Here is a 55873-nt window from a genome sequence, read left to right on the forward strand (position 1 = left end):
TCCGGGCTCGGGCAAAAGACAGCGTCGAGAAGCACGGTGGTCTGGATGCAGATGCCTTCGCAAAGCTCTTAAGCCTGCTCCGCTATGTGGATGGCGACTACCAAGCCCCGGAGACCTTTCAGGCGATACGGAAAGAGCTTGGGGATGCGAAGCAGCCGGCACACTACCTGGCCATCCCGCCTGTTCTCTTTGAGACGGTGGTGAAGCAACTGGCTCAATCGAACTGCGGAACGGGCGCGCGTGTCATCGTCGAAAAACCCTTCGGTCACGATCTCGCATCGGCTCAAGCGCTGAACAAGGTCTTGCTCAGTGCGTTCGAGGAAAAAGATATTTTCCGCATCGATCATTACCTCGGAAAACGTCCCGTAAACAACCTGCTGGCATTCCGCTTCGCGAACTCCTTTGTTGAGTCCTTTTGGAATCGCAATTACATCGAAAGCGTGCAGATCACTATGGCCGAGGATTTTGGGATTCAGGGCCGCGGCAGCTTTTACGACCTGACAGGAACGATCCGCGACGTGGTTCAGAACCACCTATTTCAGGTGCTGTCGAACCTGGCGATGGAGCCTCCCGTTCGGTTGGACAGCGATAGCATCCGCAATGAGAAGGTCAAAGTATTGCAGGCTATTGCTCCCATCTCCTCGCAGGATTTGGTTCGTGGCCAGTTCCGTGGATACCTTGAAGAACAGGGTGTTGCGAAGGGCTCGCAAACCGAAACCTTCGCTGCGCTCCGGCTTGAAATCAACTCATGGCGCTGGAAGGGGGTTCCGTTTTATATCCGAGCGGGCAAGTGCCTGCCCGTAACCTCCACTGAAGTTGTCGTCAGATTTAATAAACCACCGTCGGTCATTGCCGATGGCTCTTCGATTGAAAACCACCTTCGCTTCCGGCTCAGTCCCGAAGTCACCATTGCGATGGGAATGATGTCGTTGGCACCAGGCGCCGAGGGTCTTGTCTTGCAACCGGCCGAGATGATCGCCAGCCGTTCGCCACATGCCGATGAAATGGACGCATACGAACGCGTGCTTGGAGCCGCCATGGCTGGAGACAGTTCGTTCTTCGCTCGTCAGGACTACGTGGAAGAGGCGTGGCGCATTGTGGAACCCGTCCTGAAGGAAGGCACCCCGGTGCACACCTATGAATGCGGAACCTGGGGTCCCAGTGAAGTGAACCAAGTCACTCCACCGGGAGGCTGGAGCGATCCGGCAGCCCGTGAAAAACTGGTTTAAAACCGAGTCCATCGCTTATGGGACAGCTGCTGTCTCCGTGTTGGCTGCGCGCTTTTGCGCCAAGGGGCGAATCGCGGTGAGGAACTCTTCGGCCGTGTAGGATCTGTTCGCCTCCAGCATAGGCGGGGCGGGGGCGAGCGGATAGATGATGTCCGTTCCCCCCGGGTCGGACTTGAGCCAGATCGCCATGAGGCCGATCGCGGAGAAGCGCAGAGCCCTTGCCTCGTACGATCCTTTACTCACGGAGGGGAGGGTCGCAACCTGCGTGAAGCCTTTGGAAGTGGCTTCTACGAAGGGCCCGTAGTTCAAGTTAGCAAGCAGCGATGCCTTTCCTGAGGCGTCGGTGTGTACTTCGGCTGCTGCCACCGAAGCGCCGGTGGCGGCTACGTAATAGCGGAACCCAGTGGCATGGGCGGTTTCCAATCCTCCTCCTTTTGCGATCTCGTCAGCGTGGAGGTCGTAGATAGCGTGCGGCGGCGTAACGGTCAGTGCGCTGAAATTTAAGGCGCGAAGGGCCGGAGGCTTGTTCTCCCGGACAGCGAGACGGTCCAGGCCAGCGCGGACCGTCTCGGAGCCGTTCTGAGGTTCGGTTGCGAATCGAATTGCCATGATGTCCTCCCTGAAAGTCTAGTGGGTTAGATAGCTGTTTCCCCAGTTGGCCCCGCCGTTGTAGGAGTGGGGGAAGGTTCCAAAGTCCTGCGTCGAGTGTCCGTAGATGGGGTCCTGGAGATCGATCGTAGGATAGTCTGGGCTGGTGACGTCATATCCGTCGATCGCCGGGTTATGACCACCACCGCCGTACCAGTAGACGGCGATGGAGATGGGATGGGACGCGTTGATCTCCCGCATCACTGCAGCAAGTGACAGGGACCCTCCAGTCGTCGTGTTGAGATGTCCTGTGATGGTGAGCGCCTTATCCGGATACCAGGGTTGGTTGCAGGACGTGCTGCTGCCGTTGGTGCAGCATGTGGTTTGGTTATAGGCCTTGTTGACGAGGGTGCACTGCGTCCACGTCGATGCCGCGTTGTAGTACTTGGTGATACTGCAAGTCGTCGCGGACCAGCACCACTCGGACTCCACCTGATGCTGCTCGACGAGAGCGAGCGTCCGGGAGTCACCGACAGCGGCCAGATTGAAGACGCCGCCGAGCGGCTCCCAACCTGTCGCCGATGGCCCCCACGCGCTGCCGTTCCAATACTTGTGATACATCTGGTTGTCGGTGCCAAGGCCAAAGATATCCAAGCGATTGGCAGCCCACGCAGTGACTGCGGGGGCGCTGTTGAAGACACCACCGAGTGCTTCCCAGCCGGTTATGGAAGGATGCCATGCGGTTCCGTCCCAGGCCTTGTGGAACATTTGGTTGTCGGTGCCGAGGCCGAAGAGGTCGAGACGGTTATGCGCCCAGGCGACTACGGCAGGAGGACTGTCGAAGACCCCACCGAATGCCGTCCACCCCGTTACGGAAGGCGACCAGGCATTGACGTTCCATGCCTTGTGGTACATCTGGTTGTCTGTGCCCAGACCGAAGAGGTCGATGCGATTGGGTCCCCAGCAGACGGCGGCAGGAGGACTATCGAAGACGCCGCCCAGCGCCTCCCAACCGGTGACCGACGGACCCCATGAGCTTCCGTTCCAGTACTTGTGATACATCTGATTGTCCGTACCGAGGCCGAAGAGGTCGAGACGGTTGGGACCCCAGGACACTACGGCAGGGGGAGTGTTGAAGATGCCGCCAAGCGCCTCCCAGCCTGTGACCGAAGGCCCCCAAGCAGTACCATTCCAATACTTGTGGTACATCTGGTTGTCCGTGCCGAGTCCAAAGAGATCGATGCGGTTGGCACCCCAGCAGACCGCTACAGGCCGGCTATTGAAGACGCCACCGAACGGCGTCCATCCTGTCGGCGAAGGCGACCAGGCGTTGACGTTCCAGGCCTTGTGGTACATCTGATTATCGGTACCGAGGCCGAAAAGATCGAGACGATTCGGCCCCCAACTAACGGCCTCTGGAGCACTGTTGAAGATGCCGCCGAGTGCCTCCCAGCCGGTAGGCGACGGACCCCAGGCGCTGCCGTTCCAATACTTGTGAAACATCTCGTTATTGGTGCCAAGGCCAAAAATATCGAGGCGATTGGCACTCCAGGATACCGCTGAGATTGCGATGGGCTTCATGTTTCTCTCCTCTGCGCGCCGCGCGTAACTCAGTTGCCGCTGGCGTCTTCTAGCTCTGAATCGGGGCCGTTGTTCGGGGAAGGACCGTCTATCTGGGCCGGTTTGCGCAACCGCGGGCGAGGCGGTTCACGAACGCAGCAACAATACACCCGCATCTTGCGATTTTGTTGCTGAAAGCTGAATTTCCAAGAGGACAATAGGCGACGGTGCTCCAGACGCAGTCCTTTCCCGGCATGCACCGTGTTCTTCCTGAGGACACTGGTATTCGACTATGGTTAGGACAACCGTCCGCCTCTGTCCGTTCGGGTGGCAGGGGATGAAAATTAGAAATGAGTCAATTCCTGACAGAAGGCACCCGAGACCTAACCAGGGGAGTGCTCCTGGCACTCGGGGGCGGATATCTGGATGGTTATACCTATCTCGATCACGGTCGGGTCTTCGCCAACTCGATGACGGGGAACGTCGTCCTGCTCGGCATCAACTGCCTCGAGCCATCCTGGAGGCAAGGGCTACGCCACCTTCCGCCGATTGTCATGTTCATGCTTGGCATATCCGCCGCACGCATCTTGATGGTGCCGCGAATTTCAGCCGTCGTTCGGAAGCCCGCCTTGCTCGTACTGACAATTGAGATGGCAACGCTCGCTGTTCTTAGCTTTCTCCGAAACACAACGCCAGATATCTGGTTCACCATGAGCATTGCTTTCGTGGCGTCCATGCAGGTTGAAATCTTCAACAAAATTCACGGCAACACCTACAACTCAACCTTCACGACCGGGAATTTGCGAACCCTGAGCGAGGGAGTTACCGATTGGCTCTTTCGTGGGGAAAGAAAAGACGCAGGACTTCGCATCATCGACTTTTCGCTGATCTGTGTCACTTTTGCTTTCGGAGCTATTCTTGCCGGTCTGCTGGCAAAACGGATGGGAAACCGTGCGCTCTGGGTAGAGATCTTGCTTTTAACTTGCGTCGTCATTCTGACTGAAATTTCCCCACACAGCGCAGGAAGCGTGCAGAGAAGTCGAAACAGGGTCGAGGAGAAGATGTGATTCATCGGTGAGCCGGACTTTGATTGCAAGCGGATAGCTGGAAAGTGCATGGGAATCTTCTGTAGACAAATGCCCGGAAACGACGACGCTTTACGCTTGTGTTCTTCAGTCGCGGTAAGGTAGCAATCCCTTGGTAAGACACTTTCCCGTAGTAAGACAAAAGCCGCTCAAGCATCGTTGTCATTCAAATCAAGAAGATTTAGGCAAACAAAATCCCGCTTTTTAAGCGGGATTTACCGTTTTCATTTGAAATTTTAAGATTCTGGCGGAGAGGGAGGGATTCGAACCCCCGGTACCCGCGAAGGTACGTCTGATTTCGAGTCAGGTGCATTCAACCGGGCTCTGCCACCTCTCCGTCTCACCAGTCTATCGTGAATGAGCCTTAGCGAAAAGCGTGCGTCACATGGTGCCGTTAGTCTTGAAGAGTGGCGGAACTCGTTCAACCCGTGATTGAACCCAGCGTCTCCTTACTGGATGAGTCGATGCGTGCAAGGATTGTGGCGCGGTCTCTTGAAGCAGGCTTTCATGCCGCTGCGATTGCTCCCGCCCCTGAATCTGGCTCAGAGGGAGAGCGACTGCTGCGCGAGCGGTTTCTCGCGTTCATCGCCCAGGGGCGCGGCGCGGAGATGCATTACCTCCAGCGTGCGGACGAGCAGGGGAACATGCTGCGAACATCGATTCATACGGCCTTTCCATGGGCTCGATCGGTGGTCTTATGCGCCTTCAACTACAACGCCGCGGCTTCACGCTCGATCGATCCGGCAGGGAAATCAGAAGGATGGATTGCCCGCTACGCGTGGAGCGGGGACGGAGAAAAGGCTACGGACTATCACAACGTTTTATTGGCCAAGCTGCGGGCTGTGGAGCAGACGATACAGGATGCCGCGCCCGGTGTGCAGACGAGAAGTTATGTCGACACAGGGCCCTTGGTAGAGCGACATTTTGCGCAACTCGCCGGGCTAGGATGGATCGGAAAAAATACCTGTGTGATGTCTCAGGAACTGGGGTCGTGGCTTCTGCTTGGAGTAATTGTGACTTCACTGGAGGTGCAGTCCGGGGCAGTGCTGGGGCCAGCGGCGGATCGTTGCGGAAGCTGTACGCGCTGTATCGATGCTTGTCCTACGGACGCCCTGATTGCCCCGCGACAGATGGATGCCGGGCGTTGCATCGCCTATCTCACGATTGAAAAGAAGGGAAGCATTCCAGAGGAGATGCGTGCGCCCATGGGACGGCAGATCTTCGGCTGCGATATCTGCCAGGACGTCTGTCCGTGGAATAGAAAATCTCCCGTGGGCGGCGATGAAGGAATGCATGCCCGGGATGAATTGATCAATCCTTCTCTTCATTGGATTGCGGAGATGGGAAATGCCGAGTTCCGGGCGCATTTCCGCGGTTCGCCCCTGGAGCGGACGGGACGGAAACGTCTTCACCGCAACACGGCCATCGCGATGGGAAATAGTGGAGACGTCACTTTTCTTCCAAAGTTGAAGGAATGGGCTGCGGGGGATGACGTTGTATTGGCAGAAACGGCAACCTGGGCAATCGCCGAGATTCAGCGAAAGTCCAGCGAGGGGTTGCTCTGCTAGCATCGACACACGTCTCGTACTCGTTTCGCAGCAAGTCTCAACCTTAAGATCAATACCAGCGTCAGCACGGGATGAACGCGTATCCGCGGTAACTACCTTATGCCCTCGATCTTGCCACCTCCCGACGATTCGAAAGATGTACCGCGTGTCGATCCTGTTCCGGATTCCACAGCGCCCACAGTTGCTGCTATTGTGGCCGCCAAGGCTTCTGTAGCAGAGGCACCGGGAGAGCGCGAGCCGTTTCCTGTTCCACTGGAAGGTGGTTCAGGTGGGCAGCTTCTAGCGTTGCTGCATTATCTGGGGCAGACGGACGTCCATACCTATGCGTTTTCGGTAGCAGCGAATGTGATCCTGTCCTTGTTTCCCTTTATTGTGCTGCTGCTGACGCTTTCGCGAAGGGTCTTTCACTCTGCGGCGATGGAAGGCGTAGCCGGGGAGATGATGCACTACTTCCTGCCGACCGGACAGGATTTCGTCATGCGAAATATGCAGCTGCTGGCCCATCCGCAGAAGGGTGTGCAGATCTTTTCGGTCTTTATGCTTCTCTTTAGCTCGACCGGCGTGTTTCTTCCGCTGGAGGTTGCGTTGAATAACGTGTGGCACGTAAAAAAGAACCGCAACTACCTGCAGAACCAGATCGTTTCGCTCGGTCTGGCGTTCGCCGTCGGAGCTTTGGCGATGGCTTCCATCGCGTTTACGGCGGGCCAGCAGACGCTTCTGGCGTATCTCTTTTTCGGCCATACGCAGAACGCGACTTACCGTGTGGTCTCGCAGAACTTCATGCATCTGCTTGCAGTTTTGGCTGGAATTTTGCTGTTCTTCCTGATCTATTGGATTCTGCCGAATCGCAAGGTCCCTGCGATGGCGGTCTTACCGACAGCCATCGTGATTGGGCTGCTCTGGGAGGCATGCAAGGAGCTTTATATCCACGTGCTCCCGTGGCTTGATTTTCAACGAGTCTATGGTCCCTTTTATATTTCCGTAGGCTTGATGATGTGGGCATTCTTGTCGGGGCTTCTTTTGTTGGCAGGAGCGCATTTTTCCGCGACACGACATGGTTTGAAGATGGCTAAAGAACAAGAGACAAAGGCCTGATGGGTTTGAGGAACCAAGGAAGCGGTCCGATAACCAGCGCGACGGCGTGGAGTCCGCGTGTCCAGGCTGTGGGCTGGATGACGGCCGGATTTCTTACCTGCCTGGCTTTGGGCCAGGTGCCCGGGGTGGGCGGCGGGTGGGTGAGCTGGCTGGAGTGGTTGCTGCTCATTGCCATCGTGGTTGTGGGAACACCGGTACTGTACCGCCACGCTCGGGGAGAGATGCTTTGGCGTCTCAGAAACAAGCTCACTCTGACGTATCTGCTGATCGGTCTTTCTCCAGTGGTGCTCTTTTGCGCCTTATTCGGTCTGGCAGCGTATGTCGCTGCCGGGCAGTTTGCGATTCACCTCGTTACGGCGCGGATGGAAGGGAAACTCGACCGCGTTGCGATGGAGAATACTTCCACTGCTGCCCACATCGCGAACCTGATCACCGGAAACAAGGCGCCACCCACCGAAGGCGAAATCCCCGCAACAACACCAGAGGAAGAGGCGTCTGCGCTCCCAGTTCAGACCGCAGTGTTTCTAGATGGGCATGCCGTGGGAATGCACGGCGCGATGGGGCACGACCGAACACCGCTCTGGTTGCCACAGTGGTTTTTGCAGGGCAAGAAAGACGAGGCGCACGCGCTGGTTCTAGATGGCGAACACCTTTCGCTGGCAGCCATCGACCGTCGACGGCTGCTCGGAGGCCGAACGCTTATCGTGATTGGGAGCGTGCCCGTAGATTGCGAGCTGATGGGTTCGGTTGCAGAGGAGCTTGGATCGGCCAGCGTCGTCCCTGGCCTCTCCAATCGTGAGGCCGACGATAGCGACAACGCACCCGGAGACAAGATCGTCAGACGAGCCGAAGTAAAAGGCTCCATCATTGCGGGCGGAGAAATGCCTCCGAAAGTGAATATAGGAGACCTGACCGTCCGCTTTTTCTCCACCGTACCTACAATGCAGTGGGACGATGGAACACCGACCGTCGTCCCGCTGAACGTGCAATCACGACCTTCGGTGCTCTACCGGCAGCTCTTTGGAGCCGCGCTGACTGGCCGCAGCACCAGCCTTCTTCGCTTTGTCTTTCTTGCCGTCTGCGTCTTCTTCGCGTTTTTGGAGATCTTCGCGCTTTGGATGGCTCGGCGACTCAGCCGAACGGTCACGGAGTCCGTCGAAGCTCTCTACGATGCTACAGTGCGGATCGACCAGGGGGATTTCCAGCACCGGATTGACGTGCAGCGCACGGACCAGGTCGCGGACCTGTGCAGCTCGTTCAATCGGATGTCCGCGTCGTTGGGTCGCCTGCTGGACGAGCAGAAAGAGAAAGAACGTCTGCAAAGCGAGCTTTCCATTGCGCAGGAAGTACAGGCCAATCTCTTTCCCGTGGCAGAACTATGGGTGCCGGGACTGGATCTCTATGGAGTCTGCCGGCCTGCGCGCTCCGTTTCGGGTGACTACTACGACTTCCTGGTTTTTCATAGAGATACGGAGCATACGAATGTTCCAACGGGCGTCGGAATTGCTCTGGGCGATATCAGTGGAAAGGGAATCTCCGCCGCCCTGCTGATGGCGAATCTGCACTCCGCCGTGCGCGCGTACCGCTTTGCGACGGAGGAGCTGGTCTACAGCAGCAGCACGCTATCCGGTCTCAACGCACCCCGAGGTGAAGAGGCCATCACCGATGGCGGTGAGGTCTTTGAATCTCCGGGGCGGATCCTGGCGTTGCTGAATCGACATCTCTATCGCAGTACGCAGCCGGAAAAATACGCGACCCTCTTTCTCGCGCACTACAATGTGGAGACCTCCAAATTGACCTGCTCCAATGCGGGCCACCTGCCGCCCATCGTGCTCTGCGCGGATGGCAGTGTTCGCCGCTTGACCAAGGGCGGAACAGTCGTGGGCCTGATGGACGGTATGCACTACGACGAGGAGACCGTCACGCTGAGCCCCGGTGATCTCCTCATTGCCTTCTCCGACGGCGTGACTGAGCCGGAGAACGATTTTGGCGAGTTTGGAGAAGAGCGCCTGATCGAAGTCGTGCAACAGATGCGCGACCAACCGCTCGCTGCCATCGCAGCGCAGGTGCTGGACGCACTGGACGCCTGGATCGGTGCCGATGAGCAGCCCGACGACATCACCCTTGTTCTGGCGCGGGCGTAACTATTTCTGTTTGAACGCCTTCACGGCAATCGCGTTCGGCTGATTTCCAGTAGGAAGCATCGTGAAGAGGCCCGGGTTGCCGTCACGATCCTGCGTGCGAAGGACTGCTGCGTCTCCCGTACCTGTATTGGCCGCCAGAAGAAGATGTTCGTCGGCAGAGAAGGCGAGGGCGTCCGGAGCTGGACCGGTATGGACGCTGCCGGTGCGCTTTCCATCGTCGATGGAGTAAAGACTGACTGAATCCGCGCCGAAGTTGGAGACCCACAGTGTGGTGTTGTCCGCGCTCACGACTCCAAAGACCGGCTTGGGACCGATCATGTAAGTTCCACCGACTTCGTTCGTAGTCGTAGAGATCTCCGTAATGGAGTCGGAGTCGAAGTTAGAGACGAAAATTTCGCCGCCATCGGGTTTAAGAGCGATGTTGATAGGCGTTTTGCCTACATCCAGCCGCGCAAGGAGCCGATCAGTGAGCGTACCTGCATCCTGCTTCGCAGCCCACGAGCCCGGGGCCGAAGCCAGACCGATGGACAGAACCTGATGGCCTCCAGAGCAGGCGGCAAAGAGCTTGGAGGAGTCAGGCAGAATCACGGCATCGGTCACGCCGGGGCAGCCGTTGAAGCTGGCGCGGAGATGCGGGGCTTTGATCGGCTCCTCATCCTTGTGGTCGGGACGCGCCGCTTCTGCGGACTTTGGATCGAGATCGTAAAGGGAAACACTTCCGCTACTGCGGTTCGTGACGGCGAGGGTACGCATATCAGGCGCAACGCGAGCCAGGCCAGGTTGTTCCCCTGTGCCGACGACGGCGATCTCGCGACGTTTGGCCAGGTCGATGACGCTGACGTTATTCGCTCCCGAGTTGGCAACATAGCCGAAGCGGCCATTGGTATCCACGGCAATAGAGAAAGGCTTGGAATGCACGCCAATCGTGGAGACGATTTCGTTCTTCTCAGCATTGAGGACGGAGACCGTGCCATCGCCCGTGTTGACGATGTAGACCTCGTTGGTTTGCGGGTTGACCGAAATGCCGGTTGGCTGGTGACCCACCCGAAGAATTCGATCCTGCCGAAGATACACAAGATCGAGCACGCTGACGGTATTGCTGGCTCCGTTGGAGACATAGGCGAACTCGCGATAGCCGGAAGGAACGTCAGGAAAGCTGCGGTGCTTGCAACCGGTAAGGACAACTGTGGCCGCGAGGAGGATGGGACCGCATTTCATTTTTAACGGCCTTTCGTCGTTCGCGACCAGCGATAGGCGAGCCAACCGACGTACGCAATCTGCGCGACGATGATGGCCGCGTAGGTGATGTGCAGGAACTGTGTTCCCATGGTGCCGTAGTTGCTGTCCATGCTAGGCCTCCATCGCTTCCAGAGCCGCGCTCTCGCGGATCTTCTGTTCCCGTCGAATGATGGCGTACCGGGCCCAAACAAGAGAGGTGCCCCACATAATCCAGGCGAGCGCGTTCCATGCAAAAGCGCGCTTCATATCCGGGTCGAGATAGCCATCCCCGGTGAGTACAGGAGCAGGGTGCTGTGTGCGCCACCAGCTAATCGATTTGTAGACAATCGGAACGTCAATGCCAGCAAAGACGCTGAGGACTGCGGCAAGCGTGTACGCCTGTACTCCGCTGGTATACCGGCGAACGAGGAGATAGCTCACATAAAGCAGCCAAAGAAGGAGATACGTCGTGGTTCTTGCATCCCACGCCCACCAGATCCCCCATGCCGGACGGCCCCAGAGGATGCCGCTCATGAGGCCGAGACTTACGAAGAGGACTGTGACTTCCGCGGATGCAAGTGCAAGCGCATCCGCGATCATCGCCTTGTGCATGTCCTTGCCGCGATAGAGCAGGTAAGCAATCGAGGCGAACATGTTCACATACGGGCTGATCTCGGCAAAGATATTGATGGGAACGTGCCAGTAGAAGATGCGTTGGATGGGGCCCATTGTGGCCTCGGTGGGAGCGACATACATCCCTTGCCAGAAGCCGTAAGCCAGGAGCGCGACGGCGACTGCGGACCATATCCAGAAAAACCTTTTCATCGTGCTTCCAGTTTACCTCTCTGAGGGCGAATCGAAGTTGGGGGCTACTCTGCATCCAGAACCGCGCCGAAGAGCAGGAGGCATGCGGTCGTAAAAGAGACGTCGAAGCCGGCAAGGAGCTTCAGCCAAAGATCGGGTTCGAACTCACCTGTGACAACGCCGGTGGTGGCCTGCACCATCGCCAGCAGGGCGGGGATGGTGATTGGAAAGAGAACAAGGGGAAGCAGCATCTGTCGATTACGTGTGCGAAGGCTTAGTGCAGCAAAGAAAGTCCCATTCACCACGAGCGCCCACGTCCCGAGCGGCAGAATCGCAGCGAGCCACCAGACCTGCCCCAAGACATGAAGGTTGAAGAAGAGGACGAAGACGGGCGCGAGGATGAGTTCCACCAGCGTGACGAAGACGAAGTTAGCGAGGGCCTTGCCGAGAAAGAGAGCGCTGGGTGGGGCTGGCGCCATCCGGTGAGCATCGAGGACGTGATTGCGTCGCTCGCGGTCCCAGCTTCCATTGAGCGCGGTAATCGACGCAAAAAGCAGCCCGACCCAGAGAAGGCCGCCCGCAATCTCGCGCGCGAGCGTGGGGTTGCCGGTGGGGTCGAAGGCCATGGAGAAGACCACAGCAACAAGCAAGGTAAAAAAGAGGATACCAACGACAGCGTCGCGGCTGCGCCACTCCAGGCGAAGATCTTTTAAAAGATGATGCAGCATGGTGCGGAGATATCTCATCCGTGCACGGCCTTGGTCAGGTCGGCGACCGTCGCAGAGGTGGCTCGCAGATAATCGGCGGGAGCAAGGACGATCTGCAAACCCCGCATTCCAGCGGAGAGACTAACCTCTTCGAAGAGCTCGATGGTCTCATCGGCGAAAGCGCGAAACGGCTTCTTTGCACCGATGACCGTAACTCCACCACGCACGTAACCTGTGAGTGGTTCCACCTCTGCCAGAGGCGCGAGATCGGCCTTCTTGGCTCCGGCTGCGCCCGCCAATTTTTTCAGGTCCACCTCATCGCCGCCAGGAACCACCGCGAAGACGTGTTCTCCATCCTGCAGACGGCAGACAAGGGTTTTGAATACCTGTTCCAGCGGCATACCGATCTTGGCGGCAACGTTGGGCGCGGAGAGATCGTTGAGGTCTACCTCATATTCAATGGTTCGATAAGAAATCTTCAGGCCGTCCAGTATGCGCGCGGCGTTGGTTTTCATGCGGCATCCACCACTACGGCCCCGCGGTGGATACGTGTGACGGTGTCCGCTACCGGCAGAACGAGGTCAGCCTGGTGGGTTGTGAGAAGGATGGTGCGGGTTCCAAGAGGGCTGGGCCAGGTCTTGAAGTCGAGCAGAAGATCGAGCATCTGACGCGCACCTTCAACGTCCATGTTGCTGAAAGGCTCGTCGAGGAGAAGTAGGACAGGGTCGGCCATGAGCGCACGAGCCACGGAGGCGCGCTGGCGCATGCCCTGCGAAAGGTTGCCGACGGGACGTGTGAGGTGTGGATCCAGACCAACGGAGCGCAGCGCCATCTCTGGAGAGATAGAACATCCGCAGGAGTTCGGTTCTGCATAGAGCGTCGCAAAGTAGCTGAGGTTTTCCATCGCCGTCATCTCGTCATAGAGCATCGGGGCGTGGCTCATATAAGCGACGCCTTTGGCTGCGCCTGGGCTCTGGTTCAATACTCGGACAGTGCCAGCGTTGGGAGTAGAAAGCCCCGCGATGATGCGCAGCAGGGTGCTTTTACCCGCTCCGTTTTCACCGAGGATGAGGTGCAGGCCGCCGGTAGCGAAGTTGCAGGTGGCGTGGCGCAGAGCAGCGAAGGTGTCGTAGAGCTTGGAGACCCGTACTGCTTCGACGGCGAACTGTGTTTCTGCGTCCAATAATAGCCTCCATGCGAGTATAAGTGCATCCCCTGTGCGGTCTTACATGAGGTCTGAAATCCTATGCGAGCTTTTTACGCGTTTGTCCCGTTGATTGTCGTTTCTACGTATCTCTCCGCGCAGATCTTGAGGCCTGCTCCCGAGGATCAGACGCTTGCGCGGGAGGTTTTTCGGCAGCTGGAGAATGCGCTGCCCCAGACGGCGGAGGCCAATGTAAACTGCCGAATCCTGCCTGGACATTCCGCGCGTGAGGTACGCGAGGAACTGGTAAAGATCGTCGGAGATCCCGGGGTCAATGTCGAGTTCGGATATATGAAGGGGAAGACGCCTTCGCATGACCCAGACGACAAGGCCCTGCCTCCACCTCCGCTTGATCCGGTCGTCTTCGGCGCATTGCACCGGACGACGGAGCAGTTCTGGAAGGGGATTGAGATTTTGCCCCGGATGGGAACCGGGTGCGACGGACTCTATCTACACCATGATCTACACCATGGCTGCGGGCATTCCCAGCTACGGCATCTCAGGCTTTCAGATTGACGAGGGACGCGCGCACGGGCGGGATGAGCGCCTGGCCGTAGACTCGTTCGATACGGGAGCGGAGTTCATGTATCGCTTCATGGTGGAACTGACGAAGAAGTAAGTTAGCGAGTCGGAGTAACGATTACAGCCGCAGTGGTTGCCGGCTTGTCTGCCTGCTTCTTTGGGTCGACCGGAGCGTACTTGCTCGCGCACTTCGCCTGTAGCTGGTTCGCATGAAAGACACCGTCGCGGCCGAGATGGCCCATGGCGAGGGCCTGGGCATCGTCCTTGAATGTGTCGGGTGGCGGTTCTGAGCCCATGTAATTTACGGGAAGCTCTTTGCCCTGCTCCAGAAGGATGAAGTCGGCGCGCGGACCGAAGCGGTGAATCGAGCCCGGTTTGACGTTGCCCGCGACGCGCAGGCTGCGAGAGTAGGCCTTGTCGCCCATCCCGTGCATCTCCGCAATGGTGCAGTAGTAGCTTTTGCCCGCATTCGCGCCGGTTATGGCGAGGTACGTGACCGTTCCTACTATGATGACGGCTGCAATCACGAACCGGATGATCTGGCGTTGATTCTTCATGTCTTTTCCAGTCTACAGCGAAGGTGGGTCAAAGGACGAGGGGCTTTAGCGGCGTATACTTGGCGATGAATCTTCACGAAGGACGAGGCCCAACGAATGAGTGAACACAGCAACGGCAACGGTCATTCCACGAACGGTAGCGGACAGTACGCCGTGCCCACGCCGCGCTCGGAGTGGATCGTCAAGCGCAAGGAAGAGGCTGCCCGCACTGGCGATACGAACATGAGCCAGATGCACTTTGCACGCAAGGGCTTGATTACCGAAGAGATGGCCTTCGTGGCCCATAAAGAAAAGCTGACTGGCGGGTTTATCCGCGACGAGATCGCGATTGGCCGAATGATTATTCCTGCGAACATCAATCACCCGGAGTTGGAGCCTATGGCGATCGGTGTGGGATCGCTCTGCAAGATCAATGCGAACATCGGTAACTCCGCCATCACGTCCAATGTGGACGAAGAGCTTCGCAAGTTGCATACGGCTGTACATTTCGGCGCGGATACGGTCATGGACCTTTCCACGGGTGGCGATATTCCTGCGATCCGTCAACAGATTCTGCGTCACTCGCCGGTTCCGATCGGCACCGTGCCTTTGTACGAGGCGTTGTCCCGCGTGAAGCGCGTCGAAGACCTCAATATCGATCTTTACCTCGAAGTCATTGAAGAGCAGGCGCAGCAGGGTGTGGATTACTTCACGATCCACGCTGGCGTGCTCATTCAGTACGTTCCGATGGTCTCGAAGCGCATCACGGGCATTGTCTCCCGCGGCGGAGCCATCCTGGCCCAGTGGATGACTTCGAATCACAAGCAGAACTTTCTCTACGAAAACTTCGACCGCATCACCAAGCTGATGGCGAAGTACGACGTCAGCTACTCGCTGGGCGATGGCCTGCGTCCCGGCTGCCTTGCAGACGCCTCTGACGAAGCGCAGTTTGCCGAGTTGAAGACGCTGGGCGAACTGACGCGTCAGGCCTGGAAGGACGATGTGCAGGTCATGATCGAAGGGCCTGGACACATTCCGATGGACCAGATCAAGCTGCAGGTGGATAAAGAAGTGGAACTCTGCGATGGCGCACCGTTCTATGTTCTTGGACCTCTGGTCACGGACATCGCTCCTGGTTATGACCACATCACCTCTGCGATCGGTGCTGCCATGATCGGTTGGCACGGCGCTGCCATGCTCTGCTACGTCACACCGAAGGAGCATCTCGGTCTGCCGAACGAGAAGGACGTGAAGGACGGCATCATCGCCTACAAGATTGCCGCCCACGCGGCTGATATCGCCCGTCATCGCCCCGGCGCACGCGATCGTGACGATGCGATCTCGCATGCCCGCTACACCTTCGATTGGGACAAGCAGTTTGCGTTGTCGCTCGATCCTGAAACGGCGCGCAGCATGCACGACGAGACGCTTCCGGACGACTACTACAAAGAGGCGGCGTTCTGCTCCATGTGCGGACCGAAGTTCTGCTCCATGAACTGGTCGAGCAAGGTGGATGAGTACAACGAGCAGGTCCATGGTTTGAAGAAGCAGGACCTGACGCAGATCGTGACCGAGCAGATGGCACTGAGAAACTAATCCCACGCGCTTCCGCGTTAAATGAAGAAGGGCCGCACTCTTTGTGAGTGCGGCCCTTTTCCGTCTCGGACCACTAAGCGAATTTCGTTGTCAGATCCGAGATCCGCAGGATCTGTCTTCCGGTTTCGCTAATGCGGAATCCTGGCGGAGGAGATAGATCTGGCTGTGGGAGGAAGTTCTGGGTCACCTGGGAGGCACTGAAGTTGAATGCCATGCCAGCCACCCGTCGAAGGGTGATATGGGGGCAAGGAGCGGAGCACATCTGGTGCGTCCGAAGTTGGTTCACATGAATCAAGTGACGTCCTGGGCTGGGCGGAGAGTTATAAGCGGCTCAGACATTCCCATGATGCGATGTCTACCAAACCATCAACATCCCACATCGGTTTAGAGAACCGGTCACCAAAGTTGTACTACCGGGTAATGGCCTCCAGTACCAAAGCGGACCGATTGAGTGCATCCGTCAGGATTTGCGCCTGATCCTGTGCGAGCGTGGCGTTCGGTTTGCCGAGCCCCCCATCCAAAGCCTCGGTAATTCCGGGAATTACGACGGCGGCGTAGCCGGTAAACTCGCCCGGCGCATAGATCGTGTGCTTGAACCAGGCACGCTCCGGAAGGCCGACGGGATTGAGGAGCATCTCCTCCGCCTTGCGCAGGCTAGCGTTAAAGGCGCCGGTAGAACCTGTGGGAAGATCGTTCTGCCGGGCATAGACCGCCTCGCCCGCATTGCGAAAGCGCTCCGCAGCCTTCAGAAGCGCCGTGGTGTCCAGGATAATACCTGCCGCCGTCGCGTCCTTTGCCACGCCATTAATGTAGGAGACGACCTCCTGCCCGTAGAGGCGGTAATCATAGGGCAGCACATCAGCATCGGCCATGTGCAGAATCTCCAGACCAAGAACACGCGCCTGCTGCTGTTCGTAAACGAAAGTGGGATCCGCGAACTTGATGAACCAGTTGTAGTTATCGAAGACTGAGTGGTAGACGCCGTAGTTTCCGCCTGAACCGAAGTCCGTCGCCGGTACGCCGACGTGCTGGAAGAAAGGAGTGTAGTCCGACCCGCTGCCGAGGTTGCCAATGCGTACTTCGCCGCCTGCGACACCCTGAGCCGTAGCGCGCGTGCGTGCGCGGTTGTCCTCATTGGTTTGCTGGTCGTGCTTCCAGGCGTCGTATACGGTGCCGCCCGAGGGACTGGGAACCTGCTGCGTCACTTCCCGAACGAACTGTTTAAGGCTGGGCACCGCCTCTGCGTTGAAGTGCGGCCCGCTGACGCCGACATCCGTATTGAAGTAGGCGACGGCGTGGGATAGCTCTTCGGCGTGTTCTTCGGTCCATTCGGTGGATCCGACCAAGCCCTCTTCCTCAGCGTCCCAGCTGCCAATGACGATCGTGCGCTTGGGCTTCCAACCCTGTTTGATCAACTCGCCCAGGCCGTGGACGGTCTCCAGCATGGCAGCGGTGCCGCTGTTGGGATCGACCGCCCCATAAACCCATGCATCACGATGATTCCCGGCGACGACCCATGCGTCTGGATCCTCCGTACCGCGAATCTTCCCAATGACGTCCCAGATCGTGCGGATGGCATAGTCCTGCTCCAGATGCATGTGGACCTTCACCGCAGGAGACGTCCCAGCGGTAGCCGTCGATCCAAGGTGGTACGTGAAGGGAAGCCCGCCCTGCCAGTTGCGGGGTGACGCTGGGCCTCCGAGGCGCTGAAGAATGGGGAGGGCGTCGTGATAACTGATTGGATTCGACGGGATCGAGGGATTGTCCTCCGTGAGTTTGTCGGGAGCGAGGCGCTTGCTCTCCGGCAGAGACATCGTGGATGCTACACCGGGAGTCATCGGGTCGCCCGTGTACTTCGCGATGAACTGCACGCTCCCGCGCTGCACGCCACTCTCGGGCCGGTAGGGTCCTTTTGGGTACATATCGCCCCGAACGTACCCGTCGTCCGCCGGATCGGAGTAGATCAAAACGCCCGCCATGCCGAGCTTCTGCGCGATGTACACCTTGACGCCCCGGAAGTTCTGGCCGTAGCGAACGAGGGCGATCTTCCCTTTGAGGTCGACGCCCATATCGCGCAGCGTCTTGAAGTCAGCCAGAGTGCCGTAGTTGGCATAGACGACCTCTCCGGTGATGTCTCCGGATGGAGAGCTGCCGTTGAAGGCGGGGAGGACGCGCAGGTCGTCCTGAAATAGGTCACCACCGTCCTTCGATGGGTCAACATGCTCCTTCGTCGGCCCGGTCATCACGACCTTGCCGTCTGCGTCACGCGCCTCAAGGACGATCTTCTTTGGCTTGTTCAAATAGACCCGGTAGGGAACGATCTCTGTCTCCAGGCCCGCAGCTTTGAACTTTGCCGCGACGTACTCGGCTGTGGCGTAATCCTCTGGCGAACTGGCCCAGTGGGGAGCCTTGGTCAACTCCTTAAGGTGCGTCCCAGCCAGCTTCGCGTCCGGTACGGCCATGAAGGCGGTGTCCAGCTTTGCCTGCTCCGTAAAGTCCCGATAGCCGAAGACCTTTTGCGGGGCGCTTTGCGCGGTTGCGGTGGAGTAGAGAATCGAGACGACACACAATGCGGAGATTACGCGAGCTGGCACACGAAAAAGTCGAGACACGTTGAAGTGATCTCCTGAAGGGCTGAATGGGATGAGTAGAGAGTACAAGGAAAAAGGCCGAGCTATAGGCCCGACCTTCAAAGAAAAAAAAGAAAACCTTTTAGACAGCGACCGGCTGCGCGCAGAACTTGCAACGTTTCGCATCGAGTGGGATGTCGCTCTTGCACTCAGGGCAGGTCTTGGTGGAGGGTGGCGCAGGCGGATTGAACTTCTTCAAGAGATATTGGGTAGGGAGAACAAGGAGGAAGTAGACGACGCTCGCCATCAGGATGAAATTGATGATGGCCGTAAGGAAATCGCCATAACGGACTTCGCCTCCGTGTACATGGGCGATGAGGAAGCCAAAGTTGGGCTTGCCGATAAACGCGCCGAGAAGCGGGTTAATAATCTTTTCCACAAGCGAGTTCACAATGGCGGTAAACGCCGCACCGATGATGACTGCAACTGCGAGGTCCATCACATTGCCGCGCAGGATGAAATCTCTAAAACCTTTCAGCATGGTGAAGCTCCTTGGATCTAGTGTTCGGCAAGCTTATCGCGAACCGAGATATGGGTAGACCAGAAAAAAGAGAATCAGTGTCACTACCATCAAATCCATATACACACACAGCAGAACGCCGCCGTGATACCAACTCCATCGCGGCTGCATGCAGCGGAGTGTATCGACCGTTCCAAGCGCGGCAACGCATGTGGGAAGGATGAGCCAGAGCGAGGGCTGGTTGTACGGGAAGTGCGAGAGGGCGAAGGCTGCAATGAGAGACACAATGACGAGTGCGTTGCCGCGGACCAGCGATTTTTCCCGCCAGTCCGCCCAGCGAATGGAGCGGCGCACCTCTTAGGCCTTTGCCGTTTCTGCTTCTTCCATCATCGCGCGCATGCTGTCAGCGTAAGGGGAGCGGAGCACGCCCTTTTCGGTGATGATGGCCGTGACGTATTTTGCGGGAGTTACGTCGAAGGCGGGGTTTTCGATACCGCAGCCGTCCGGGGTCATCTGCTTGCCGTTGGAGTGGGTGACCTCGCGAGCATCGCGCTGTTCGATGGGAATGCCATCGCCGGTCGCTGTGGCTAGATCGATGGTGGACCAGGGAGCAGCAACGAAGAACGGAATGCCGTGTTCTTTTGCGAGTACCGCGACCGAGTAGGTGCCAATTTTATTGGCGACGTCGCCGTTGGCAGCGATGCGATCTGCGCCAACAATCACAGCCTGGATACGGCCAGCGCGCATGAGAGAACCGCTCATGTTGTCGCACAGAACGGTGGTGGGAATGCCGTCATGCAGGAGCTCCCATGCCGTAAGGCGCGCACCCTGAAGATAGGGACGTGTCTCATCGGCGAAGACGTCGATCTTGGCTCCGCGTTCTACCGCGGCGCGAATCACGCCGAGGGCCGTGCCGTAGCCGCAGGTCGCCAGTGCTCCAGCGTTGCAGTGGGTCAGGACCGTGCCGGACTTCGGAAGAAGCTCCGCGCCGAAGGCCCCCATTCTCTTACAGGCAGCGATGTCTTCGTTGTACATGGTCTTCGCTTCGTCAATGAGGGAGGCCTGAATCTTCGCGATGGTCGCGTCCGGCTGCGAGGCCAGGGCGTAGTACTTCGCACGCATGCGCTCGATCGCCCAGAAGAGATTGACCGCGGTGGGACGCGTCTTCGCGAGCACGTCACACATCACTTCGACTTCCTTGGTGAGGCTGTCGATGTCGGTTGCTTTGGAGCGCTCCACACCGAGAGCGACGCCCATGGCGGCGCTGACACCGATGGCGGGAGCACCACGAACGATCATGTCGCGAATGATCGTAGCGATATCGTCATAGCTGGTCGCGGTTACGTAGATTTCTTCGAGCGGGAGCTTCGTCTGATCGAGGAAGCGCACGCCATCTTTGGTCCACTCAAGTGTAGGAATCATCGCTCTCTATTTTATCGCCTTCGCCGATCCCATACTTGGTCGCGAGGAAGCTTTGCAGTGGATGTGGCAGGCACAGCGCTATTTCCTGCCACGTGACCAGTTGAAGGCGGCAACGGACACTGCTGGAGCGCACGGCGGAGAGTACGTTGAACCATCTGGAGATGAGGTCAGGCCTGCGCCCGTCGCACATCAGGCAGAAGCGAGCGTCATGCTCCACCGCCGCCATCACCCCGCGGAGAAGTTGGTAGGAGAGGAAGTTCTTCTGCTTTCGCGGTAGAACTTCGGTGTCGAAGGTTTCTTCGAAGAGCGGATAACGGGCCATGAGGTCGGCACGACCGGTCTGAAAGTCGCCTTCGCAGAGCTTGGCTTCGATCAGCAGATCACCCAACCGCATGTCGATCTCGGTGCGGTCGTCGTAGTCGTCCTGTAGAGGAGTTCGGCTGCGCCAGCCGAAGTCTGGTTGGTCGTTGGTGCTCAGGTTCAGAAGAGCGCGGAGTTTTATTGATCCCAGAGTGGCAGGCGTGCAGAAGATGTTCATCAGGAGCGCGTCGCTGCTGGTCGCACATTCCAGCTCGCCACGCCAGCGCTCGCTGCCACGCGCGATGCGGTTTGAGCCGGTATAGGTCTTTTCAAGACGGCTGCGCCACGCCGGATTCTTCTGGATTGCGCGCCACGCCGCAGGGAAGAAGTTGCCGTGGGAGCCTTCGCTTTCGCGATAGAGGATCGATGGAACGGAGCCATAGGTCTGGTCGTGATCATGCGACGCCGCGCGTGCGTGATTGCGTGCGTTGATCTCGTTTGCCAGAGTGCGGGCGGAGGCCATGCATCGATTTTAGGCGATGAAAGGGCGAACATGCCAGAACCCATCTACTATCGGGAGATGCGCCTGTTAGACAAGAACAACCTCGGACAAGACGAGGACTGGTACGGAAATACGGCAGCGATACGCTGCTTCGCGTGTGGCAAGGTGTTTGTGACTTCGCAGGTGTTGCACCGGAAGGGACGCGTCTGTCCGGTTTGCGGGAAATGTAAGGTCGCATTTACTAAAGAAGGCGTCAGTGTGAGCGAAGCGACGGATCTTTAGGCTGATTTCGCCTGGCTCAGCTTGATCGCGCGAACATCCTCTGCGGTGAAGACGTTCACAAACTTTGCGCCCGGCGCTGCGGCTTCGATGGTCTCGCGGCCACCCTGCTGGCGGTCGACAAGGCACATCACCGCGACCACGTTCATGCCCGCAGCCTTTGCCGCTTCGATGGCCGTAACTGTGGAACCCCCGGTGGTACAGACGTCATCCACAATGACCACAGGTGCATTCTCTTTGACGAAGCCTTCGACGCGGCGTCCGGTGCCGTGGGTCTTCTCCTGTTTACGTACAAGGAAGCCATGGACGAGTGGCGACTGGGGATGCGAGAGGTGCCACCACGCGGTAGCGCTGGCGGTGTTGGAGACGAGCGGATCGGCACCCATAGTCAGGCCGCCGACGCCTTCTGCTTCCGGCGCGTAGGTGCGGATTAGGTCCGCGAGGATCAGTCCTGAGAGGCGTCCACCCTCGGCATCGAGCGTGGTGATGCGGCAGTCGATGTAATAGTCGCTCTTCTTGCCCGAGGCAAGCGTGAAGTCGCCAAGACGAAAGCTTTTGGCTGCGATGAGTTCGAGGAGAGCTTTGCGTTCATCATGCATGAGCATGATTTTACTTTGTCAGATTATCCAGATGGCGATATCCACCCGTGGCGATAAACATGCCCAGGAAGAGGCTGCCGTTATACGCGGCGTGGACGAGGATGGAAGCGGCAAGCGAGTCGTACTTCAAGCGAACCCAGGCCAGCCCAAGACCGACACAGACCAGAACTGCGACGGCGTTCCACGCGTTGCCGAGCTGGTTCGCATGAAGGCTGGCGAATCCGATACTAGTCAGCACCGCACTGAGCGCGACAGCGCGGCGGGAGAGGCCGTGCTTCCACAGGTCCTCCGGTTCGATCGGTGTACGACGAAACCAGTCGAAGGCCATGGCGAGCGCCGGAAGAAGCATCCCGCGAAAGAGCGTCTCTTCAAAGAGTGGAGCGATGATGACGCCATAGAAGGTCAACATCCAGAGAACGCCACGGGCGTGAAAGAAGGTTTCTATGGGCATCTCTTTTGGAAGCGTGAGGAGATGCTCGATGGCGGATGCGGAAAGACTCATCGCCAGGCCGGTGAGCATGAGTTTGCCTGCACGTCCTTCCAGCGCAGCGGGATTCAGCTGAACGACAGACCAGAAGGGCCGCTTCCACATCGCTTGAAAGATCGCCCATCCGGCCAGAAGTGTGACGGCTGTTCCGGCAAGGTTCGCGAAGACGGTGATGCGAGGAAAATCGAGGAGGTGACGCATTGCGTCTTTGGGAAGAGCGCCCGTAGCGATGCCGCAGCCGAGGATTATGCCCAGGACCAGGGGCGTGAAGACGACGGCCATGAGCGCAAGCGAGAGTGCATAGCCAAGATGCGGCTGACGGCGATCTTCGGGCAAAGGCTCCGGCTCAGCAGCCAGTGCCTCGTGGACGAGATCGCCTCCGATCACCTCGCCGGTTCTGGCGATCTCGGTACGGTCGTGGAAGCTGTCCTTCCAGTCGTCGCTCACTTCTTAGCCGCCTTCTTCTTGGCCGCTTTTTGGGGAGCGACCTTTTTAGGTGTAGGAGCTACCGGAGTCTCCGCTTCGCGCGCGGCCTTTTTCTCGGCGCTCTTTTTCGCCGCAGTCTTGGCAGCCGCCTTGCGCTTGGCCGCTTTCTCTTCGGCGGAAGGCGCGAACTTGGTGGCGTTCGCGACCTCCGTCTTCACGATAACGGGGGCTTCATATTTCGGTGCAGGAGGCCGCATGCTTCCCGGGCGAGCAACATAATGCCGAGCGAGAAACTCTCCCGTGTACGAGGTCTCGACGCGGGCGACTTGCTCCGGCGTTCCTTCGGCGACGATTGTGCCGCCACCTTCACCGCCTTCGGGACCCATGTCGAGAATCCAGTCCGCGTTGCGGATCACGTCCAGATTGTGCTCGATGATGATGATTGAGTTGCCGAGATCGGTGAGTCGGTCAAGCACTTCGAGGAGCTTGCGGACGTCGTCGAAGTGAAGGCCCGTGGTGGGTTCGTCGAGAAGGTACAGTGTCTTTCCGGTCTGACGCTTACTGAGCTCCTTTGCCAGCTTCATGCGCTGCGCTTCGCCGCCAGAGAGCGTGGTCGCGGACTGTCCGAGATGGATGTATCCCAGGCCGACGTCGACGAGCGTTTGCAGCTTGATCTTGACGTTCGGGATGTCGGCCAGAATCGTGAGCGCGTCGGCGATGGAGAGATCGAGGACATCCGCGATGGAGTGGCCGTTGAACTTTACGCTGAGCGTCTCCTGGTTGTAGCGACGTCCATTGCAGACTTCGCAGAGAACGTAGACATCCGGAAGGAAGTTCATCTCGATGCGGCGCTGACCGTCGCCCTGGCAGGCTTCGCAGCGGCCACCTTGAACGTTGAAGCTGAAGCGGCCGGGCTTGTAGCCACGTTCGCGACTGTCTGGAAGCATGGCAAAAAGATCGCGGATTGCAGTGAAGACGCCCGTATACGTTGCCGGATTTGAACGGGGGGTGCGACCGATCGGGGATTGGTCGATCTGGATGACTTTATCGAGCTGTTCCGCTCCAAGTACCGCGCCGTGGAGGCCGGGCTCCTCTTTGCTGCGGTAGAGAAGCTTTGCCAGCGAGCGATAAAGGATGTCGTTGACGAGGGTGCTCTTACCGCTTCCGCTGACGCCGGTGACGACCGTCATGACGCCGAGGGGGAACTTTGCGGTAACGTTCTGCAGGTTGTGGCTGCGGGCGTTTTCTACGGTGATCCACTTTCCACTGAGGGCGCGCGGAACGGGTCGCGAAAGGATCTCAATTTCGCCGGACATATATCTTCCGGTGAGCGAGTTCGGCTCGGCCATGATCTCCGCCGGTGTGCCTGCGGCGATCAATTCACCGCCGTTTTTGCCCGCACCCGGCCCCAGATCGAGAACATAATCGGCCTTCTGGATGGTGTCTTCGTCGTGCTCCACAACCAGCACAGTGTTGCCAAGGTCGCGGAGGTTTTCCATGGCCTGGATGAGACGCATGTTGTCCCTCTGGTGCAGACCAATGGAAGGCTCATCGAGAACATAGAGGACACCACGCAGACGCGAACCGATCTGCGTTGCAAGCCTGATACGCTGGCCTTCGCCACCGCTGAGCGTAGCGGCGCTACGGTTGAGCGAAAGGTAGTTCAGGCCGACGGCGTTGAGGAATTCGAGGCGTTCTATAACCTCGCGCTGGAGGCGGTCGGCGATTAGCTTCTCGCGGCCTACAAACTTCATGGCTCGGGCGGCGGTCATGGCACGGGCGAGTGAGAGCGAAGTGAAGTCGGCGATGGAGCGGCCTTCGACGGTGACGGCGAGTGACTCCGGACGCAGGCGCTGGCCCTTGCACTGCGGGCACTCAGTCGCGGACATGAATTGCATGTAGTACTCGCGGAAGGAGTCGCTCTTGGACTCTTCCATCGAATCGCGTAGGTAGGAGAATATGCCGTGGAAGCCGGTGCGGGCGGATTCGCCGCGCGGTGGGCCGTAGAGCAGAATCTTCTGGTGCGGCTCAGAGAGCTCTTCAAAGGGAAGCTTGAGGTTGATCTTGTATTTTTCCGCGCCGAGTTTGATCAGGCGCAGAAGGTAGCTTGAACTCGAACCTGGCCCCATCGCGCCGTCGAGAAGCGGCTTACTCCAATCGGTAATGGTCTTTGCGGGATCGAAGTCGTAGATGGAGCCGAGGCCGTTGCACTCCGGGCAGGCACCATAGGTGGAGTTGAAGGAGAAGGAGCGCGGTTCGAGTTTGGGCACGTTGATGCCGCACTCGGGACAGGCCATCGAGGACGAGTACAGCGTCTCGTCATAGCCGTGAATGCCGATAAGCACAAGACCGTTCGCCATCTGCAGGGCCTTCTGTACGCTGGCTTCAAGGCGGCGTGTGTCCGGCTTGCCGTTCTCGTCCTTTTTCAGAAGAATGCGGTCGACGATGGCTTCGATGGTGTGGTTCTTGCGCTTTTCCAGGCGCATGCCTTCCTCGATCTCGATCATCTGTCCATCGACGCGGGCGCGGAAGCCTTGCTGGTCCAACGCCTCCAACTCTTCACGAAACTCGCCCTTGCGGCCGCGGACAAGCGGAGCCATAACCGTGATGCGTTCGCCGGGTTCGAGCGAGACGACGCGTTCTACGATCTGGTCGGCGGACTGGCGCGTGATTTCGAGACCGCAGTTGGGGCAATGCGGTCGGCCTACGCTGGCCCAGAGAAGGCGAAGGTAATCATAGATTTCGGTAATCGTTCCCACAGTCGAGCGTGGTGAGCGGGATGTTGTCTTTTGTTCGATGGAGATCGCGGGGCTGAGGCCTTCGATGGAGTCCACATCCGGACGCTCCATCTGGTCCAGAAACTGGCGCGCGTAGGCGGACAGGGTCTCGACGTAGCGACGCTGGCCCTCGGCGTAGATGGTGTCGAAGGCAAGGGAACTCTTGCCGGAGCCCGAGAGGCCGGTGACTACCGTCAACGTGTTGCGCGGAATCGAGACGTTGATGTTCTTAAGATTGTGGTGACGCGCACCGCGAACAGTAATGTGTGTGACACTCATTCGATTGGAAGACCCTACACGCCGCCGGCTTTGGTTCCCAGCACCATCCCTATAGAATAACCGTACGGACGGAGAGGAATCTTTGTGGGTACTTCCTTTGTGAGCAAAGGAACGGCAAACTTGATTTCGACAGGCAGCGCAATTTGCAGTCGGACCATCCATGTATTTGCGGACTGCAATCGATTCAAGGAGTTTTAAACCGTGTCTTCCACACTTCTCGTAAGTGCCGTCTTCGCCTCACTCGTCGCTGGAGTTCTGATCGCGTACGGCATTTGTCTGGGTATGTTTCGTGTTTTCCGCGTGCATTCGATGCAGGCAGCGCAGCAGCGAATCGCTTCCCGCGAGGCGCAGAGCCTCTCTGCCGCCCAAATGGCCGGAAACTAATAAAATTATTGAGTTTGTTGCTGCGACCGTAGTTTTTGCAGCTGTTCCATAATCTGCTGGGGAGTCCGCGCGCCGTTTGTGGTCTGGTCGTCGGTGGCTGCTGCGCCCGTGGGGGACTGGTCTGGTGGTGCTGCTCCTGCTGGCGGGGCTCCCAAAGGTACAAAATCACGAGCCCGTGTGTCAGGAGCATCGTTCGGAGAGAAGACCCTGTTGTCCTCGTCCTGATGATCATCCCTGGCCGTCATGGGGCTCGGAGGCGAGGCGTGACCAGTTTGCGGTGTGAGCGTCAGCACAATCGGAAGCATGGCCGCATCGCTTTGCAGAAGCATATTGGTCTTGGTGCCATCCAGGAGCTGTTGCAGCACCGTCGCGGCGGGCGCTGGGCCATAGGTGCCAAAGACACGGTCTTCCTGAACGCCGCCTACAATTTTTAAACCAGTCCGCAAAGAAATATCGCGAAGGATCGCGTTCAGGCTGCTGTTCCGTGCGTCCACACGGAGTAGACCCTTCTCCCATATGATCGTGGCATTGCCGACGCGGGGCGGGGCAGGCGCTGCGGGGGGAGCAGAGATCTGCGTGGCGTTCGTCGGCGGGATGCTGGGCAAGGTGCGGGGGGCGGGCTGCGCATAAAGGGGCAACACCCCTCCAAAGAGGGCTACCAACAGGACGTTCCGTCTATGTTCTGCTCGGCGCATATTCTTTGGACGCTCTCTCTGCGAATCCGGGGCCGATGCGGCATCGTATGGCTGTACTAGACTAGCAATGTTCTGGCTCGAGGTCTCTTTCATGCGCCGCACCCCGTTTTTTCTTCTTTTGATTTTAATTGCTTCGACCACGCGCAACCTGCGCGCTGACGGATGTACGACACAGTCCACCATGCCCGTAACGGTGCGAGACGGGATCGCTTCTGCCGCCCTGGGCCTGACGCAGAAGGTCGAAAGCGGAGCCATCGCGCAGATCCGCGCCCAGACCATTCCTCAGTACGCTACCGACTTCGGTGGGATCGAAGCTGCCGTCCATACGGCGTCTCCCCATCTGGCCGGAGCGAAGTTCTCGGTGGAGAGTGTCTGGCTGCTGGATGCGACGAATCTCAAACCTTCTGCGGACGGCGCTTTGCCGGACGGCCAGTTCTTCTGCACCCTCAACCGTTCGGCCGCGCAGGTCAGCTTTCTCATTCCGGCACTGCCGGCCGGACGATACGCCTTCGCCCTGGTGAACTCCGCTGCCGCGTCGCCCTGGCAGATGGCATTCATTCTGCAGGAGATCGCCGGGGCATGGAGACTGGCAGGCTTCTTTCCACGTGCGACCACGGCCGGTGGTCACGACGGTCTCTGGTATTGGACCGCCGCCCGGCAGTTTGCCGCCAAAAAACAGTCGATGAATGCCTGGATCTATTTTCAGCAGGCGTCCGCTCTGCTACGGCCCGTAAGCTTCTTCTCTTCGAACCATTTAGACCAGCTCAATGAGGAGATGGCCAAGGCGGCACCCAGCGCCTTGTCACAGGGAATCTCCAATGATGTTCCCCTTGCGCTCAAGGGAGCCAGTGGAACGGATCTTCGCATCACCTCCATCGGAACGGACGATTCGCTGGGAACGCAGCCCGTCGATCTGGCGCTGCATTTCAAAGTGGATGCGGCATTGGACGCCACCGCAGGTCGTGCGCGAAACCGCGAGGCGGCCATGGCCTTTGTCCACGCCTATCCCGAGGTGCGCGATACCTTTCATGGGGTGTGGGTTCTGGACGATACCATGAACCAGGCAGGAAACACTCCTTTTGCGAGCGAAGAGCCGATGTCGAATCTTCCTTAGCCCTACTTGGGCCACTCATTTAGGGATTTTCAGGGTGTCTTCTGTAAAAAAGGGTGGCTTTCAGGCTATTTACCCTGTAAATTCGGCTTGAAAAGGCTGTCGCATTAGACGGCGTGCCAAGCTTATAGTTATTTCTGCCCGATGGAAAAAATGATCAAGTCCCTCCCAGATGTTCTGCGCGACCGACGCGCCACACCCAGTTTTACAGGGGAACCGATTCCGCAAGCAGATCTCGAAGAGATTCTGCGCGCGGGATTGAGCGCGCCCTCTGGCTATAACGTACAGCCGTGGCGATTCGTCGTCGTCAAGACGCCGGAACAGAAGCGCCGCCTGCGAGGCGCGAGCTTCAACCAGGCTAAGGTGGAGGAAGCTTCGGTCGTGATCGTCTGCTGCGGCGACGCCGATTCCTGGCGTAGAGATGCGGATGAGATCATCCGCATGGGGCTGGAAGGGGGCATGTCCGAGAGCTACGCCGCCCAGCTGAAAGGCTCTGTCGCCAGTTTCTTGTCTTCGCTCTCGGCGGACCAGATGCATGGATGGCTGAATAAGCAGGTCGCCATTGCCGAGACGCACATGATGTTGATGGCTGAGGTGCTGGGATATGACACTGCCCCGATGGAAGGCTTTGAGCCGGACAAGGTCTGCGAAATTCTACGGCTTCCTATGAGCTACTGGGTGGTCTCGATCCTCGCGATCGGACGTTTGAAGGGGCAGGACAAATACCACGGAGGACGCTTCGACATTAGCCATACGGTGTACGGCGAAGAGTTCGGCCGTCCGCTGAAGTAGAGATGAAAGCTCCCAGGCGGGCCACCATCGCCTACATCCTTGTCGGACTGGTTCTGCTGGGCCTCCTCCTCGTTGGTGTGGTCGTCTATAACCCCTTCTACTTCATACAAAAGGGAAGTGCGCTGTACCTTCGCCGCAACGGCGTCCAGAGCCATTACGTCACTGTGGATGGTTACCGCATTCACTACTACGAAGCCCTTCCTCCCGTAGGCTCCCCGGAACGACCGCCGCTGCTGCTTGTCCACGGTCTTGGAGCAAGTGCTGGAGACTGGACCACGATGTTGCCGGGGTTGGCGCGCGCCGGATACCACGTCTATGCCCCGGATCTGCTGGGTTACGGATCGTCTGAGAGGCCGCGGGACGCGAGTTACAGCATCGAACAGGAGACCCAGATCACCACGGATTTTGCCCAGGCTGAAGGTCTGCGGTTCTACGATCTGGGTGGCTGGAGCATGGGAGGATGGATTGCGCTCAAGATGACGCTGAATCATCCGAATGCCGTGCATCGTCTGGTATTGTTCGATGCCGCAGGGATTTACTTTCCCGTCGATTTTCCCTTCGATCTCTTCACCCCGAAGGATGCAGCCGGAGTCGACCGGCTGGTAAATTACATTGAGCCGAATGTGCACTTTATTCACATTCCCGCTTGGGCAACCAAGGGGCTGCTTCGCCGCTACCGGGAATTGGGTTGGATCAGCTCGCGTTCGTTTGCATCGATGCTCTCCGGAAGAGAGCTGCTGGACTTCCGTATCAGCGCCATCCAACAGCCGACCCTGATTGTCTGGGGAACGGAAGACAAACTGATTCCTTACAACATCGGGCAGCGAATGTTCTCGCTGGTGCCTAATTCCACGTTGGTGGGTGTGGAGGGATGCGGACATCTCGCGCCTGCAGAGTGTTCTTCCGAAGTGGTACCGGAGACGATCCGTTTCCTCGATGAGCGCGTTCCTCCGAGTCACTCGGAACGCATCCTTACAAAGCCTCGCTAGAACCGTCGCCCTTCCAAACGAAGGCTCCGGTCTGTCTTAGACCGAGATGAGACAGAACGCGTTGGCAAAACTCCGTGGCCATCTCTTCGGTGCTTTGTGGCTTGGTATAAAGCACCGGCATGGCAGGATAGATGACCGCTCCGGCCTCCGTGGCGAGGGTCATGTTCCGCAAATGGATCAGATTGAACGGCGTCTCGCGAACGCAGAGGATGAGCGGTCTTCGCTCTTTCAGGCAGACGTCCGCCGCACGCTCGATCAGTTTCTGCGCGAGCCCATGTGCAATGCCTGCAAGCGTGCCCATAGAGCAGGGAAGAACGATCATGCCATCGCTGGGATAGCTGCCGCTTGCAATGCCCGCGCCGATGTCTTCGTTGGGAACCAGGTGCACCTTATCCGATGGCGTTCCCATGAGGGAAATCAAAACGCTGGAGCGGCCCGCGCAACTGAGCTCCTCAGCAAGGACACGCAGGGCGCTGTCTGAAAAGACCAAGTTTACGCGGGACACTCGTTCGTCCGCGGCCAGCAAGCGCAGCATGGCGCGGGCATAGACCGCACCGCTCGCCCCTGTGATTGCCAATGTCAAATTCCGACTCGCTGTCATAAAGGTATTATCCTCTTCCTATTGCGAGACTCTTGCCGCGAAATCGTGTCTAGTCTTAGAGAGTGAGAAACGGGATCAGCAAGCATCGGGCTCTGAAGAAGGTGACGGCATTTTTGCTGATGCTTGGTTGCAGTTTTTTCGCGCACGCTTCCACGGCCCTTCTGCTTGAAGAACCCTTCGGACTCTTTGGACACCTGAATCCGACGGGGCATGCCGCGATCTACCTGGATCACATCTGCGCCCAGACGCCCACCAGTCTGCGGCCCTGCCGCGACGGCGAGTTTGGCGCTGTGATCAGCCGTTACCACAAGGTGGATGGCTACGACTGGGTTGCGATTCCGTTGATTCCTTATCTCTACGCCGTGGAGACGCTGGATCAGGTGCCGACGACGGCAACCGCAGCACTACAACGGGAACTCCGCGACCAATATCGGCGAACGCATCTGCTTCGTATCGCTCCGGATAAAAAAGACGGTTCCACGCCCGGCGGAGAGTGGATCCAACTCGTCGGGTCTGCCTACGACCGCAAGCTCTATGGCTTTCAACTCGAATCCACGCCAGAGCAGGATGCCGATATCATTGCCGAATTTAATGACAGCAGGAATGTAGCGCACTTCAACATCATCTTCAGAAACTGCGCGGATTTTTCGCGCAAATTCATCAACCGCGAGTATCCCGGCGCGATTCATCGGAACTTCATCGCGGACATCGGCATCACGACTCCAAAGCAGGTAGCGCGATCCCTCGTACGTTTTTCGAATGAACATCCCGAGGTGCCCTTCAGCACGTTTGTGATTCCGCAGGTGCCTGGCACGATCCAGAGATCGCGCCGCGTGGATGGGGTGACGGAGTCCATCGTTCGATCCAAGAAGTATGTTGTACCCCTTGCGGTGATTGCTCCCATCCCAACAGCGGTCATCGCTGCGGCTTGGCTGGCTGGCGGAAGACTGCAACTTCCGGATGATGAAGAGACGCTGGCTGTTCTCAGGCAGCCTGCGAGTCGGTCAGTACATCTGATGCGCCGCCAGGTCGCGCCCGATTCCACCCCCGCTGATCCATCTTCTGCTGCTGCGTCGGCCACACCTCCGCCCACGGTCATCGCCATGCCGACGCCGGATGCGTCTTCTATTCCTATAACGCTTGGGCCTGCGGAGTGATTCAGTAGTTGCGCAGCGCGAGAGCAATGCAGGTGGCTTCCTTGCCCAAGGTGTCGCTCAGCTTCTGCTCCTGTTCCAGGAACGCGACATCCATCTCTGCCGCTGCGATCGCTTCAGTCGGAGCAGAGATGAAGCAGAGCTCACAGACTCCCAGGCCATCTTCCGCCGTCCTGACCGGAGGACCAAAAGTGCGGCAGGTCATCGGGCGTGAGGCATACAGGTCGCAGGTTCCGGAGAGAGGATCCAGCACGGGGCAGACGGCTGCGTTGCCGAAGTCGTCAAAGCCTTCCGCCTCTTCGTCGAGCGTGCCGGAGACGAAGTCCCCTGGCCAATCCTGCTGTAGTTCCGCCACAGAGGCCTTCACGCGTTCCCGGATCTCAGCGGCGGTCTGCGGATCTGCGTTTTGCAGACCATTCTGCAAGCGGGTGGCATCGAGCGGAGAGATAGGAAAGATGCCGACGCAACAGTGAAAGCACCCGGGGCGGCACGCCAACCAATCTCCGCTACGCTGGACGGAGTCCGCCAGCGCAGCATCGACGATTTGGATTAGCTGTGTATCGCCCTCCGGAAGCTGTCGCGGAAGGCCCATGTTACTCGCCCAGAACGCGTGCGAAGATCTTGCTCACGTTGCTCAACTGCCGGTCAGTGGAGAAGGCCTGCTCGATCTTCTCGGGCGAAAGTATTGTGCTGATCTGAGGATCTGCTGCAACGAGTTCCTTGAAGACCAGATCTGCCTTCCATGCCTTCATCGCGAGTCCCTGAACCAGCTTGTAGGCGTCTTCACGCAACATCCCTGCGCCGCTCAGGTCAAGCAGGAGCTGGCCTGAGAAGACGAGGCCACCGGTGCTGTCCAGGTTCTTTTTCATGCGCGCGGGGTAGACCAGGAGCTTATCGATCAGGGTCGTTGCCTTGGAGAGCATGTAGTCCGCGAGCGTTGTGGTATCCGGAAGGATGATGCGTTCGGCGGAGGAATGTGAGATATCGCGCTCGTGCCAGAGGGCTACGTTCTCAAGGGCTACCTGGACATTGCCGCGCATCACGCGGGCAAGGCCGCAGATGTTTTCGCAGGTAATGGGATTGCGTTTGTGCGGCATGGCGCTGGAGCCCTTCTGTTTTTCAGAGAAGAACTCCTCTGCCTCGCGGACCTCTGTACGCTGCAGGTGGCGGATTTCAGTGCCTATCTTATCCAGGGTGCTGGCCATGACACCGAGCGTTCCGATGTAGGCGGCGTGACGGTCTCGCTGCAGCACCTGCGTACTGACGGCAGCGGCTTTCAGGCCCAGGCGCAGGCAGATCTCTTCCTCGTGTTCGGGCTTCAGATGTCCAAAGCTGCCGACGGCTCCTGAGAGCTTGCCGACGCGCATGTCCTCCGCAGCCGCGTCGAAACGGGCGATGTTGCGCTCCATCTCGGAGTACCAGAGCAGAAGCTTGAGACCAAAGGTGGTTGGTTCGGCGTGGACGCCGTGGGTGCGACCGATGCAGGGCGTGGTTTCGAATTCGCGGGCGCGACGCTTCAGGACGTCGCGGAGCGCGACCATTCCGGCGCGGATGCGCTCCGAAGCTTCCTTGATCTGGAGCGCCTGCGCGGTGTCCACCACATCGGTCGAGGTGAGGCCATAGTGGAGCCAGCGGCTCTCGGGGCCGACGTTTTCGGCGACGGCGGTGGTGAAGGCGATCACGTCGTGGCGCGTATCGAGTTCAATCTCACGGATGCGGGCGATGTCAAAACGGCCCTTGGAACGGATGGCTTCAGCCGCAGAAGTAGGCACAATACCGGCTTCCGCCAAAACTTCGCTGGCCGTGGTTTCGACTTCGAGCCAGCATTGAAATTTCCGTTCATCACTCCAAAGCGTGCGCATCTCTGGCCGCGTATACCTGTCAATCACCGACACTCACCTCGTTCGTCTCTTCGTTCCACTAGACTTAAGTCTAATGGAACAGAACGCGAACGAAGCCGGATCGAAATCGCCACCGCTTGCAGCAGCTTCTACGCTTCTGCGTGACTACTCCGCAGACAGTCGCATGCTGTTGATTTCACTGGTGGCATTTTTTGTAGGAGCGTTGGCTTCCGTCATCTCCTGGCTGCTCCAACGGATGATCGGTCTGTCGACGAATCTGTTTTATTTTCACCGCTGGAACTTTCAGGAAGTCGAGCCTGCAGGGCATCACTTGGGCTATTGGGCAGTTCTGGTGCCCGTGGTCGGCGGTTTTCTGGTTGGGCTGGTTGCTCGGTTTGGATCACCCGGAGTTCGCGGACATGGGATGCCGGAGGCCGTGGAGGCCATTGTCTTCCGTGGGGCGCGGGTGAAGCCTCGCGTCGCGTTTCTAAAGCCGATTGCGACGGCACTCTCGATCGGTTCCGGCGGGCCGTTTGGCGCCGAGGGCCCAGTCATCATGACGGGCGGGTCGATGGGATCGCTTCTGGGGCAGATGCTTCCTGTCACGGACGCGGAACGCTCAACATTGATGGTGGCGGGCGCGGCGGCGGGTATGGCGGCTACCTTTGCATGCCCCCTTTCTGCGGTGCTGCTTGCGGTGGAGTTGCTGCTCTTCGAGTGGAGACCGAGATCGCTGGTGCCCGTTGCCGTGGCCTGCGCAACCGCAGGAGCGATGCGTCGGCTCCTGCTGGCTCCCGGGCCAATCTTTCCCATGCCTGCTTCGCCCTACGGAATGCATCATCAGGCCATGCTGGCTGCGGTTTTGGTCGGCGTGGTCGTAGCGTTATTGGCGATTGTGCTGGGGAAAGCGATCCATTCGACGGAAGAGCTCTTTGAGAAACTGCCGATCCACTGGATGTGGTTTCCGGCGATTGGCGGCCTCTTCGTCGGTCTGGGTGGGCTGATCTTTCCGCCCGCGCTGGGCATCGGGTACGACGTGATCCGGCAGCTGCTGGCGAGTGACTTTACCTGGAAGCTGCTGGTCGGCGTGCTGGTGGTGAAGACGGCGATCTGGATCATCTCGCTGTCATCGAACACAGCGGGCGGCATTTTGGCGCCATTGCTAATGATCGGTGCCGCCGTCGGAGCGGGGATGTCGCACTGGCTGCCGGTGATTGCACCCGGTGGATGGGCCGTAGTGGGCATGACGGCGCTGCTGGCGGCGTCGATCGGGGCTCCGCTGACCTGTGCGATGTTATCCGTGGAACTGACGCACAACGGGGCGCTGGTTTTGCCGGTACTGCTGGCTTGTACGACGTCGTACGCGCTCTCCGTTCTGCTGCAGCGGCGGAGTCTGCTCACCGCCGGATTGTCCCGGCAAGGAAGACATCTGAGCCGGGAGTACGGCGTGGACCCGCTGGAACTGGTGGTCGTGCGCGACGCGCAGCATCCGGACGTGGAGAGTTTTGCGGCGACAGCTACTGTCGGAGAGGCGCGCGTTTGGTTGGAGAAGATGCAGGCCAATGCGCCTGCTTCCTGGTCTCACTGGCAGAGGATTTTTCCGATTCTTGGAGAGGACGGGAAACTTTTAGGGCTTCTGACCCGGACCCAATTGATGGCGGCGGCAGAATCTCAGCAGCCTTCGGAGATTCCTTTGGCGACCTTTGGGATTGAGCAGCCTTCCACGTTGAGTGAGGAGGAAACCCTTCGTTCCGCAGCGGAGCAGATGGGAGCGACCCAACTCACGTCCTTGCCTGTCGTGGACGCCAACGGGACTCTGACGGGCATTTTGAATGTGGCCGACTTACTCTCCGCTCGCGTGACAGCGAACTCACGCGATACCGAGCGGAATACACTCTTGCGGCCCCGCTGGCCCTTGCGCCGGGCGGAAACCGGAAAGTAAGGTTTCAGCCGGCTTCGCTGACACCGAAGAGGACTGCCATTTCATCGTGAAGAAAGCCTTGGCCGGGACGGTAGGGCTGGACCCATTTGCCGTCGATGACGAACTGGGGAATCGCTTTTTTCCCAACGTGGGCCAGAAGTTCATCCGCCGCTCCGGGAACGCGCTCGATGTCGATCTCGGTGTAGGCGATCGAGTGTTTCTGGAGGAAGCGCTTTGCCTCGCGGCAGTCACGGCACCAGACTGCGGAATAAACCTTGAGATCCATAGCGATCATTTTACCTTTTACTGCTCTTTATAGTTCCGCATCAGACCGCCATCGACCACGTACGTTGATCCTGTCACATAACTTGCCTCGTCGCTGGCGAGAAAAGCCGCTACCGCAGAGACATCATCCACGGTGCCCATCCGTCCGAGAGGGATGTTGCGCAGAAGGGGATCGAGCTTGCTTCGGTCGTTGAGAAGCGATTTGTTGATCGGTGTGGCGATCGCCCCTGGAGCGATATTATTGACCGTGATGCCGAAGGGGCCGAGTTCGACAGCGAGATCGCGCATCAGCATCATCAAGCCACCTTTGCTGGCGCAATAGCTGGCGAAGTGCGGAAAGACCATCTCTTCGTGCACTGAGGAGATGTTGATTACCCGGCCTGGCATCTTCGTCTCAATCAGCTTCTTCACAAAGGCCTGCGTAGTGAAGTAGGGGCCTTTGAGGTTGACCTGGAGCACGAGATCGTAGTCAGCTTCGTTCGCTTCCCAGAAGTTTGCACCCTTTTCAACCCCGGCATTGTTTACAAGAATGTCGGCTCGACCGAAGTTGGACCAGGCAGCGTCGATGAGCGGCTGGATCTCTGGCAGCTTGGAGACATCTGCACCGATGACGACTGCCTTGCGGCCGAGGGCCTCGATCTGCGCTTTGGTGGCCTCGCCACCGGCTTGATCGGAGTGGTAGTTCACGACGATATCCGCTCCGTCTTTTGCCAGACGAACTGCAATTCCCTGGCCGATTCCGGAGGAACAACCGGTAACGATGGCTACTTTTCCTGCAAGACGCTGATCGGACATGATGGCCTCAGGTAGATGAGATGCAGAAATTGTTTCAGCTCATGAGACAGAAGCGGGAAAGGGATCGAATTTGACTATTTGGCTTCGTTTGTTTCAGATGCCGATGATTCTTCAAGCAGAGTGGAGGGCCCGGCGCGGCGAGACCGAAAGAATGTCTGAAGGAGTGTGGAACACTCGTCGGCCAAAACGCCAGCAACAACCTCACAACGATGGTTGAGTCTGGGATGGTTCATGACTTCAAGCGCGCTGCCGCACGCCCCGGCCTTGGGATCGGGAGCTGCATAGACAAGCCGGGCGATGCGGGCGTGCAGAATGGCCCCGGCACACATGGCACACGGCTCGAGAGTGACGTAGAGGCTGCAACCGGTCAGGCGATAGTTTTCAAGGGCAACGCCTGCCGCACGGAGTGCGACCATTTCGGCGTGACCAGAGGGATCGTGATCGCGGATGACGCGGTTTTGTCCGCGGGAGAGAATTTCGCCAGTCGGTGAGACGACAATCGCCCCAACCGGAACCTCCCCCGCAGCTTGGGCGGCCTGGGCTTCTGCAATGGCGGCTTGCATGAAGGCGATCTCTTGCTCAGGGGTCATTGGGTGGGCTCGTTGTCTGGACGGGACCAGAGGCGGTCGAAGTCCTGCTTGAAGTGGGTCGCAGCTGCTGCATTGTGGAAGAGGATGAGATCGTTGTCCTGGCGCTTTTCTCCGGTGGGGGAGAAGTTGGCTGAGCCCGTGCGGAGGAAGGCTCCATCGACGGCGTAGGCCTTGAGGTGCATCAGGGTGTGAGAGTGCTTGATGCGGATGTTGATGTTGGGCGTGGTGGAGAGGCGTTGGAGGATGTCTGCGCTGTCGGCAGCGTTCGGAACGTCATCTTCGGGATCGCGGCTTGGTTTCTTTTTAGGATTGGTAACGGTTCGTTCAGCGTGGGCGCTTTCGCCAGCCGCCTGAGTTGCGTCACGGTAAATGCGGATGCGCACGCCACGTTGGGCGGCGGCGATGAGAGCTTGCGCTACGGCGTAGTCGGTCAGCGAATAAGCGGCGAGATCGATGGTGGCATGGGCCTGGGCGAGGAGATCGGTGTCGACGCGTTCGAGATTTTCGAAGGGGGCGTAATGGACCTGGACCGAATTCGCCGGAACCGGCTCGCTGGGCGTGACGTCGCGGTCCTGATTGCGCTCTTCGCGAGCTTGTTCGTTGCGGGAACGCCCTTCTTGTGGACGGGGAGTACGGGTGCGCTGCGCGGAACGCTCTTGATCAGGCTGGGGCTGGTTGGGCTGTTTACAGCCTGAGACGGAGAGCGTGAGGAGCAGCGCAATGGCGGCTACGCGGGCCGTTTTTCTTTTATCTTCGGAAGTCACTTACCAAGTTTAGTTGGTCTTCGTTACTTAGTTTTGTAGAGAGGCGTCTTTCCGCTGTCCGTAGGTGGAGGCGTTGCGCTTTCCTGCAGATACTTTGCGCTGAGCGTCTTCTTCTCACGCGCTATGGGGAGAAGCATGGGGTAGAACTGCACGAAGGTGGTGTCTACCGCAGCGTGGGCCTCGTGACAGGTGGTACAGCTTGCGGTTTTGGGAAAAGGCTTGGCGGTGCCGTCGGCTTGAGCGACGTAAAAAGCCCATTGTCCTTTGTCTTTGACGTGCATCTCCAGGCCCATGACGCTCTCGCCCTGCGTTTGTCCGCCCTTGTTGATCGAGACGTTCGTCACTGCACCACGGTTTTCCAGGGCGAAGACAGTTCCATCGGGCCAAGCGCCGGTGGCAACAAAGGTGCGGTAGGACTCTGGATTGACGAAGACGTTGTCGAACATGGAGTGGTCTGGCGGGGGAGCATTCGCGGCACGCGCGGCATAGTTCATATCCATGCCAGAGGTGAGATAGACCCACTCACGATATCGCGTAGGGGTTTTGAGCGCACCCGATTCGGTGTACGTGGGTTTATACGGAGCTTCGGGCGCAGGAGTAACTGCGCCAAGGAGAGGGAGAGCAAGAAGTGTTGACGCGAGAAGCTGAAGCCTGGGCATGCGTTCGCCTCGGAGAGATTTGAAGGAAGGTGAGCCAACAGCTTATACGCCTGGCTCTCTCATTTGTTCCCTTCCTTCCAAAAACGTGCGTTATGCTCCCCGGACCTGTGGCTGCGCCTCGGGGCCGAAGAACCGGGCGATCTGATCGGCGAGGCCCTGGAGCGCAGGGCTGCGCGTCGCAATTTCGTCTTCTTTGAGTTCAAAGCTTTTTGCCCAAATGGATTCAAGAACGGGCAGGATGTGCCGTGGGATGAGGTCGTCTATCGGAAAGTTCTCCACAGCGTTAAAGATGAGCTCGGCTTCTGTTTCGTACTCGTCTGTGGGAGAGCCATCTGCGATAAAGCCTTCTATGTCGGCGGTCGCGACGAGTTCCTGGATGGAGTTAATGTCGGGTGGCGGAGGCCAAGGCGTGGCGGAGGTGGACATCAGGCGGGCTCCTGTTGGGTCATGCAGTGAAGTGCGCCGAGGCCCCAGATGAAGTCGCCGCAGTGGATGCCGACGGTCTTCCGTGTAGGGAACTGATCGGCGATGAGATTGAGAGCGGCACGATCATTTGCGTCGTTAAATGTGGGGACGAGGACGAGATCGTTCGCGATATAGAAGTTCGCATAGGAAGCGGGCAGGCGTTCGCCGTCAAAGATTACAGGCGACGGCATAGGCAGTTCGACGATGTTGAACTGTTTGAGGGCCCGGAGCCGATCCAGGTTTTCCGCAAGTGGAAGATGATTCTCATCAGCTGTGTTGTGTTCGACGGCGGCCATGATCGTGCTCTCGTTGACGAAGCGGGCGATATCGTCGACGTGGCCGTGCGTGTCGTCACCGGCACAACCGCGGTTGAGCCAGATGGTCTGTGTAATGCCAAGGTATTCCGCGAAGCACGTCTCGAGTTGCTGACGGCTAATGCCGGGATTACGCTGCTGCACATCGGAGAGGAGACATTCTTCGGTAGTGAGCAGAGTTCCCGCGCCATTCACATCGATGGAACCGCCTTCGAGGACAACACGATGGTTACCGATCATCGGTTGAAGCGCCTGTACGGCCTGCGTCTTGGAGACGTGTTGCGGGATGCGGTCGTCATTGAGGTGATTGGGGTACTTCGCCCAGGCGTTGAACTTCCAGTCGGTGATGATGTTCTCGTTCGCGGCGTTCTTCACGAAGATGGGGCCAGAGTCGCGCAGCCAGATGCGGTCTGTCCGCCAGAGGTGGAAGTGCAGGCGCGCCATGTTGGCTCCCGCACGGAGAAGGATGCGCGTGACGCGTTTTTCCGCGGCTTCATCGTTGACGAGGATGTTTACGTCTTCAACGAGGGCCAGGTTACGGACGATTTCTGCGTAGACCCAGGGGATGGGCTGGAAGCGGCCGGGCCAATCTTCTGCGTTGTGTGGCCAGGCGATCCAGGTGGCTGCGTGGGGGGCCCATTCAGCGGGCATGCGATAGGGCGTGGGGTCTGTCGTCTTCATCTCTTGATTCATTTTAGTGGACTTGAGTCGAGGGGAACGAGGCTAGCGAAGTGAAGAGGTCGCAGCGGTCTTTTTGTTGTTAAACAAAAACTCCCAGCCCTTTTCAAGGCGTGGGAGTAATCAGAGGGCAGAGCTAATTCTTGACCGAGATTTACTGCTTGACGATGCGCACCTGGAGCGTGAGCTCTGATTCAACGGAGACGCGATTCACGGTGGCGGGCTTGAAGCGATACTGGCTGAGTGTGGCGAGGGCCTTGCCATCCAGCTCTGAACCTGCGGATTTTGCCACAACGAGTGCGCGAGGAACGCCGGCGCGATCGACAGTCATGCGGACTGCAACGGAGCTCTCCTTGGCCGTGATCTGTTGGGAAGAAACGGGAACCGCGATGGAGTGAATGATCTGCGGATTCGTCTGGAAGACGTCTGCGTTGTAGAAGGAGTAGGAGAGGCCGCTTGCGGGGCGTGGAGTAAGTTCCACATCATGGATGGCGACATACTCACGAATGGCTGGCGTGGTCTGCGTGCGCGAAACCGAAGCGACCGACGGAGCATCGAGACGGGCCTGGAGATTGGAGGATGGAGTGGAGACGCTGGACTGAGCGTATCCCATAAGCGGAAGGAGGATGAGTGTCGGAAGAATGGCTCGGCGCATACAGTGTCTCCTTTATGATAAGTGTATCCTTCATCAAGCTATTCCCAACGCGATACGACTGTCAACGAAAATATTTATAATTAAGATTTCCTAAGAAAATTGCGGAATCGAGATCCGTGTAAGGAGCAATTTTTATGGAGCTGCTTTCATTTTTAAGCGGAGAAAAGCCCGCTTCTTAGAGCGGGCTTTTCGTTCGAAGTGTCTGGGGCTAATCGAGGAACCGCTTGGTGATCCCTTCGTAAGCATCGATGCGACGATCGCGGAGGAAGGGCCAGTGCTGCCGTGTGATCTCGACGAGCTTGCTGTCGAGGTCGGCGAGGAGAATCTCTTCCTTGTCATGTGAGGCCCGGGCGATGATGCGACCGAAGGGGTCTGCGATGAAGCTGCCCCCCCAAAACTCGATCCCTGCGCCTTCGGGGCCTTTCATCATGACGCCGTTGTGGAGGACGTCGCCATGCTCGTGGCCCACTCGGTTAACGGCGCAGACCCAAACTCCGTTGCTGATGGCGTGAGCACGCTGCGTGGTCTGCCAAGCGTCGTACTGCGCGGTTCCGAACTCCTCTTTCTCGCTGGGGTGCCAACCGATTGCGGTGGGAAAAAAGAGGGTCTCCGCACCTTTGAGGGCGGTGACGCGCGCGCCTTCGGGGTACCACTGGTCCCAGCAGACAAGCGTGCCGATTTTTCCGGCTGAGGTCTGTGTGGCTTTGAAGCCGAGATCCCCGGGGGTGAAGTAGAACTTCTCGTAATAGAGCGGGTCGTCGGGGATGTGCATCTTGCGATACATGTCCGTGATGGAGCCGTCTTTTTCGATGGTCACTGCAGTGTTGTGATAAAGGCCTGGGGCGCGGCGTTCGAAGAGGGAAGCGACGATGACGGTGCCGGTCTCCTGTGCGACTTTGGTCAGGACGTCGGTGGAGGGGCCGGGAATGGACTCCGTGATGTCGAAGAGGGAGTGGTCTTCGCGCTGGCAGAAGTATTGAGCGCGGAAGAGCTCCGGCAGACAGACGATCTGTGCGCCCTGGGCGGCGGCTCCATAGATGCGTTCTGCGGCCTTCTCAAGGTTCAGCTTGGTGTCGGCGTCGCAGGACATCTGGATGAGCGCGACACGGGTCTTGTTTTCATTCATTTGGATCTACCTCCATGCAAGGAAAAGAGGCGCTGACTAAGCCAGCGCCTCCCGATGATTGCTGGTGTTCGGTCTACTTTTCGTCGTCGTCGAAGATGAGGATGGCAGCGGCGATGGTGGTGGTCCACTTGCCATTCTTATCGCCGATGGCGGACTGAGTGACGTTGGCTGTGCGGACAATCTTGTTGGAGATGCGGTAGATCTCCTTCTTTTCGTCCCAGCTTTTGTCAGGGTCGAAGTCCACGTCAAGAGTGGTCGCGAGCATCTCCGCAGCGAGCTCTTCGGCGTAATCACCGGCCTGTTCTTCGGTTTCACCAAAGCTGTGATGCTCCGATAGGTAGCCATAGGTGTTGCGATCCGTGGGGATGGCAACGCCAATCGAGGAGACGACGAGGCGATGCGCTTCGCGGGTGGAGTTCTCTGCGACAACTGCGAAAACGACTTCGCCGGGGTTCAGGAACTTGAGACCCTCTTTGCGCGTGATCATCTTGCATTGCGGCGGAAAGATGGAGGAGACGCGTACAAGATTCTGTGCGGCGATACCGGCGTCGCGAAGTGCCATCTCAAACGACGTCAAACGTTCTTTGTGCTTGCCCACGCCCTTGGTGAAAAAAAGGCGTTTGGGAACCATGTTCATACCCAACTCGAAGACCCTCCAGAGTCTATAAAGCGCGACGCAGCGCGCGATCAGTAGCCTGCAAACCGCACAAAGCCCCGATAGAAGTATCACACGTTTTAGGGGTGAGGTGAGCGGGCGGTGCGTCGTCTTAGAAAACGAGCTGGACAGCGTGAATTTTCTGCTATTTTTGAGAAGTGGAAAAGTCCGTGCTCTTGAGTTCTCCACACCTCTCAGGTTTTTCCGATTCACCTCTAAACCCACTTTGATTCATCCGCATTCCCCGGAATTCTGCTCTGGGGATGCGCCTCAACAAAGGAGAAGTATGTCAGGCCAATATCGTGATTTCCTCGAACTGCCCTATGAAGAGCTGGAAGAGCTCAACCTTGCGGCGAAAGAACAGCGCAAGAACCGTGTTGCACCCGACAAGATTCAGGAAGAACGCCTGAAATACCTGACGGACACGAAGGGCATCAAGGCTGTAACGGTCGTCTTCAGCGATCTTGAAGGCCGTCTGCACATGCTCGACTATGACAAAAAGTTCCTCATTGGCAGTTATGACAACCTGACCTTCGATGGATCGTCGATCCGCGGCTTTACGGCGCAGCGCGAGAGCGATCTTCGCCTGGCGATCGACTGGTCGGCCTTCTACTGGACTCCCGCAGACGTCTTTGGCGCGGGCAAGGTTCTTGTCTTCGGCGAAGTGATCGACAAGAACGGCGGACACTACGCTGCCGATCTCCGTGGCGTTCTGAAGGCATATGCCAAGGAGCAGTTTGAGACCAACGGTTACACGCTCAACGCTGCGAACGAAGTAGAAGGTTTTCTCTTTGAGGGAGTGGAGGCGGAGCGCAACTACCATCTCACAGGCACCTTTGAGTACGCAAACTCCGGTGGTTATTATCACTCGCTGCCGGGCGATCCGCTCCGCGAGTTCATCGACACGACTGCCGAAGTGCAGCGCGCGATGGGTTTTGAGAATGAGAAAGATCACCCCGAAGTGGCACCGTCGCAGTTTGAGATCAACTACACCTACGGTGAAGTGGTTGCGGCAGGCGATCAGATCCAGCTGTACAAGCTGATCTGTCGCCAGGTCGCAACGCAAATGGGCATGACGGCAAGCTTCCTGCCGAAGCCTGTGGTAGGTGTGAACGGCAGCGGTATGCACACCAACGTTTCGATCACCAAGGACAAGAAGAACCTCTTCTGGGATCCGAAGGGCCAGGAGAAGATCTCTCCGATGGCTTGGGAGTTTGTGGATCGCATTCTCACGCATGGAAAAGATATTTGCCTGCTGATGAATGCCAGCGTGAATGCCTTCCGTCGTTTGGATCCGCACTTTGAAGCGCCGAACCAGATCAAGGCTTCGGCGACGGATCGTGGATCGATGATTCGCATTCCGATCGGTAATGAGAAGAGCGCGCGCGTTGAGGTCCGTTCGGTTGGACCGGATGCGAATCCCTATGCGGTTCTGTACGCGGTCTTCAAGAGCGGTTTGGATGGCGAGACGGCACAGATCGAAAATCTGCGCCAGGCTGAGCGGTATCTGCCGGACAACATCTACACGGCGATTGAAGACTTCCGCTCGTCTGAGTGGACAACGAAGATCTTCGGTGACGATGTGAAAGGCCGCTATGCGGACCTGAAGCAGGCTTCCGCCGATCGTTGCGCACGGCTGCTCGGAACGATTGTGAAGCCGAGCGAAGTGCAGTTCCACCACGACGTGTATAACCAGCTGCTCTGGGGACAGTTCTAGGCTCCAGCAAGTGTAAGGATGGGCACCCGGTTGGGTGCCCATTGTTATTGAAAGGTTCACTGTGGATCTGGGGTTGAAGGACAAGGTGATCGTGGTGACGGGCGGCGCTTCGGGCATCGGCGAGGCGATTACGCGTGCTTCTCTGGCGGAAGGCGCTTTTGTTGTTGTGTTGACGCGGATGACTCCGAGGGCGGAGGCGGTGGCTACCGAGATGAAATCTTCCGGGGCCAAGTTTCGGCTGATTGAGGTAGAACTGGCTGACCCGGCCCATTGTCGCGCGGCGGTAGAGAGCATCGTGTCAGTGGAAGGCGGCATTTACGCTCTTGTGAACAATGCCGGGACGAATGACGGAATTGGATTGGCGAACGGTGATCCAGAAAAATTTATGGAGAGCCTGCGCTACAACCTTCTGCATAGCTATGCGCTGGCACAAGCTGCTTTACCCGCGCTGCGGATCTCGAAAGGCAACATCCTGAATATCGCGTCGAAGGTTGCGATGACGGGACAGGGTGGTACATCAGCTTACGCAGCGGCGAAGGGTGCGCTTCTGGCGCTCACGCGGGAGTGGGCTGCGGAGTTATTGAGTGATGGCATTCGTGTGAACTCGGTTGTGCCTGCGGAGGTGATGACGCCGCAGTATGAGAACTGGGTGAAGACGCTGGGTGATGGACAGGCCAAGGTGCGCGAGATCGAATCGCGCATTCCCTTGGGTCACCGTATGACGACTCCCGCTGAGATCGCGGCGATGGCGGTCTTCCTGATGTCGAATAAGCAGTCGGGGCACACGACGGGGCAGAACATACTGGTGGACGGCGGATACGTGCATCTTGACAGGGCACTTGCATAGTTTGGGAGCAGCAATGAAGAAGTGGTATCTGGCTGGTATGTTGTCGTTGGTTTTTTCCCTTGCAGTCTCCGCCCAGAGTGCAGATCAGAATAAACCCGAACGATTGGAATGGTTTCGCGACCAGGGGCTGGGGATGTTCGTTCACTGGAGCATCGACAGCCAGTTAGGCGTGATCATTAGCCACTCGTTGGCGGGCGCTTCGGATGATTATGTAGATCGCTTTTACCATGAACTACCGAAGACCTTCGATCCGACGCACTTCGATCCCGACGCGATGGCACGTCTGGCGAAGGTAGCTGGCGTCCGCTACATGGTCTTCACGACCAAGCACCACAACGGCTTTTGCATGTGGGATACGAAGTCCACGGACTTTAACATCATGAAGACGCCCTACGGAAAAGACATCACCAAGGAGCTGTTTACTTCGTTCCGGAAACAGGGAATCGCAACCGGCGTTTATTTTTCTCCCGATGATTTTCTGTGGCTGCATGAGAATGGCAAACAGATCCAAAGGCTTGTGCCAGAAGTGCAGCCGGGCGTGAATCCCGGTCTACTGGCGCGCGATCAGAAGCAGATGACCGAGCTCATGACCAGGTATGGGACCGTGTCGATGGCGTTCTTCGACGGTGAAGCGAAGGGGCTGCGCGACATCGTATGGAAAGAGCAGCCCGATGCCGTGGTGACGCGCGGGGCCATCGAAACGCCGGAACAGAACGTACCCGGCGCTCCTCTGAAGGGCGCGTGGGAAGCCAACATGACGATGGGGACCTCCTGGGGATATCAGCCGACCAGCGATGTGTACAAGAGCGACCACGATCTTTTGGAGATCCTGATTCACACACGTTCGCGCGGAGGCAATCTCCTGTTGAATGTCAGCCCAAAGCCGGATGGCTCCTTGCCTGTGGAGCAGGAAGACCGTCTGCGAACACTCGGCCTCTGGATGTTCATTAATGGCGAGGCGATTTATGGGACACGTCCGTGGGTGGTGACGAACGAGGGCGATTATTGGTTCACGCGGAGCAAGGACAACAAGGCGCTCTATGTGATCGTCGACACCCCGGAGACTTGGCGACGTGGACGCGTGCGTGACTTTGTTTTGAAGACGGTGCGCGCTACTACGACTACCAAAGCAAGCTTCCTGGGGCAGAACGACCAAGTGGTAGAGTACGCGCCGAAGGCGCATCCGCAGACGACGTTTGAGCAGCAGACGGATGGCCTGCATGTGCATGCAGTGCGTGCTCAGCGGCTGCAGGACAGCGACGTTTGGCCGTACCCTTCGGTGATTAAATTGACGGATGTGGAGGAGGCATTCGTGCCTCCGGTGGTGCATACGCTGCCCGCAGTCGCAGGTGCCGATGGATCGTTCACTTTGAGCGGGAGTTGGTCTGGTGATGCTTCTACACCAGGAGCGAAGGTGGCATTTCAATACCGCATCATCACGGGTGAAGACACAAAGTCCCGCCTGCATGGATGGCAGGGTATCTCTTCTCAACCTGCGGAAAAGCCTGGGACGTACAGAACGATGCTGCCCAAGTTGGAATCGGGCGAGGTCTATGAGTACCGCATGGTCTTGCAGCATCCCTTATTGACACTCTACGGAGAAGAAGTCACACTTCCGTCACGATGACGAGGGTGTGAGGCATTTAGACTAAGCTTCAAATTTATTTCTGGCCGTTGACGATGAGCTTTGCAGGCCGTTTTACAAAGATGTTGATTGCCTCTCTGTGCGCTTTGGCATGGCGGAGTGCACGGGCGCAAGCGCCGGACTTGGTGATCACACCGAGTGCGACCCTCGCTCCAATTGCGGCTTCGGATGTTTTGAAGCCTGCTGGTATGGCTTACGATTCCGCAGGCAATCTCTATGTCGCCGATGCACGTGGCCATGTGATTCGTCGGCTTTCTACAACTGGGACGTGGACGACGGTTGCTGGGGATGGACGTCAGGGCTTTGCGGGAGATGGTGGGCCTGCTATCTCTGCGGAACTTGATACGCCCATGGGGATTGCCGTCAGCGCGGAGGGGACTCTCTGGATTGCGGATGCGCACAACCACAGGGTGCGACTGGTTTCGCCGAACGGAATCATTTCGACCATCGCTGGATCGAGTGGGAGCGGAACTGTTTTGCGACAGCCCGTTGCGCTGGCTTTTGATGTCGATGGTGCGCTGTATATCGCTGACGCAGCCGACCATCGCATTCGACGTGTCGATGAGAATGGAAGTATTTCGACTGTTGCGGGGACCGGAGACCAGGGATATTCGGGCGATGAAGGTCCTGCGATATTGGCTCGAATTGATTCGCCTAGTTCATTGGCGTTCGATGCGGCGGGACGTCTGCTTTTTGCGGATCGAAGAAATCATCGGATTCGGCGCGTGGATGTAGATGGAACGGTTCATACGGTGGCGGGCGATGGATCGGCAAGTGGTGAAGGCGATGGAATGGCAGTTCACACGCCCTTGGCGATGCCGCGTGGAGTCAGCGTGGATGCGGATGGAAATCTCTTCGTTGCGGATACGAAGTCGCAGCGAATTCTGGTCGTCGAAGACAACGGTGCAGTCGGAATAGCAGTGGGCAATGGTGAGCAGGCTGCAAGCATTGCGCAGGGGAGTGTGCGGGATGTCGCTCTGAATGCGCCTCGGAGCATTGCTTTGAATCAGGCCGGAGTCATGGCCATTGGTGGCGATGCTTCGAACCATCTTTCGATGGCCTCTGCTGCCCCGATGGACTTCGGAACCGTGATCGTAGGTAGTTCGAGTCCATCACAGACTCTAGCTTTTATGAATCGCGGAGACGCCCAGTTACGTCTTGATGCGGTGACGACTCCCAATGGATTCGACGTGACGGATGTGAGCTGCGGGGCTTTTCCCGTCGCGATTGCATCGGGTGGTCGATGCGTGATGTCGATCGTGTTTCACCCGGGTAGCTCTGGTGGATACGTAGGAAAGATCGTTGTGACGGGGAACGTGCCCGCGCAGACCATTGCGGTGGCGGGATTGGGATCTGCATCGCAGGGTTCGCTCGTTTCTACGACCACAACATTGGATGCGGGAGGCACCGTCGTTTACACCAACGCCCCGATCTCTCTGACTGCACAGGTGCTAGCTGCGGATGCCGGAGCTCCGACGGGCATCATTACCTTTTACGATGGCCAGACACCGCTGAGTATTGTGAAGGTTGTCAACGGATCGGCTGTCTATCGCGGAACCGCCCTGACGGCAGGCGTGCACTTGCTCTCTGCGGTCTATAACGGAGATGCAACGTATGCGGGAAGTAGATCCGTTGTAATCAACGTTACGGCGAGTGTAGCTGCTGATTTCAGTCTTGCTCTTGCGACCGGATCAATTGACGGTTCCTCGCAGACGATCACCGCTGGACAGAGCGCGCTCTATCAACTGACACTCACTCCTCTGAACGGTGCGTTTACACAATTGGTGACGCTTTCCGCAACCGGGCTTCCGGCAGGAGCTGTTGCCAGCTTCGACCCTCCGACACTTGTGCCCGGTTCCGCGCCTTCCACCATTCTGCTGACGGTGAAGACTGTGGCGCATACCGCACGCTTCGCAGCGGGCGGAGCAGTGGTTGCGTTTTGTTTTGGCTTTGCCTTTCTACGCTTGAAGAGGAAGAGAAGGATTTTCCCCCTCGCTCTTGCATCGTTGCTTTTTGCAGTGGGGTGTGGCGGAGGATATAGGAGCGGAACAGGTGATACGACGTCTTCGGCCGGAGTTCCTTACGCCATAACAATTACTGCGACCGCTCCGGGAACGAATGGAGCGGCGGTTGTTCATTCCATAGTTGTTACTTTGATTGTTCGGTGAGGTGTATGCATCTTCGTTGGTTGCTGTTCGGTCTTCTAATATTCACGATGAGAGTTGAAGCGCAGGCTGTATTGCAGCAAGAACGGCCACTTAATATTGGCCTTGGCTACGTAGGAACGCTTTCGAATGCGCCACCGGGGACCTGTGGATGCTTCGTTCTAAGTGGCGGCTTTGCAGATGTGGAGCTGCCTCTGCCTCATCGATGGAGCGCGGTCATGGAGTTGTCTGGTGGCCATGCTGGTAGGGTTGCCGGTACATCGCGTGGACTTTCGGTCGTGACACTGCTTGCCGGTCCTCGCTGGAGGCAGTCTTCAGGTGCGCGTTGGTCCTTCTACGGAGAGGGACTCTTCGGTGTAGCACGAGGCTTCGACGCTGTCTTTCAGAGTGGTACAGCGTTCAACGATACGGCGACTGCATTTGCTTTCGAGGCGGGTGGCGGTGTGGACTTGCGTTTGCGGAAGACGGTCAGTGTGCGCTTCGTCCGTCTTGATTATTTACAAAGTGCACTTCCCAATGGGGTGGATGATCGGCAGAGGAACCTGCGTTTTGGGAGTGGTGTTGTGTTTCACTTCGACACTTCAGGGCTGCACAGGTAAAGAGGTTCATTGGAAACAGGGTGGGGCAGGCATCCGGTTGGTGCGTTCCGCGCGACCCCACCCTTTGCGCGATGAAGCTGCGCAAAGAATGGGGCACAAGGAGTAACAGCAGATCCCTCCGCTGCGCTACGGGATGACAAATAAATTGTTACGCGAAAAGAAACTCCTTCGTCCTAAGCTCTTTGACGGTGTCTCGTAGTTTGGCTGCTTTTTCGAACTCGAATTTCTTGGCGGCTTCGCGCATATCGGATTCGAGGCCAGAGATGTATTTGTCGAGTTCCTGTTGTGTGGCGAACTCGGGCAGGCCGTCGGACTCCATCGTGATGTCCGCGTAGTCAGCATCGATGATGCCGGCAAGCGCGTCGCCGATGGGGCGAATGACGGACTTGGGCGTAATGCCGTGCTCTTCGTTGTACGCGACCTGCGTCGCGCGGCGGCGGTCGGTCTCGTCGATGGCGCGACGCATGGAGTCCGTCATCTTATCCGCGTAGAGGATCGCGCGGCCTTCCAGGTGACGCGCGGCGCGCCCGATGGTTTGGATAAGTGAGCCTTGTGAGCGGAGGAAGCCTTCCTTGTCCGCGTCAAGAATTGCGACGAGGGAGACTTCCGGAAGATCGAGGCCTTCGCGCAGCAGGTTGATGCCGATGAGGACGTCGTACTCGCCCTTGCGAAGATCGCGAAGAAGCTTGACGCGCTCCAGGGTCTCAATTTCGGAGTGCATATAGCGGCACTTTACACCCACTTCGGTGTAGTAACCCGCGAGATCTTCGGCCATGCGCTTGGTGAGCGTGGTGACGAGGACGCGTTCGTTCTTCGTGGAGCGCTCGCGGATTTCGGCGAGAAGATCGTCGATCTGGCCCTTGATGGGTCGAATCTCGATTGGCGGATCGATCAGGCCAGTGGGACGGATGATCTGCTCCACCACGACGCCCGCAGCCTTGGTCAGTTCGTAGGGGCCTGGCGTGGCGGAGACGTAGATAATTTGCCCGGTGCGGTTTTCAAACTCGTCGAACTTGAGGGGGCGGTTGTCCATCGCAGAGGGCAGTCGGAAGCCGTAGTCCACGAGGTTGCCCTTGCGGGAGCGATCTCCGTGCCACATGCCGTGAAGCTGGGGAACTGTGACGTGGGACTCGTCGATGAAGATAAGGAAGTCGCGAGGGAAGTAATCGAGCAGCGTCGGTGGCGGCTCGCCGGGTAGACGGCCCGACATGTGGCGCGAGTAGTTTTCGATGCCGTGGCAGTAGCCGACAGACTTGATCATCTCCAGATCGAAGCGCGTGCGCTGATGGATGCGGTTGGCTTCCATCATGCGGCCTTCTTTTTCCAGCTGCGCCTCCCACTCGGAGAGTTCGTGCAGGATCGACTCCGTGGCGGAGGCTTTGCGCTCAGGCTGCACCACATAATGGCTCTTGGGGTAGATGGGAAGGCGCGCGTACTTCTGTTTCACGGTCCCGAAGAGCGGATCGATCTGCGAGAGGTTGTCGATCTCGTCGCCGAAAAGTTCGATGCGGAAGGCATTCTCATCGTAAGTTGGGTAGATCTCGATGACGTCTCCACGGACACGGAAGGTGCCGCGGCGGAAGTCATTGTCGTTGCGCTCGTACAGAATTTCGACTAAGCGCCGTGTGATGTCTTCGCGCTTGATCTTCTGGCCTTTTTCGAGCAGCAGAAGCATGCCGTAATAGGCCTCTGGCGAGCCGAGACCGTAGATGCAGGAGACGGAGGAGACGATGATGCAGTCGCGGCGTTCGAAAAGCGAGCGCGTAGCCGAGAGGCGCAGCTTATCCAGCTCTTCGTTGATGGTCGATTCTTTTTCGATGTAGAGATCGCCGGAAGGAATGTATGCCTCGGGCTGGTAGTAGTCGTAGTAGGAGACGAAGTACTCCACCGCATTGTTGGGAAAGAACTGCTTGAACTCGTGATACAGCTGCGCGGCGAGGGTCTTGTTGTGTGCCAGAACGAGCGCGGGGCGGTTAACTTGCTGGATCACTTTGGCCATGGTGAAGGTCTTACCAGAGCCGGTGACGCCGAGAAGCACCTGGTGCTTTTCTCCCTCGCTTAGGCCGGCGGTGAGTTCCTTGATGGCGCGGGGCTGGTCGCCCTGGGGGGTGTAATCGGTGGCGAGCTGGAAGTCCATCCTTACAGGATAAGGGATGGACTCCCAATATTTTTATGTGGCGTAACTCTTCGCTGGTGGTACGATCTCCGCAATCAAAAGAAATTTGCAGTCTGGGCCCACAAAAGAGGGAAGCTTATGAGTACCACCACGCTTGACACAGGTGTGCTCCCTGCAGGGGCAAATGAGGAACTTGCGGGGCCGCCACACGCGGTAGCTCCTGTCGACCGGGAAGAGCGGATCAGCAGCATCGATATGCTGCGCGGATTTTCCCTGATGGGCATCCTCGTGATGAACATCTGCGACTTTGCGTATGGATATTCGAATTACACCTTTCCCATCAACACGGTGAAGCCGGTTTTCAATGGCCCGCACTGGAAGGTCAATACAATCGCCTGGTTTCTGCGGTGGATTCTGGCCGAAGGCAAAATGCGTGCCCTCTTCAGCATGCTCTTTGGCGCAGGTGTGATCCTGCTGACGGAGCGCGGGGAGAAGCGTGGCGCGGGATTGAAAGTCGCCGACATTTATACGCGCCGGAACATGTGGCTCGTGCTCTTCGGCATGCTGCACGGCTTCCTGATCTGGGGAGGAGACATCCTCTTTTATTACGGCACATGTGCTCTGCTCTTCCTGTTCCCATTTCGGAACCTGCGGGCAAAGCGCCTGATGTGGATCGCAGGGATCGTACTGGCTCTAAACTCTGCGCTGTTGAGCGGTGGGCAGTTTGGCTCTGCGATAAGCGCGAAGAAGGCGGCGGACAAGGTAAATGCCAAGCTGGCAAAGCATCAACCACTGGAAGAAAAAGACCAGGATGCCTTGAAGAAGTGGAAGAGTGTGCAGGAGCGCTGGCGTGTTCCCACTAAAAAGATGTACGAGGACATTGCGGCCAACCAAAAAGGCTATTGGGCGGCTCAAGGGCACGCTGCGAGCGATGTGCTCAGAGGTGAATTGAAGGGGGCCTACTTCGGCTTTGGCGACTGGTTCGGCATGATGCTGTTGGGTATGGCGCTCTACCGCAATGGGTTCCTGAGCGGAAGGCTTTCGCGTAAGACGTATGCGTGGTGTGCCGTCATCGGTCTGGGGATTTCGTGGAGTGTTGTGGGCGTGGGAACGTACGTGGCCTGGAAGGGTGGGTTCGATTTCTTCCAGACAAATGAGTGGACCTTATTCCCATACGACGTCGGACGGGTCTCCGGAGCGCTCGGAAATGCTGCCTTCCTGATGGTGTTGTTGAAGAGCGGCGTCTTCAAATGGGCTCTGCAACGCATCGCCGCCGTAGGGCAGATGGCGTTGTCCAATTATCTGCTCACGAGCATTAGCATGCAGTTTCTCTTCACCTGGGGTCCGCTGCACTGGTACGGCTATATGGAGTACTACAAGATCTATTACGTCGTCTTCTGCATGTGGACTGTGAATCTTGTGTTCAGTTCCATCTGGCTCCGCTACTTCCGTTTTGGACCGGCGGAGTGGGTGTGGCGTTCTTTGACCTACTGGAAGAAGCAGCCGATGCGGCTGCTTCCCAGAAAGACTGCTGCTTTGGCCTGAGTAGCACGCAGATGCGAAGATGAAGAGATGAGCCCGGGTGGACTTTCTAGGCGGTCGTTCGCGATCGCGATGTTGGTGGCGGGCGCACTGTTCATGGAGAACTTGGACGGGACGATTATCGCCACCGGCCTTCCAGCGATGGCGGGAAGCTTCCGCACGGGCGTCGTCGATGTGAACATCGGCGTGACGTCGTATCTTCTGGCGCTGGCTGTTTTTATTCCCATTAGCGGATGGATGGCGGACCGCTTTGGAACGCGCAAGGTCTTTTCTTCGGCGATTGCGATCTTTACGCTAGCGTCGATCTGGTGTGGTTCCTGCCACACGCTGACACAGTTCACGCTGGCCCGCGTAGTACAGGGTCTGGGTGGATCGATGATGGTGCCCGTCGGCCGCCTGATGACAGTGCGCGAGACGCCAAAGCATCAGATCATGCGGACGATCGCATACACCGTCTGGCCTGCGCTGGTTGCGCCGATCCTAGGGCCTCCGCTTGGTGGATGGATTACAACGTACTTCAACTGGCGATGGATGTTTCTCCTGAACGTGCCGATTGGCCTGGTTCTCCTGGTATGCACCTTCATTCTTGTGCGCGATGAGAGGAGACACAGGACGACACCCTTCGACTGGATAGGGTTTGTCCTGGTCGGTTTGGCCTGCTTCAGCCTGATCGAGTGGATGGAGTTCTCCAGCAAGAGCCCTGTGCGTTGGTCGCTCGTCACGGGACTGGGAGTGCTCGCCATGAGCAGCGCGTTTGGTGCTGTCTGGCATCTCCGACGCACAAAAGCACCGCTCTTTCATCTGGACATGCTCAAGGTTGCGACCTTCCGTGCGGTCACGAGTGGAGGGTCCTGGTTCCGCATGGCGATCTTTGTGACGCCATTTCTACTGCCGTTGATGTTCCAGGTGGGCTTCGGTATGAGCGCGTTTGCAGCAGGCTCACTTGTGGTGGCGGTCTTTGCAGGAAATCTGGCGATGAAACCGCTCACCACGCCGCTGCTGCGACGCTACGGTTTCCGGCGCGTTCTGATCGTGAACGGGGCATTGACCGCCCTGGTCTTCTTCGCCTGTGCGCGTCTCTCTCCTGCGACACCGCATTGGGCGATTCTTCTAGTGCTGTTTCTCAGCGGTCTGGGCCGGTCGATGCAGCTCACTTCGTTGACGACGCTCTGTTTTGCCGATCTTCCGGAAGACCGGATGAGCTCCGGATCGGCGATGTTTGCCATGGCGCAGCAGTTGAACACCAGCATAGGCGTAGGTCTTGGCGCGATGATTATCCGCCTGGTCGCGTGGCGCTATGACGGAGGGGTGGAGCATCTGCGCGAATTCCATGCCGCGTTCTGGGTGGTCGGGCTGTTGATGCTCTGCGGACTTCCCTCAATCCTGGCGCTGCGACCGGATGCAGGCGATACGGTTGCGGGTAGATCTACAGCGCTGCTGGCGGCGGAAGAGAGCTCGGTCTAACGTACCTCGTACGCTATCGGAAATCCGAGCAGGGGAGCCCAGTCGAAAGGCGTCCCTGCCAGGGCATCGGGTGCCGCATGGTGAAGGGAATCTGGAGACAGGCCATATTGGCAGCCGATGGATCGCGCGCCTGCGGCTTTGGCCGTCGCGATGTCCACGCCAGAGTCCCCGATCATGACCGTCTGGGAAGCAGCGATGGTTATTCCCGACAACGCGGAAGCCTCTTTCATCAGCTGCAAATACCCTTCAGGATCGGGCTTTTTGTTGATGAAGCTGTCTCCTCCGTAGTTCTGGAAGAAGAAGGGTGAGAGCTCAAGCGCATCGCAGATGGCGCGAGATGGTCGAAAAGGCTTGTTGGTCAGGATCGCCATGGGAAGGTCCGGAAGTGCGCTGCGTATCGCACGTAGCGATTCGAAGACGCCGTCGTAGACATAGGTGAAGTCCAGCTTGTGGACACGGTAGTATTCGAGGAAATATTCCAGCGCATGCGAGGCAAAGTCCTCTTCCGGAGGCGCACCTTTCGCTTGCGCAAGCGCGCGGCGGATGAGCATGGCCGCGCCATCACCGATATAGGTTGCCACCGTGGGATGGTCCAGCGGCTGGAGGTGGAAAGCCTCCAGCGTCGCGTTGACAGAGTTGACCAGATCGATCTGCGAGTCGATCAATGTTCCATCCAGATCGAAGACGAGAAGACGCAGGTCGCTTGCGAGGAAAGCAGGTTGCATTCCGCTAGTTTACGAGAACGCTAGCGGATCTGAATGTCTCCCGATCCTGTCTGCATATGCAGGATAGGACCACCGCCGTTGACCGAACCGGTGACGCGGTGCGGATTCAGGCTGCCGCGCATCATGATCTGCTGCTCCGTATGGACCGTTCCGGATCCCGTGGACGCCTCTACGCCAAAGTGCGCGTCGCGGCCGAGAGCGATCCGAATGCTGCCCGAACCGGTATCGATATGCCAGTCTGTAGCGATCTGTCCCTGGATCTCAATGTCTCCAGATCCGGTATTGGCGCGAAGCCCGCCGTTGATGCCCTGGAGCCGGATAGAGCCACTGCCTGTCTCGGCCCGAACGTCCCCCGGAGCTGTCTGATGGAGTTCAATATCGCCAGAGCCGGTGCGTGCAATGGCTGCACCGCGAACACCATTTGCGCGGATAGAACCCGATCCGGTATCCAGTCTTACGTTGGAACCGAGCTCGCCCACCTCGACGTCACCAGAGCCCGTATGCGCAGCGAAGGGACCGTTGAAGGCGCGGGCGCGAATATCTCCAGAACCGCTGCGTGCTT

General features: G+C 58.1%; 55 protein-coding genes, 1 tRNA gene and 1 pseudogene (2 of these 57 running past the window's edge). 22 read left to right on the forward strand and 35 right to left on the reverse strand.

Going from position 1 to position 55873, the window contains the following annotated elements; all coding sequences use genetic code 11:
- Positions 1 to 1229, forward strand: the 3' portion of a protein-coding gene (zwf, locus tag ACIPR4_RS08695; RefSeq protein WP_041586574.1) for a glucose-6-phosphate dehydrogenase. Its footprint begins 157 nt before the window's first position; 1229 of the gene's 1386 nt are visible here — the last part of the coding sequence; its start codon lies off the left edge, out of view; its stop codon occupies positions 1227 to 1229.
- 15 nt (positions 1230 to 1244) lie between these two features.
- Here the strand turns inward: zwf and ACIPR4_RS08700 are convergent, their stop codons facing one another.
- Together ACIPR4_RS08700 and ACIPR4_RS21590 are read right to left on the reverse strand one after the other, a co-directional pair.
- Positions 1245 to 1838 (reverse strand): hypothetical protein, encoded by a 594-nt coding sequence (locus ACIPR4_RS08700; protein ID WP_013568290.1) that lies wholly within the window; start codon positions 1836 to 1838, stop codon positions 1245 to 1247.
- An 18-nt stretch (positions 1839 to 1856) separates the two neighbouring features.
- A complete protein-coding gene (locus tag ACIPR4_RS21590) occupies positions 1857 to 3398 on the reverse strand; it encodes a PLL family lectin (RefSeq protein WP_013568291.1) in 1542 nt (513 codons plus the stop codon).
- 329 nt (positions 3399 to 3727) lie between these two features.
- Here ACIPR4_RS21590 and ACIPR4_RS08710 point away from each other — a divergent pair, with 329 nt between their 5' ends.
- Positions 3728 to 4444 (forward strand): YoaK family protein, encoded by a 717-nt coding sequence (locus ACIPR4_RS08710; protein WP_013568292.1) that lies wholly within the window; start codon positions 3728 to 3730, stop codon positions 4442 to 4444.
- A 263-nt stretch (positions 4445 to 4707) separates the two neighbouring features.
- On the opposite strand, the gene ACIPR4_RS08715 is transcribed toward ACIPR4_RS08710, so the two are convergent.
- Positions 4708 to 4799: transfer RNA gene (locus tag ACIPR4_RS08715), tRNA-Ser, on the reverse strand.
- 70 nt (positions 4800 to 4869) lie between these two features.
- On the opposite strand from ACIPR4_RS08715, the gene queG reads away from it, so the two are divergent.
- From queG to ACIPR4_RS08730, 3 genes are all read left to right on the forward strand, one after another.
- Positions 4870 to 6030 carry a tRNA epoxyqueuosine(34) reductase QueG gene (gene queG, locus ACIPR4_RS08720; RefSeq protein ID WP_245536495.1) on the forward strand — a complete coding sequence of 387 codons (1161 nt, stop codon included), beginning with the start codon at positions 4870 to 4872 and terminating at the stop codon, positions 6028 to 6030.
- Between the two features lie 99 nt (positions 6031 to 6129).
- Complete coding sequence (locus ACIPR4_RS08725) at positions 6130 to 7125, forward strand: YihY/virulence factor BrkB family protein (RefSeq protein ID WP_013568294.1); 996 nt, start codon at positions 6130 to 6132, stop codon at positions 7123 to 7125.
- Entirely contained in the window at positions 7125 to 9269 is a 2145-nt protein-coding gene (locus ACIPR4_RS08730; RefSeq protein WP_013568295.1) for a PP2C family protein-serine/threonine phosphatase, read from the forward strand. Before ACIPR4_RS08725 ends, ACIPR4_RS08730 begins: the two co-directional genes overlap by 1 nt.
- Here ACIPR4_RS08730 and ACIPR4_RS08735 read toward each other — a convergent pair whose 3' ends face one another.
- Genes ACIPR4_RS08735 through ACIPR4_RS08755 form a run of 6 tightly spaced genes read right to left on the reverse strand, consistent with a single transcriptional unit; the run spans position 9270 to position 13181 of the window.
- Entirely contained in the window at positions 9270 to 10487 is a 1218-nt protein-coding gene (locus tag ACIPR4_RS08735) for a YncE family protein (RefSeq protein ID WP_013568296.1), read from the reverse strand.
- 2 nt (positions 10488 to 10489) lie between these two features.
- Positions 10490 to 10618: a hypothetical protein gene (locus tag ACIPR4_RS23295; protein ID WP_013568297.1), complete on the reverse strand. Its 129-nt coding sequence runs from the start codon at positions 10616 to 10618 to the stop codon at positions 10490 to 10492.
- Position 10619: 1 nt separating this feature from the next.
- On the reverse strand, positions 10620 to 11312 hold the full coding sequence (ccsA, locus tag ACIPR4_RS08740) for a cytochrome c biogenesis protein CcsA (protein WP_013568298.1): 693 nt from the start codon (positions 11310 to 11312) through the stop codon (positions 10620 to 10622).
- A gap of 44 nt (positions 11313 to 11356) precedes the next feature.
- Positions 11357 to 12037, reverse strand: coding sequence for a heme exporter protein CcmB (locus ACIPR4_RS08745; protein WP_013568299.1), 681 nt, complete (start codon positions 12035 to 12037; stop codon positions 11357 to 11359).
- Positions 12034 to 12513: a Cys-tRNA(Pro) deacylase gene (gene ybaK / locus ACIPR4_RS08750; RefSeq protein WP_013568300.1), complete on the reverse strand. Its 480-nt coding sequence runs from the start codon at positions 12511 to 12513 to the stop codon at positions 12034 to 12036. The genes ACIPR4_RS08745 and ybaK overlap by 4 nt, the downstream gene beginning before the upstream one ends.
- Positions 12510 to 13181, reverse strand: a complete 672-nt coding sequence (locus ACIPR4_RS08755; RefSeq protein ID WP_013568301.1) for an ABC transporter ATP-binding protein — start codon at positions 13179 to 13181, stop codon at positions 12510 to 12512. The genes ybaK and ACIPR4_RS08755 overlap by 4 nt, the downstream gene beginning before the upstream one ends.
- A 63-nt stretch (positions 13182 to 13244) precedes the next feature.
- Between ACIPR4_RS08755 and ACIPR4_RS23490 the strand changes: the two are divergent.
- Both ACIPR4_RS23490 and ACIPR4_RS22705 read left to right on the forward strand, forming a co-directional pair.
- Positions 13245 to 13463: pseudogene (locus ACIPR4_RS23490) on the forward strand (peptidase dimerization domain-containing protein); the annotation flags it as partial.
- Between the two features lie 145 nt (positions 13464 to 13608).
- Positions 13609 to 13821: a hypothetical protein gene (locus ACIPR4_RS22705; RefSeq protein ID WP_041586007.1), complete on the forward strand. Its 213-nt coding sequence runs from the start codon at positions 13609 to 13611 to the stop codon at positions 13819 to 13821.
- Between the two features lies 1 nt (position 13822).
- Here the strand turns inward: ACIPR4_RS22705 and ACIPR4_RS08770 are convergent, their stop codons facing one another.
- A complete protein-coding gene (locus tag ACIPR4_RS08770) occupies positions 13823 to 14281 on the reverse strand; it encodes a cytochrome c maturation protein CcmE (RefSeq protein ID WP_013568302.1) in 459 nt (152 codons plus the stop codon).
- Between the two features lie 96 nt (positions 14282 to 14377).
- Between ACIPR4_RS08770 and thiC the strand changes: the two genes are divergently transcribed.
- Positions 14378 to 15856: a phosphomethylpyrimidine synthase ThiC gene (gene thiC / locus ACIPR4_RS08775; protein ID WP_013568303.1), complete on the forward strand. Its 1479-nt coding sequence runs from the start codon at positions 14378 to 14380 to the stop codon at positions 15854 to 15856.
- A 410-nt stretch (positions 15857 to 16266) separates the two neighbouring features.
- Here the strand turns inward: thiC and ACIPR4_RS08780 are convergent, their stop codons facing one another.
- The 5 genes from ACIPR4_RS08780 to ACIPR4_RS08800 form a co-directional block, all read right to left on the reverse strand.
- Positions 16267 to 18468 carry a M28 family metallopeptidase gene (locus tag ACIPR4_RS08780; protein ID WP_013568304.1) on the reverse strand — a complete coding sequence of 734 codons (2202 nt, stop codon included), beginning with the start codon at positions 18466 to 18468 and terminating at the stop codon, positions 16267 to 16269.
- Positions 18469 to 18568: 100 nt separating this feature from the next.
- The gene (gene mscL / locus ACIPR4_RS08785) at positions 18569 to 18967 is read right to left on the reverse strand and encodes a large conductance mechanosensitive channel protein MscL (protein WP_013568305.1); all 399 of its coding nucleotides are present in this window, start codon (positions 18965 to 18967) and stop codon (positions 18569 to 18571) included.
- 33 nt (positions 18968 to 19000) lie between these two features.
- A complete protein-coding gene (locus ACIPR4_RS08790; protein WP_013568306.1) occupies positions 19001 to 19300 on the reverse strand; it encodes a hypothetical protein in 300 nt (99 codons plus the stop codon).
- Between the two features lie 3 nt (positions 19301 to 19303).
- Positions 19304 to 20368 (reverse strand): S-methyl-5-thioribose-1-phosphate isomerase, encoded by a 1065-nt coding sequence (gene mtnA, locus ACIPR4_RS08795; RefSeq protein WP_013568307.1) that lies wholly within the window; start codon positions 20366 to 20368, stop codon positions 19304 to 19306.
- Complete coding sequence (locus ACIPR4_RS08800; protein WP_013568308.1) at positions 20352 to 21191, reverse strand: PGN_0703 family putative restriction endonuclease; 840 nt, start codon at positions 21189 to 21191, stop codon at positions 20352 to 20354. The genes mtnA and ACIPR4_RS08800 overlap by 17 nt, the downstream gene beginning before the upstream one ends.
- A 30-nt stretch (positions 21192 to 21221) precedes the next feature.
- On the opposite strand from ACIPR4_RS08800, the gene ACIPR4_RS08805 reads away from it, so the two are divergent.
- The gene (locus ACIPR4_RS08805; protein WP_013568309.1) at positions 21222 to 21452 is read left to right on the forward strand and encodes a hypothetical protein; all 231 of its coding nucleotides are present in this window, start codon (positions 21222 to 21224) and stop codon (positions 21450 to 21452) included.
- Here ACIPR4_RS08805 and pyrE read toward each other — a convergent pair.
- Genes pyrE through uvrA form a run of 3 tightly spaced genes read right to left on the reverse strand, consistent with a single transcriptional unit; the run spans position 21449 to position 26017 of the window.
- A complete protein-coding gene (gene pyrE, locus ACIPR4_RS08810) occupies positions 21449 to 22054 on the reverse strand; it encodes an orotate phosphoribosyltransferase (RefSeq protein WP_013568310.1) in 606 nt (201 codons plus the stop codon). The genes ACIPR4_RS08805 and pyrE overlap by 4 nt on opposite strands.
- A gap of 4 nt (positions 22055 to 22058) precedes the next feature.
- The gene (locus ACIPR4_RS08815; RefSeq protein WP_013568311.1) at positions 22059 to 22982 is read right to left on the reverse strand and encodes a CPBP family intramembrane glutamic endopeptidase; all 924 of its coding nucleotides are present in this window, start codon (positions 22980 to 22982) and stop codon (positions 22059 to 22061) included.
- A complete protein-coding gene (gene uvrA, locus ACIPR4_RS08820) occupies positions 22979 to 26017 on the reverse strand; it encodes an excinuclease ABC subunit UvrA (protein ID WP_013568312.1) in 3039 nt (1012 codons plus the stop codon). The genes ACIPR4_RS08815 and uvrA overlap by 4 nt, the downstream gene beginning before the upstream one ends.
- Before the next feature lie 201 nt (positions 26018 to 26218).
- Between uvrA and ACIPR4_RS08825 the strand changes: the two genes are divergently transcribed.
- Complete coding sequence (locus ACIPR4_RS08825) at positions 26219 to 26401, forward strand: hypothetical protein (RefSeq protein ID WP_013568313.1); 183 nt, start codon at positions 26219 to 26221, stop codon at positions 26399 to 26401.
- A 5-nt stretch (positions 26402 to 26406) separates the two neighbouring features.
- Here ACIPR4_RS08825 and ACIPR4_RS08830 read toward each other — a convergent pair whose 3' ends face one another.
- Complete coding sequence (locus tag ACIPR4_RS08830; protein ID WP_144312371.1) at positions 26407 to 27042, reverse strand: hypothetical protein; 636 nt, start codon at positions 27040 to 27042, stop codon at positions 26407 to 26409.
- 145 nt (positions 27043 to 27187) lie between these two features.
- Between ACIPR4_RS08830 and ACIPR4_RS08835 the strand changes: the two genes are divergently transcribed.
- From ACIPR4_RS08835 to ACIPR4_RS08845, 3 genes are all read left to right on the forward strand, one after another.
- Positions 27188 to 28210 carry a hypothetical protein gene (locus ACIPR4_RS08835; RefSeq protein WP_013568315.1) on the forward strand — a complete coding sequence of 341 codons (1023 nt, stop codon included), beginning with the start codon at positions 27188 to 27190 and terminating at the stop codon, positions 28208 to 28210.
- Positions 28211 to 28351: 141 nt separating this feature from the next.
- On the forward strand, positions 28352 to 28999 hold the full coding sequence (locus tag ACIPR4_RS08840; RefSeq protein ID WP_041586008.1) for a nitroreductase family protein: 648 nt from the start codon (positions 28352 to 28354) through the stop codon (positions 28997 to 28999).
- A gap of 2 nt (positions 29000 to 29001) precedes the next feature.
- Complete coding sequence (locus ACIPR4_RS08845; RefSeq protein ID WP_013568317.1) at positions 29002 to 29988, forward strand: alpha/beta fold hydrolase; 987 nt, start codon at positions 29002 to 29004, stop codon at positions 29986 to 29988.
- Here ACIPR4_RS08845 and ACIPR4_RS08850 read toward each other — a convergent pair.
- On the reverse strand, positions 29972 to 30589 hold the full coding sequence (locus ACIPR4_RS08850) for a UbiX family flavin prenyltransferase (protein ID WP_013568318.1): 618 nt from the start codon (positions 30587 to 30589) through the stop codon (positions 29972 to 29974). The two genes, ACIPR4_RS08845 and ACIPR4_RS08850, sit on opposite strands and share 17 nt — an antisense overlap.
- Before the next feature lie 101 nt (positions 30590 to 30690).
- Here ACIPR4_RS08850 and ACIPR4_RS08855 point away from each other — a divergent pair, with 101 nt between their 5' ends.
- Positions 30691 to 31746 (forward strand): hypothetical protein, encoded by a 1056-nt coding sequence (locus ACIPR4_RS08855; RefSeq protein ID WP_187290271.1) that lies wholly within the window; start codon positions 30691 to 30693, stop codon positions 31744 to 31746.
- Position 31747: 1 nt separating this feature from the next.
- On the opposite strand, the gene ACIPR4_RS08860 is transcribed toward ACIPR4_RS08855, so the two are convergent.
- Entirely contained in the window at positions 31748 to 32335 is a 588-nt protein-coding gene (locus tag ACIPR4_RS08860) for a YkgJ family cysteine cluster protein (RefSeq protein ID WP_013568320.1), read from the reverse strand.
- 1 nt (position 32336) lies between these two features.
- Positions 32337 to 33632 carry an adenylosuccinate lyase gene (gene purB, locus ACIPR4_RS08865; protein WP_013568321.1) on the reverse strand — a complete coding sequence of 432 codons (1296 nt, stop codon included), beginning with the start codon at positions 33630 to 33632 and terminating at the stop codon, positions 32337 to 32339.
- 46 nt (positions 33633 to 33678) lie between these two features.
- Between purB and ACIPR4_RS08870 the strand changes: the two genes are divergently transcribed.
- Positions 33679 to 35526: a chloride channel protein gene (locus ACIPR4_RS08870; protein ID WP_013568322.1), complete on the forward strand. Its 1848-nt coding sequence runs from the start codon at positions 33679 to 33681 to the stop codon at positions 35524 to 35526.
- A gap of 4 nt (positions 35527 to 35530) precedes the next feature.
- On the opposite strand, the gene ACIPR4_RS08875 is transcribed toward ACIPR4_RS08870, so the two are convergent.
- From ACIPR4_RS08875 to ACIPR4_RS08920, 10 genes are all read right to left on the reverse strand, one after another.
- The gene (locus ACIPR4_RS08875; protein WP_041586579.1) at positions 35531 to 35791 is read right to left on the reverse strand and encodes a glutaredoxin family protein; all 261 of its coding nucleotides are present in this window, start codon (positions 35789 to 35791) and stop codon (positions 35531 to 35533) included.
- Between the two features lie 17 nt (positions 35792 to 35808).
- A complete protein-coding gene (locus ACIPR4_RS08880; RefSeq protein WP_013568324.1) occupies positions 35809 to 36585 on the reverse strand; it encodes an SDR family NAD(P)-dependent oxidoreductase in 777 nt (258 codons plus the stop codon).
- A gap of 74 nt (positions 36586 to 36659) precedes the next feature.
- Complete coding sequence (tadA, locus tag ACIPR4_RS08885; protein WP_013568325.1) at positions 36660 to 37175, reverse strand: tRNA adenosine(34) deaminase TadA; 516 nt, start codon at positions 37173 to 37175, stop codon at positions 36660 to 36662.
- Positions 37172 to 37939, reverse strand: a complete 768-nt coding sequence (locus tag ACIPR4_RS08890; protein ID WP_013568326.1) for a phospholipase D-like domain-containing protein — start codon at positions 37937 to 37939, stop codon at positions 37172 to 37174. Before ACIPR4_RS08890 ends, tadA begins: the two co-directional genes overlap by 4 nt.
- A 23-nt stretch (positions 37940 to 37962) precedes the next feature.
- Positions 37963 to 38598: a cytochrome P460 family protein gene (locus ACIPR4_RS08895; RefSeq protein ID WP_013568327.1), complete on the reverse strand. Its 636-nt coding sequence runs from the start codon at positions 38596 to 38598 to the stop codon at positions 37963 to 37965.
- 90 nt (positions 38599 to 38688) lie between these two features.
- Positions 38689 to 39024 carry a hypothetical protein gene (locus tag ACIPR4_RS08900; protein ID WP_013568328.1) on the reverse strand — a complete coding sequence of 112 codons (336 nt, stop codon included), beginning with the start codon at positions 39022 to 39024 and terminating at the stop codon, positions 38689 to 38691.
- Positions 39024 to 40058, reverse strand: a complete 1035-nt coding sequence (locus ACIPR4_RS08905; RefSeq protein WP_041586009.1) for an agmatine deiminase family protein — start codon at positions 40056 to 40058, stop codon at positions 39024 to 39026. The genes ACIPR4_RS08900 and ACIPR4_RS08905 overlap by 1 nt, the downstream gene beginning before the upstream one ends.
- Positions 40059 to 40209: 151 nt before the next feature.
- A complete protein-coding gene (locus ACIPR4_RS08910) occupies positions 40210 to 40710 on the reverse strand; it encodes a TonB family protein (RefSeq protein WP_013568330.1) in 501 nt (166 codons plus the stop codon).
- Positions 40711 to 40918: 208 nt separating this feature from the next.
- Positions 40919 to 41836 carry a carbon-nitrogen hydrolase gene (locus tag ACIPR4_RS08915; RefSeq protein ID WP_013568331.1) on the reverse strand — a complete coding sequence of 306 codons (918 nt, stop codon included), beginning with the start codon at positions 41834 to 41836 and terminating at the stop codon, positions 40919 to 40921.
- A 73-nt stretch (positions 41837 to 41909) separates the two neighbouring features.
- Positions 41910 to 42473 (reverse strand): pyruvoyl-dependent arginine decarboxylase, encoded by a 564-nt coding sequence (locus ACIPR4_RS08920; protein ID WP_013568332.1) that lies wholly within the window; start codon positions 42471 to 42473, stop codon positions 41910 to 41912.
- Between the two features lie 304 nt (positions 42474 to 42777).
- On the opposite strand from ACIPR4_RS08920, the gene ACIPR4_RS08925 reads away from it, so the two are divergent.
- From ACIPR4_RS08925 to ACIPR4_RS08945, 5 genes are all read left to right on the forward strand, one after another.
- On the forward strand, positions 42778 to 44208 hold the full coding sequence (locus tag ACIPR4_RS08925) for a glutamine synthetase family protein (protein ID WP_013568333.1): 1431 nt from the start codon (positions 42778 to 42780) through the stop codon (positions 44206 to 44208).
- A 34-nt stretch (positions 44209 to 44242) separates the two neighbouring features.
- The gene (locus ACIPR4_RS08930) at positions 44243 to 45055 is read left to right on the forward strand and encodes an SDR family oxidoreductase (protein ID WP_013568334.1); all 813 of its coding nucleotides are present in this window, start codon (positions 44243 to 44245) and stop codon (positions 45053 to 45055) included.
- Positions 45056 to 45068: 13 nt separating this feature from the next.
- On the forward strand, positions 45069 to 46682 hold the full coding sequence (locus ACIPR4_RS08935; RefSeq protein ID WP_013568335.1) for an alpha-L-fucosidase: 1614 nt from the start codon (positions 45069 to 45071) through the stop codon (positions 46680 to 46682).
- 80 nt (positions 46683 to 46762) lie between these two features.
- A complete protein-coding gene (locus ACIPR4_RS21595) occupies positions 46763 to 48868 on the forward strand; it encodes an NHL domain-containing protein (protein WP_187290272.1) in 2106 nt (701 codons plus the stop codon).
- Between the two features lie 47 nt (positions 48869 to 48915).
- Positions 48916 to 49464, forward strand: a complete 549-nt coding sequence (locus ACIPR4_RS08945) for an outer membrane protein (RefSeq protein WP_144312373.1) — start codon at positions 48916 to 48918, stop codon at positions 49462 to 49464.
- Between the two features lie 148 nt (positions 49465 to 49612).
- Here ACIPR4_RS08945 and uvrB read toward each other — a convergent pair whose 3' ends face one another.
- A complete protein-coding gene (gene uvrB / locus ACIPR4_RS08950; protein WP_013568338.1) occupies positions 49613 to 51601 on the reverse strand; it encodes an excinuclease ABC subunit UvrB in 1989 nt (662 codons plus the stop codon).
- A gap of 117 nt (positions 51602 to 51718) precedes the next feature.
- Between uvrB and ACIPR4_RS08955 the strand changes: the two genes are divergently transcribed.
- Both ACIPR4_RS08955 and ACIPR4_RS08960 read left to right on the forward strand, forming a co-directional pair.
- A complete protein-coding gene (locus ACIPR4_RS08955; protein WP_013568339.1) occupies positions 51719 to 53125 on the forward strand; it encodes a DUF418 domain-containing protein in 1407 nt (468 codons plus the stop codon).
- 69 nt (positions 53126 to 53194) lie between these two features.
- Positions 53195 to 54586, forward strand: a complete 1392-nt coding sequence (locus ACIPR4_RS08960) for a DHA2 family efflux MFS transporter permease subunit (RefSeq protein WP_425358318.1) — start codon at positions 53195 to 53197, stop codon at positions 54584 to 54586.
- Here ACIPR4_RS08960 and ACIPR4_RS08965 read toward each other — a convergent pair.
- Positions 54583 to 55311 carry an HAD-IA family hydrolase gene (locus ACIPR4_RS08965; protein WP_013568341.1) on the reverse strand — a complete coding sequence of 243 codons (729 nt, stop codon included), beginning with the start codon at positions 55309 to 55311 and terminating at the stop codon, positions 54583 to 54585. The genes ACIPR4_RS08960 and ACIPR4_RS08965 overlap by 4 nt on opposite strands.
- A gap of 20 nt (positions 55312 to 55331) precedes the next feature.
- Positions 55332 to 55873: the 3' portion of a DUF4097 family beta strand repeat-containing protein gene (locus ACIPR4_RS08970; RefSeq protein WP_013568342.1), read on the reverse strand. It continues 367 nt past the right edge of the window; only the last 542 of its 909 coding nucleotides appear in the window; its start codon lies beyond the right edge, outside the window; the stop codon is at positions 55332 to 55334.

This window comes from Terriglobus saanensis SP1PR4, assembly GCF_000179915.2.
GTDB lineage: Bacteria > Acidobacteriota > Terriglobia > Terriglobales > Acidobacteriaceae > Terriglobus > Terriglobus saanensis.

Excerpts from the sequence above, each read along its gene's own strand:
- ACIPR4_RS08700 (WP_013568290.1), bottom strand. The coding sequence starts at position 1,838 with ATGGCAATTCGATTCGCAACCGAACCTCAGAACGGCTCCGAGACGGTC.
- ACIPR4_RS21590 (WP_013568291.1), bottom strand. The coding sequence starts at position 3,398 with ATGAAGCCCATCGCAATCTCAGCGGTATCCTGGAGTGCCAATCGCCTC.
- ACIPR4_RS08710 (WP_013568292.1), top strand. The coding sequence starts at position 3,728 with ATGAGTCAATTCCTGACAGAAGGCACCCGAGACCTAACCAGGGGAGTG.
- ACIPR4_RS08725 (WP_013568294.1), top strand. The coding sequence starts at position 6,130 with ATGCCCTCGATCTTGCCACCTCCCGACGATTCGAAAGATGTACCGCGT.
- ACIPR4_RS08730 (WP_013568295.1), top strand. The coding sequence starts at position 7,125 with ATGGGTTTGAGGAACCAAGGAAGCGGTCCGATAACCAGCGCGACGGCG.
- ACIPR4_RS08735 (WP_013568296.1), bottom strand. The coding sequence starts at position 10,487 with ATGAAATGCGGTCCCATCCTCCTCGCGGCCACAGTTGTCCTTACCGGT.
- ACIPR4_RS23295 (WP_013568297.1), bottom strand. The coding sequence starts at position 10,618 with ATGGACAGCAACTACGGCACCATGGGAACACAGTTCCTGCACATCACC.
- ccsA (WP_013568298.1), bottom strand. The coding sequence starts at position 11,312 with ATGAAAAGGTTTTTCTGGATATGGTCCGCAGTCGCCGTCGCGCTCCTG.
- ACIPR4_RS08745 (WP_013568299.1), bottom strand. The coding sequence starts at position 12,037 with ATGAGATATCTCCGCACCATGCTGCATCATCTTTTAAAAGATCTTCGC.
- ybaK (WP_013568300.1), bottom strand. The coding sequence starts at position 12,513 with ATGAAAACCAACGCCGCGCGCATACTGGACGGCCTGAAGATTTCTTAT.
- ACIPR4_RS08770 (WP_013568302.1), bottom strand. The coding sequence starts at position 14,281 with ATGAAGAATCAACGCCAGATCATCCGGTTCGTGATTGCAGCCGTCATC.
- thiC (WP_013568303.1), top strand. The coding sequence starts at position 14,378 with ATGAGTGAACACAGCAACGGCAACGGTCATTCCACGAACGGTAGCGGA.
- mscL (WP_013568305.1), bottom strand. The coding sequence starts at position 18,967 with ATGCTGAAAGGTTTTAGAGATTTCATCCTGCGCGGCAATGTGATGGAC.
- mtnA (WP_013568307.1), bottom strand. The coding sequence starts at position 20,368 with ATGATTCCTACACTTGAGTGGACCAAAGATGGCGTGCGCTTCCTCGAT.
- ACIPR4_RS08800 (WP_013568308.1), bottom strand. The coding sequence starts at position 21,191 with ATGGCCTCCGCCCGCACTCTGGCAAACGAGATCAACGCACGCAATCAC.
- ACIPR4_RS08805 (WP_013568309.1), top strand. The coding sequence starts at position 21,222 with ATGCCAGAACCCATCTACTATCGGGAGATGCGCCTGTTAGACAAGAAC.
- pyrE (WP_013568310.1), bottom strand. The coding sequence starts at position 22,054 with ATGCTCATGCATGATGAACGCAAAGCTCTCCTCGAACTCATCGCAGCC.
- uvrA (WP_013568312.1), bottom strand. The coding sequence starts at position 26,017 with ATGAGTGTCACACACATTACTGTTCGCGGTGCGCGTCACCACAATCTT.
- ACIPR4_RS08835 (WP_013568315.1), top strand. The coding sequence starts at position 27,188 with ATGCGCCGCACCCCGTTTTTTCTTCTTTTGATTTTAATTGCTTCGACC.
- ACIPR4_RS08840 (WP_041586008.1), top strand. The coding sequence starts at position 28,352 with ATGGAAAAAATGATCAAGTCCCTCCCAGATGTTCTGCGCGACCGACGC.
- ACIPR4_RS08845 (WP_013568317.1), top strand. The coding sequence starts at position 29,002 with ATGAAAGCTCCCAGGCGGGCCACCATCGCCTACATCCTTGTCGGACTG.
- ACIPR4_RS08850 (WP_013568318.1), bottom strand. The coding sequence starts at position 30,589 with ATGACAGCGAGTCGGAATTTGACATTGGCAATCACAGGGGCGAGCGGT.
- ACIPR4_RS08860 (WP_013568320.1), bottom strand. The coding sequence starts at position 32,335 with ATGGGCCTTCCGCGACAGCTTCCGGAGGGCGATACACAGCTAATCCAA.
- ACIPR4_RS08870 (WP_013568322.1), top strand. The coding sequence starts at position 33,679 with ATGGAACAGAACGCGAACGAAGCCGGATCGAAATCGCCACCGCTTGCA.
- ACIPR4_RS08875 (WP_041586579.1), bottom strand. The coding sequence starts at position 35,791 with ATGGATCTCAAGGTTTATTCCGCAGTCTGGTGCCGTGACTGCCGCGAG.
- ACIPR4_RS08880 (WP_013568324.1), bottom strand. The coding sequence starts at position 36,585 with ATGTCCGATCAGCGTCTTGCAGGAAAAGTAGCCATCGTTACCGGTTGT.
- tadA (WP_013568325.1), bottom strand. The coding sequence starts at position 37,175 with ATGACCCCTGAGCAAGAGATCGCCTTCATGCAAGCCGCCATTGCAGAA.
- ACIPR4_RS08895 (WP_013568327.1), bottom strand. The coding sequence starts at position 38,598 with ATGCCCAGGCTTCAGCTTCTCGCGTCAACACTTCTTGCTCTCCCTCTC.
- ACIPR4_RS08900 (WP_013568328.1), bottom strand. The coding sequence starts at position 39,024 with ATGTCCACCTCCGCCACGCCTTGGCCTCCGCCACCCGACATTAACTCC.
- ACIPR4_RS08905 (WP_041586009.1), bottom strand. The coding sequence starts at position 40,058 with ATGAAGACGACAGACCCCACGCCCTATCGCATGCCCGCTGAATGGGCC.
- ACIPR4_RS08910 (WP_013568330.1), bottom strand. The coding sequence starts at position 40,710 with ATGCGCCGAGCCATTCTTCCGACACTCATCCTCCTTCCGCTTATGGGA.
- ACIPR4_RS08915 (WP_013568331.1), bottom strand. The coding sequence starts at position 41,836 with ATGAATGAAAACAAGACCCGTGTCGCGCTCATCCAGATGTCCTGCGAC.
- ACIPR4_RS08920 (WP_013568332.1), bottom strand. The coding sequence starts at position 42,473 with ATGAACATGGTTCCCAAACGCCTTTTTTTCACCAAGGGCGTGGGCAAG.
- ACIPR4_RS08925 (WP_013568333.1), top strand. The coding sequence starts at position 42,778 with ATGTCAGGCCAATATCGTGATTTCCTCGAACTGCCCTATGAAGAGCTG.
- ACIPR4_RS08935 (WP_013568335.1), top strand. The coding sequence starts at position 45,069 with ATGAAGAAGTGGTATCTGGCTGGTATGTTGTCGTTGGTTTTTTCCCTT.
- ACIPR4_RS21595 (WP_187290272.1), top strand. The coding sequence starts at position 46,763 with ATGTTGATTGCCTCTCTGTGCGCTTTGGCATGGCGGAGTGCACGGGCG.
- ACIPR4_RS08945 (WP_144312373.1), top strand. The coding sequence starts at position 48,916 with ATGAGAGTTGAAGCGCAGGCTGTATTGCAGCAAGAACGGCCACTTAAT.
- uvrB (WP_013568338.1), bottom strand. The coding sequence starts at position 51,601 with ATGGACTTCCAGCTCGCCACCGATTACACCCCCCAGGGCGACCAGCCC.
- ACIPR4_RS08955 (WP_013568339.1), top strand. The coding sequence starts at position 51,719 with ATGAGTACCACCACGCTTGACACAGGTGTGCTCCCTGCAGGGGCAAAT.
- ACIPR4_RS08960 (WP_425358318.1), top strand. The coding sequence starts at position 53,195 with ATGTTGGTGGCGGGCGCACTGTTCATGGAGAACTTGGACGGGACGATT.
- ACIPR4_RS08965 (WP_013568341.1), bottom strand. The coding sequence starts at position 55,311 with ATGCAACCTGCTTTCCTCGCAAGCGACCTGCGTCTTCTCGTCTTCGAT.